The sequence below is a fragment of the Bacillus zhangzhouensis genome, from assembly GCF_000715205.1.
Classification (GTDB): Bacteria; Bacillota; Bacilli; order Bacillales; family Bacillaceae; genus Bacillus; species Bacillus zhangzhouensis.
This window is the reverse complement of the sequence record NZ_JOTP01000004.1, coordinates 56599-114269: the sequence shown is the minus strand read 5'-3', so window position 1 is coordinate 114269 and position 57671 is coordinate 56599. Positions and strand designations below refer to the sequence as shown.

Genomic DNA, 57671 nt, shown 5'->3' with positions numbered 1-57671 from the left:
GCCTTCTGTGTATCTTTTGACAGCTCATCTCGCTTTTTATTTAATGCGTCAAGAAGGTCTCTCATCTCATCAGAAGTCTTCATATTAAAGATATCACTTGATAATTGACCGATGGTTTCAGCTCTGAAATCAGCGCTTTTTTTAGGAGCCTGCGTTCTAGAGTCCCAATAAAGTAAATGGAGCGCCTCTGTATAGTGGGCGATTTTTCCTAGTAATTGATAAAACGCTTTCTCTTTTGATTCAAGACTCATGCGTTCGTTCCCCCAATCAATAAAATATGTATGTACGTTTCAAGGCTACTTCAATGAATGTTCGTTTGTCAATGAAAAAGGAGGATACACCATTGGTATCCTCCTCTTTTCGTCGTTCGTCCCCTATAATGAAGTGATGACTGGCTTCACTGGCAGGACAGATTCAATTTTACTTTGAAGCTCTTTATCTTCCTTGCCATCAAAGTATATATGAATGCTTCCTGCATCTTGGCTTGTCCGAATCAGTCTGCCAATGCCTTGTCGTAATCGAAGCAACATATATGGAAGGTCCACTTCAGCATATGCATCCTTTGATTCATTCCGTTTCGCCTCAAATACTGGATCATGCGGCGGATAAGGAAGTCCCCAAATGACCACATTCGTTAAGGATTGACCTGGAATATCCAGCCCTTCCCACAGATGAACGGAGCATAACACTGATGTCTCATCTGCTTGGAACTTTTGAACAATGGTGCTGATTTCCTCGTCTCCCTCAAAATACACTTGGAAAGGCAGTGATTCATTTGATGCCTCAAGCTGCTTTCTAAATAAATGGAGTTCATCAAATGAAGGGAATAGAATCAATGATCTGCCTCCATTGTCTTTCAGCTGAGTGATCACTTGCTGTCCTTTTGCCTCTGGATCTAAGACCGGCTGCTGAATTCCGTGGAAATAAATTTGCATTTGCTCATCGTAATCATACGGCGAAGCCACACTCATTGATAAGTAATCTTTTATACCAAGACTTTCAGCTAAATAATCAAATGATTGGTTTTCAGACAATGTCGCTGAAGAGAAAATATATGGTCTTTTTTGCGAGAATACTTTTTCGCCAAGCACCTCTGCGACCGTCTTCGGCATGACGACAAATGTCGTATCTAATTCCTGCTTTTCAAGCCAGCTAATGGCATTTTTTTGATAAAGCGACAGGGAATAAGCCATTTGTTCAATGTACTCTTCCACAACAGACAATTCGTATTGATCAATTGTATACATCTCGGATTCAAACACGAGCGCTTCTCCGATTTTTTCAAGTAAGTCACACAATTCACTTGCTGAACGCTTCACCTCATCCACGCGCCCAATTTCAAGTCGATGCGAGCCTTTGACTTCTTTGGCATTTGTTTTTAAAAGATAGAAGAACTCATCGTTTGTTGCTAGTGCATCTTCAACAAGTTCTGCAAATTCTTCGCGAATGTCGTTTTGCAAAAGACGCTCCAAAAATGTCTCCAGCGTTGATTGCTTCACTCGGTACGTCAAAGCTTTTTGTGCGGCAAACTCAAGAAGATGACCTTCATCAAATACAACTGAGCTATGTTCAGGGAGCAGAGGAAGCTGACCCTCACGTTTGCGGGATTCCTTTGTCCACACATGCTCCATGTAAAAGTCGTGTGAGCAGATGATCAGGTCTGCCGCTTTCCGGTAATGATCTCTTGATAAATTCAAGCCGCAGCGATGACGCATATCACACGTCAAGCAGTCCTGAAACGAATCATAGCCAATTCGTGACCATTCATCATTTGATAGTTCTGGATACTCTTTTCGATCTCCGTACGGATAAAAGGTTTGCATACCATGTGATTCATGAACAAATGAAGGAAGCGATTCATAACTATCGAGCCACTTCTCATCATCTTCACGCTGCATGGTTTTCTCGAGTTTTTTCAAGCATAAATATTGATCATGCGATTTACTTAATCTCGCATCTATTTGTATATCAAGGTGATTGGCAATTTTATAGATATCACCTTCTTGTTTGACCAACTGTTCAATTAACGTTTCGTCTGCACATGCAATAATCGCAGGTTTCCCAGTATATCTTGCATATGTGACGGCAAATAATAGATAGACGATTGTTTTGCCTGTGCCTACCCCAGCTTCGGCAAACATCACACTTTTTTCTTTAAAGGCTCTTTCTAACTGAAAAGCCATAAATATTTGTTCATCTCGAAGATCAAAGCCCTTTTCTGGCAAAATGTCATAAAACACATCACCAATCCAGTTGCCCAGTTCTTCGTAAAAATTGTGTTCTTTTGATAATGAAAAAGGCAAACGAGATGCTGTCACCTGCTTCAACCCCCAACTTTTGAATCATTCAGACATTCAATAGTAACATTTATGCTGGGGAATGACAATCTTTTTTATGAACGCAAGCGATGTTGATAGCTTTCCTTCATTAAAAATGCATGCTCTGAACGTTCTATGTAGGCCTGAGCAAGGGCTAAATCTTGAATGGCTACCGCAAGCTGAGCAGATTGTCCCGTTTCATGCCCTTCTATTTCTTGAGCAGTCGAAGCGAGTGCTTTTTGGATTAACTGAAATTGATCATAATGAATCATGGAGACACCTCTTTTTTTAAAATCAAGTTCAGTTTATTCCGTCCCGTGAAGCTTTATACCTTTCCGCAATAAAAAAGTCACACCTTCTTTAGGTGTGACCCACCTTCTTTAGGTGTGACCTTTTTTTATGATTCAGTTGTCTGCTTTCTAGGAGGACGTTTTCCCCAATATTGATAATAGTCTGTTTTAATAAATCCATTAAACAGTTTTCTCTTTTTCGTTGCTTTTCTTCCGAAGCACTCTTCGAACTTTTCATGTGACGTTAAGATATATATGGACCAAGTGTCTAGGCTCTTAAATGCTTCACCCATCCCTTGATACATTTTTTCAACAGCTGGCTTATCACTGAGTCGTTCTCCGTAGGGCGGATTTCCGACAATCACACCATACTCCTCTTTTGTTTGGAAGTCTTTTACTTGCATTTGTTTAAATTGAATCAGTTCACTTAGTCCAGCTTCTTCTGCATTCATTTTTGCAATGTCTATCATGCGATGATCAATATCGCTCGCAATAATGTGAAGCGGCTGATCATAGTTCGCTTTTTCTTCCACTTCAAGACGCGCTTTGTTCCATACGTCCTCACCGATCCATTCCCATGATTCAGACGCAAATTCCCGGTTAAATCCTGGGGCAATGTTTTGTCCTATCATAGCTGCTTCAATAGCAATTGTGCCTGATCCGCAAACAGGATCAGCAAACGGACGATCAGGTGTCCAGTTCGTTAATAACACGAGCGCGGCAGCAAGGGTTTCTTTAATAGGTGCTCCGCCTTGATCCACACGGTACCCCCGTTTATGAAGGCCGACACCAGATGTATCAAGGGTTAGCACTGCTTTATCTTTTAAAAGCGCAACCTCGATTTTATATTCAGGACCCGTCTCTTCAAGCCATTCGGACTGAATGTTGTAAGAAGATCTGAGCTTTTGCGCGATGGCCTTTTTGACGATGCGCTGACAATCCGGCACACTTGCAAGCTGTGATTTGACTGATTTACCGATGACAGGGAACGTACTATTTTTCGGCAAATAAGCGGCCCATTCAATCGCTTTTGTCTGTTCAAAAAGCTCATCAAATGTTTTTGCTGAAAATTCAGCAACTTGTACCTTTATCCGGTCTGCTGTACGCAGCCAAAGGTTTGCACGGCAAATCGCAAGGGCATCCCCTTGAAAAATGACTTTCCCGTTATCTACAGTGCACTCATAGCCAAGGTCTCTTACTTCTTTTGCAACAACCGCTTCAATCCCCATTGGAGCTGTCGCGATGAGTGTATAAGTTTTCATTTGTTTATCACCTGTTTTCTCGTCCTTTTATTTATTCAAGATAAAAGCTCTCCATATGTAGAAATAGGAGAGCTTTGTTTTCATCATGTTTAAAATAACGGATATAACGTTCTGTAAGCCATGTTTTGTTCCATCGTACTGCAAACGGCAAATGCCTCGTACTCAGGTGGTAATCATCTATCTACAGAATTCTCTGTCCTTCTCTCCGTTTGGTTCCTTTGAGAAAGTTCCCCTACCAAGTTTGGGTTTCTCGCTCGAGGGGTTTACCGCGTTCCACTCTCACCATTTCTAGTGAGACTTCGTCACTGTGGCACTTTCAAGGATACTTTGCCATATTCTATAAAAGGACGTAGGCATTTTTCCTGCCGTCAGCCTTTCCCAGGCTGCCCTGGCTTATTTTTTCGCCAGGCACGAACACTACGGGCATCTCAGCACCGTGCGAGCATGGACTTTCCTCTGCAATGCCTAAAAGCATTACAGCGATTACCCGAACGTTAATCAACAAGCGTTATTATAAACGACAATGTCATCTGACACAAGCTTTTTCGGCATCACTCAATCATAAAGTTTGCTGCCGAAAACGTGTTTCTCAAGGTTAGATAGTCTTTTTAAAATATCAAAGTTCGTTGTATTGGACTGTGCAGGCTGTCTTTTCCCTTGTTCAACTGCTTCTTCAAGCTGTTTTGACAAGTGGAGGTTTTCTTGTTGAAGCTTTTCGATTTCTTGGTTGAATGTCTCATAGTCTTTAATGACCATATCTAAAAATTTATCGACTTCTTCTTGTTTATACCCTCTGACACCTGTTTTAAATTCTTTTTCTAAAATTTCTTTCGCAGAAAGCTTTACTTTATCAGCAAGCATCTTTTTCACCTCATATCGTGAATTCATAGTATATTTTTTCAGAAATACGTGACGTTGTCAAATTTTCTCTTGTTTTTAGTCAAAAAACGGATCTTCCGCCTCAACCTGTGCTCTTAGATCATCCATTGTGATGTACATAATTGGGTAATCGGTATAGTTTTCAGCTTCTCTGATCATATACTTTGGAGAGCCCTCATGCTCTGGATCATAAAGAGCGAGAAGACCATCTGTTTTTTCAATAAAAAAGCGGTTCTTTTGTTTAAATTGTGCCGGACTTTCATATGGTCTATGCGTGACACTTTCTACAAAATCTGCTTGTGCAAGAATCGCTTCATACAACTCTTTATTTTGTTCATTCCAGCGCTCTTCTTGTTCATAGAATGGCGTAATGACTGCAAGTTTTAAAGCTGGATACTCCTCTTGAAGCTCAAACACCACTTCGGCTGTCCAGATTTCAGCACCTAGCTGCCCCGATATGAGAACCCATTCCAGACCCTCTTCGATAAGAGCTGTCAGCCTTTTTTGAAGCTCCGCTTTTATGTATTGAAGTGCAGGCTCGTCTTGTTTGAATATCCCAAGTTCGAATGGCTTGTACCCTGTGACAGCAATAATTTTCATTTTTTCACCTGCTTTTAAAAAAAGGGACTTATAAAAGTCCCAATTCACGTTATCTGTTACAGCAAGGTCCACCGCAGTTAAAGTGTTGATGTGTTGCCGGGTCCACCTGAGAAAACGTATGCGGGAAGTAGTGAACATGTTGGAAGTTTTGATGGTGGACATTCGTCACATGCTGCGGATGGATGTGCGGCACAATTGTTGTGGACTCGCTGTGTGTACAGCAATGATTCGTCGGATGAACAATTGGCTGTGTAACATTCGGCTTGCAATGATGATGATGGTACATGTAGCATTCCCCTCTCCTTGATTTTCTTACATTAATAATGTATGAATGAAGAGGTGTACATGTACTAATGCATTAACCTATTTTAAAAGTTTGCAAGAAAAACATCTTTATAATTTGAAAACACAAAAGCGATCAAAATGACAACAAGAAAAAACAAGTAAAAAAGACCCTTATACATGCTCTACGCTCCTCATTCAATATCTAACGCTATTTTACAGGATTCGTGACTTTTCTACAATAAAAGTGCTAAACAATTTTTATTTTCGGCCGATAGCCGAACGTTGTCATTTCTTGCGCTTTCCCGGGCAATAATTTCATTGCCCAGCTTTCCGAAGTAGACGAGTTATTCTTTTTTCGAGCTCAGCATATTTCGAGAGCTCAATACTTTTTTTAAACTGGTATGTTCAAAATCAACCGTTCTGAGCTCTTTTAAACCTTGTTGCGCTTTCTTGATCCCGATGAGACAGAGATAATGTAGCACACCTCAAAGAGGTTTTCCGCCAGCTATAACACGAAGCTCGTATTGTTGCTGTTGTAAGCTGTACTGCCTCTATTATGTGGCGAGAGTTTCATTGGACGAGACGATATTATCGGGGAGAGAAAAGCTGGAACACTCGTTGTTAAAAACATCTGGTCCGAGAACGGTATGAAGTAAATAAACAATTGTAACCAACTGAACAGTTGTTTCCAAAATTTTGAACGGGTGAGACAATTTTGGCAGAGTCTACGAACTGATATTTCATGTATGTGTATAGGGATAATTAAGTTGCGCCCCTTATCCTAAATTTCAAAGCTACACTTATCGTGTAATTTCCTCTTCTGTTTGCCTACTCGTTCTTTTTGCCATATTCACAATAAAAAACCGTATTTAAGATCATAATGATCTTAAATACGGTTACAATCAAAGAACTTTATTATCCGAAAATAGGAGAACTCTTTCGGTATCATCCATTAAAGAGTGTGACTTCTTTCCTCTAATTTATCAGAGGTTACTGCCCACAGATCCGTACTCTTTATAACTGTTTGAAGCGCATTACTCGATTGATCTGCTGAAGCCACCATTTGCTTAACACTCGCAGCAGCCTGCTCAGTTCCTATTGCAATTTCCTCATTTATTTTGCTAACATTTTCACTATCATTCATAAGAATTTCTCAGAAGTATCTTGAATATTGATCGTTACAATGTTTTTTTATTCGTCATTACACTAATTACATTTTTTATTTAATACCCATGGAAATATATTTTTCTTCTAAGTATTCGTCCAGCCCTTGATGTCCGCCTTCACGCCCCATTCCACTCTCTTTAATTCCTCCAAATGGAGCTTGAGCAACTGCAGGAACTGCATCGTTCATACCAATAATCCCGAATTCTAGAGCTTCAGAAACTCTGACGGATCGACTAAAATTTTCTGTATAGAAATACGCAGCTAAACCATATTCTGTCGAATTTGCATATCGAACGACTTCTTCTTCTGTCTCGAATGGAATAATTGGAGCAACTGGCCCAAATGTTTCCTCACTCGTAATAAGCATGTTTGAATTTACTTCACCCAAAATGGTAGGTTCATAAAACAACCCCTCAGACAATTTACCTTTAAGGCGTTGTCCTCCATAAAGAAGGCGAGCTCCTTTAGAAACAGCATCATTTACATGCTCTTCCACTTTCTCTAAACTTTCGGGACTTACCAAGGGTCCAACTTGTACACTTGGATCAATACTATTTCCAACTTTAAGAGCTTTCACTTTTTCTACAAAAAGTTCTGAAAACTTATCTATAACAGAGCTTTGGACATAGATTCGATTTGCACATACGCACGTTTGCCCTGTATTTCTAAATTTACTTTCAACCGCACCTGTAGCAGCAGCTTCTAAATCAGCATCTTCAAAAACAATAAATGGTGCATGTCCACCAAGTTCCAATGACAACCGCTTCAATTGTGCAGCAGACTTGGTCACTAATAATTTCCCAACCTCAGTAGATCCTGTAAATGAAATCTTTCTAACTGTTGGGTTTTCAAAAATTTCATCAGAAATTGGGCCTGAAGCACCTGTTACGATGTTTACAACTCCTTTTGGCACTCCTGCCATTTCTACCAATCTTCCAAACGCAATCGCACTAATAGGAGATTGTCCAGCTGGTTTCACAACAGATGTACATCCAGCTGCCATCGCAGGACCTACTTTTCTAGTCATCATGGCTAAAGGGAAATTCCAAGGAGTAATTGCTGCAACGACACCAATTGGCTGGCGGATAACCATTAACCTTTTGTTAACAGCAGAAGCAGGAATCGTTTCTCCATAAATCCTTCTTCCTTCTTCAGCAAACCATTGTAAATAACTAGCTGCAAAAGCTACTTCTCCTTTTGCCTCCGTAAAAGGTTTTCCCATTTCCAAACTGATGATTTCTGCTAATTGATCTTGATATTCATGCATAAGATCATACAACTTCAGTAAATAGTGAGCACGTTCGTTTGCCGTTAATTTGGACCAGGATTTAAAAGCATGATCTGCTGCTTCAATCGCCAGCTTTGTCTCTTGATGCCCCCCTTTTGGAGCTCGAGCAATCATTTGACCAGTTGATGGGTTTGTTATTGAAAATGTTTTTCCATCTAATGCAGCTGTCCATTCACCATTGACATACATTTTTAATTTCTCTAATTCAACTAAAGAATTGACTTTTAACAAAAAAATTCCCCCTTAAATAAATTATCTTCAATCACTGATATAAAATCTAAATTTTAGGCGTCTATTTTGTCATTACACTTGCAATCTTTTGTAGATTACATCTCATTTAACGCACCATAATATGCTTTTTCAATAATCAAGTGAATATCTTCAGCCTTTGTCAGTCTAGGGTTTCTTAATACATTACCACTTCTCATCGAATCGGTTACTAATTTTGGTAAATAATCAAGTGAAACACCCAAATCTTTTATATTAAGAGGGATATTCATCGACTGATTCATTTGGATAACAATTTCAATTGCTTTTTCTGCTGCCAATCGAGTAGATAATCCGCTAACATCTACTCCTAAAGCAATTGCGATATCTTTATACTGTTCTGCACACGCTGGTAAATTATATTTCATTACGAACGGCAATAATGCAGCATTTGCAATACCATGAGGAATATTAAAAACTCCACCAAACGTATGAGATATTGCATGGACATTTCCCAAAAGTGATTGAGAAAATGCCACCCCTGCTATCATTGAGCCAACAAGCATTTTCTCCCTGCTTTCTATATCTGTTCCAACAAAATAAGTCTTAGTTAAATTTTCACCAATCATTTTTATAGCCTGTATAGCAAATCCTTGACTAACAGGACTAGCAGATTTAGATGTATATGATTCTATCGCGTGTGTTAGCGCATCCATCCCTGTTGCTGCTGTAATCCCTTGTGGGAGATGCAACGTAAGAGCAGGGTCTAATATAGCTAAAATTGGAAATAATTTTGGACTAATCACTGCCAGTTTAAATAATGTATCTTTATTCGTTACAACGGTCGAGGCTGTTACTTCGCTTCCTGTTCCTGCTGTAGTGGGAATGGCTATGATAGGAAGAGGCGGTATGGTGATTTTTCCTACCCCTTCATAATCAAAGATATGACCAGGGTTAGTAGCCATTGCGGCTATCCCCTTCGCTGTATCGATGCTACTACCACCACCGACAGCTAATACAGCCTCGCTTTTATGCTGTTTAAGATAGTTTGTTCCTTGATGAATCGTATCATCTGATGGATTTGGCTCTATCTCATCATATATTTCATATTCCAAATGAACAGCCTGAAGTGACTTCTCAATTCCTTCTAAAAGATTAGCTGAACGTATACCTTTATCTGTAACGATCAGTACCCTCTTAATCCCTAATTCACTAATCATTTCTCCTGTTTTATTTGAAATTCCGTTGCCACATTCTACTCGCGTGGGCATAAAATATGTGTATGGCATTAAAGACATTGTTAACAACTCCCCATAAGTAATCATTTTGAGTTTAGTAAAAATATTTCTTTAAATCTATTGAACTTGAATCAAACGAAAAGATTATTGATTTGTTGAGATATGTGAATTATCTTGTGAAACTTTTAATTGGCTTTTTCGCATTGCAAACAACAGAGCGCTAGCTACTAACATAGATCCACTTAAAAAGAACAATGCAACACTTACATTTCCTGTGGCATCTTGAATCATCCCAATACCATAAGGTCCAACGAATCCACTTAAATTTCCAATTGAATTAATAACAGCAATTCCTACAGCAGCAGCTGAAGTACTTAAGAATTGAGTTGCCAAAGACCAAAAAGGCCCATAGAAACTGTACATGCCTGATACAGCTATAACCATAAATGCAATTGAAAGAAACGGATTTGAGGTCATTCCAGATGCAAACAGTCCTAAAGAGCCCACAATCAACGGAATAGCCGCATGAATACGTCTCTCTCCCGAACGGTCAGAACGACGAGACCAGATATTCATTACAATGGCTCCTGCGATATAAGGAATCATTGTAAGTAATCCAATTTGCACATTAGTCAGGACTTCCGAAAGAGATTTAATAATTTGAGGTAGCCAAAAGCCTACACCATATATACCAATGTTAAACATAAAGTAAATTATTGCTAGATACCATACTCGTGGATTCGTTAAGGTTTGTTTGTGTCCAACTAGTTTTTTGTCAGCATCTACCTTTGCTTTTTCTACTCTTTCTTTCTCCAATTCAGATATTAACCATTGTTTCTCCTCGCTTGAAAGCCATTTCGCTTGGTCTGGTCTATTCGTTAAATAAAATAACGTAACAATCCCCAAAATAACAGCCGGTACACCTTCAAGAACGAACATCCAACGCCAACCATCAAGCCCCATCCATTGGATGTTATCCATAATCCATGTAGAAAGTGGAGCCCCAATAATGTACGAAATAGCAATAGCTGTCATAAACATAGCAATTGTTTTTGCTCTCTCTTTTGCTCTAAACCAATAAGTTAAATACAAAATAACTCCCGGAAAGAAGCCCGCTTCTAATGCACCGAGTACAAAACGTAAGATATACAAATGTGTAGCATTTTGAACGAATCCGGTTAAAACAACTACAATCCCCCAAGTTATAAGAATTCGTGCAATCCATTTTTTTGCTCCGAACTTCTCTAACATGATATTACTCGGCACTTCACACAAAAAATAACTTATAAAGAAGATACCAGAAGCAATCCCAAACATCTGACTCGTTAGTCCTAATGCTTCATTCATTTCTAAAGCAGCATAACCTAAATTTGCCCTATCAAGGAACGCAACAATATAGAGAATAATTAAAAATGGTACGAGTCGTCTAGTGACTTTTCGAGTTGTTTGCTTTTCTAATGAAACTGCATTATTCATACCCATTCCTCCTAATGAATTAAGCGTGTAAATCCCTGAAATGATGAACTTCAATATATATAAAGTGGAGTAAGCCACGAACTTTAGAATATTCAGATATGTAAGTGCTTTCATTAAAGTTCGAAAACATTGAAAGCACTGCTTAATTTGTTGTAATTCGCAAATTTGTAATACAACTATTGCAAAACCTAGTAAGTTTGTTTATCATTTTATACATAAATGAACGTTTTGTAAATTTAAAATTTAAAAGTTATCATACAAATTAAAATTTAATGGAGGATGGTAATCGTGTCTCAAAAAGAAAAAGTTTCGCAGATTATTGCTCGTGAATTATTTACCATGATTGAAAATGGAAAGTTCCCTCCAGGTTCAAAACTGCCAACCGAAATGGAACTTACTGACCAATTTGGAGTAAGTAGAGTTCCAATCCGAGAAGCGCTAAGCATGCTCCGTGCTGCAGGTGTCATTTATTCACGTCAAGGTGGGGGAAGTTACGTAGAAGAATCTACCAATTCAACATTACTTCAAAGGATTCATATTGAAACTGATGATATTGACAATATTAAATATCTCTTTGAAATGAGAAAAGTGCTAGAGCCTGAAGTTGCTTACTTAGCTGCCCTCCGTCGCACGCCAAAACAACTTGAAAACATGAAAAGAATATTAGACGAATGGGAGAAAAAATCAATCGAAAATACTACAACTGCTAGAAAGGAAGATATAGATTTTCATAACTCTATTACTTTAGCTACACAGAATCCTATTATGATTCAAACACAAAATAACCTAGCTTCCCTTTATGAAAAAACATTACAAATTACTCTTCGTCCAAATACAGAGTTAAAACTTAAAAGAGAAGCTGTCTACAAAGAACATCGAGATATTTTACTTGCAATCGAAGCAGAAGAGCCTGAGTTAGCTAAAGTTCTGTCTATGATTCATTTGAGGAATGCAGAAGAGAAAATAAGCTTGTTTATAAAAGATTACACTTTATAGCAAAACGAGAGGATGAGGATTAAATGAAAGTAGTGACCGATTATCATATAGAGAACATCGAAGCAATCATAAAAACGGGGAGAATACTCATAGATGAAAGTGATCGTTTTAGTTATTCATTCGATGGTTCTTTTGGAACCTATTTACCCGATATCGTCATTCAGACTAAAAGCGTAGACGAATTAGCCTCACTTGTGAAGTTTGCTAATTGCGAAAAAATACCTATTTGCCCACGAGGTCAGGCAACGAGCCTCAGTGGAGGTCCTCTTCCTGTTAAAGGAGGGATTGTCATAGATTTATCTATTATGAACGATTTGCTTGAAATTCATGAAGAAGATCTTATTGCAATTGTTTCTCCAGGTGTATTGACATCAGACATTCATAAAGCTGCCGAACAAAAAGGACTAATGTATCCACCGGATCCAAGCAGTTCTCACGTTTCTACGATTGCTGGTAATTTAGCAGAAAACTCAGGTGGCCCAAGAGGACTGAAGTATGGCGTGACAAAAGATTATGTCATTGGTCTTGAAATCATTACCCCGGAAGGAGAAATCATCAAAACCGGCGGTAAAACAGTAAAGAATGTTACCGGTTACGATTTAACGAAACTCATTGTGGGTTCAGAAGGAACACTTGGTATTATAACAAAAGCAATATTGAGACTCATTCCTAAACCACAGGCCAGTGGGACCATCATGGCCATTTTTGATAACCTTGTTGATGCTGGAAGTGCCATTTCCAAAATTCTTTCTTCCGGTATTTTGCCCTCTAAAATGGAGCTAATGGATCAGTCTTCTATTGTAGCAGTCGAGAATTTTGAACCCCTTGGTTTACCAACTGACGCAGCAGCACTTATATTAATTGAACTTGACGGCCACCCCCTCTCTCTGAAAGAAGAAATGGAACAAGCGGCTGTATTATGCCGTACTGTAGGGGCGAGAGAAGTAACAATTCCAAAGAATAAAGCCGAGGAAACAGAGCTTTGGAAAGCTCGTAAGCTTGTATCACCGGCCATCGCGCGGATTAAGCCAACTAAAATCTCTGAGGATGCTACCGTCCCTCGAAGTAAAATACCTGAAATGTGTGAAAGATTACTGAACATACGTGATAAATACGGTATTCACCTTGTTGTGTTTGGTCATGCTGGTGATGGTAATCTTCATCCGAATATTATTTGTGATAAAACAGATCAGGAAGAAATGATTCGTGTTGAACAAGCTGTTGCAGAAATTTTTACGGCTGCTGTTGAGCTTGGTGGAACACTTTCAGGTGAGCATGGGATTGGAACGATGAAAGCACCGTTTATGGAAATGGAACTCGGTGCAGTTGGACTTGATATGATGAAACGTATAAAAAAAGCATGGGACCCGAACAATATTATGAATCCTGGTAAGATATTTCCTGAGCCAGGACAAAAATTGGAGTTGAGATAACATGACGGTACCACTTAATGAATTAAGAGAAGAACTTCAGTATGACAAAACAAAAAATTGTGTTCAGTGTGGCTATTGTTTACCTGTATGCCCAACATATGTAACTTTTGGTACAGAAACTCACTCACCTCGTGGTCGGATTAATCTAGTAAAGATGGTTGGTGAAGGAAAGATTACAGATTTATCCGTTCTTGAAGAACCACTCAATTTATGTTTGGGCTGCCGGGCGTGTGAGACAGCTTGTCCCACAGGTGTAGAATATGGTTCGATCCTAGAAGCGGCACGTGCAGCAATTGTAAAACGCAAAAAATTTTCCTTACCAGTACGTCTATTACGAAAAGTGATGCTGAAAAAAGTCATTCCGAACAAAAAGATGATGAATGTAGCTGGTCATTCTATCTGGCTATACAAAACAAGCGGATTACAAAAAGCTGCCCGGGCGTCTGGCATTATGAAAAATACCCCATATAACTTAGGCGAATTTGAGTCGATTATTCCTACTCCTACTTCCCCTATAGAGCGTAGTCGAGCATCAACCGAAGTGAAGGCAAAGCTAAAAGCAAAATATACTGTTGCATTTTTTACTGGCTGTATTATGGACTCTATGTTCCACACTATAAATCAACTATCTATCAAGTTACTTTCAGAAGTAGGCTGTGATGTTGTGGTGGTTCCGAAACAAACCTGCTGCGGAGCACTACAAGCTCATACTGGAGAAATGGACGAAGCACGTCACCTAGCAAAGCAAAATATTCTCGCATTTGAACAAATAAATGCCGATTTTATCGTTAATAATGCAGGAGGTTGCGGCGCCCAGCTTTATGAGTACGGACATTTACTTTCGAATGACGAAGAGTGGGCCGAAAAAGCTGCTGCTTTCTCTGCTAAATCAAGAGATATAAGCCAGGTACTTGTCGCTTGCGGTGGTTTGCCAGACTTACAGCCCCGTCATGGCGAAAGGGTGACCTATCAGCACTCCTGTCATATGACCAATGTTCAGAAAGTAAATCAAGAACCTTTGGAATTATTGAAAAGTATCCCTGGAATACAATTTATCGAAATGGAGCAAGCAAATATGTGCTGCGGATCAGCAGGCATTTATAATATCGTAAATTATGATGCTTCCATGCAGATTCTTGATGAAAAAATGAAGCATACGAAAGCTACAAACGCAACCGTTGTTATCACAACCAATCCAGGTTGCCTATTGCAGATGAAACTTGGTATAGAACGTGAAGGTCTCTCCCACTCTATGCGTGCCCTGCATCTGATTGAATATTTAGCGGAAGCCTCTGGGGTCTCATGAGCTTCTCTTTCACTATTTGATCATGATCAATTCCGAAAACAAAAGAAGATTGAAATGATTTCATCCCATGCCCCTTCTAAGTTCTTTCTTTTTTAAAGAATGAACCTCTCTCTACTTTCTTACTGTATGAAACCCACCTTTTGTGGGTTTCATTTCAGAATAAAGCCATGACGAATCAACAAACATAGGAAAGTTCTCCCTGCATGCTATGGGCATCTTCATCTCCTAATTGATTTCCGATCATCCCACCTTGCCATGACACGCTCATAGGCTTCTTTTTGATGTATATAGAGCTCACTCACGTCCTTTTTTCTAACGCGACTTTTATCTTTCAGTGACCTGCTGCTGAATTGGCGATGTCTATGCGGCGTTCTCATTTATTTCATGCCAATGTACAACTTGTTCATCTGCTTTTATTTCATCAATAAGATCAGTCATTATTTTCCTTTCCATTACGCTCCACCTCTTAATTCTAGTGCACCGAATATTTGTTTGCATGACTAGGCGGCAATTTTTTGATGCGCCGCTCGTGAGCAGATATTTTGAAGTGTTGTAACAGTATCTATTACACTTCTATAGTGAAATGATTTTATTAAGGAAGAAGAGGATGAGATTGAAAAACGAATTTAAGCCTTTATTTGAACCATTTACATTCCCAGGAGGTGCCTCTATTGATGGCCGGTTGGTTGTTGCTCCAATGACACACTTCGGTTCTCACGAGGATGGCACCATCTCAAAGGCAGAAATTGATTTCATTACAGCTAGATCAAGTGAAATGGGCATGGTCATCACAGCATGTGCGAACGTTACTCCAGATGGAAAGGCCTTTGAAGGACAGCCTTCTATCGCAAGAGATGAAGATATACCTGGTCTGAAAAAACTAGCTTCTGCGATCCAGGCAAAAGGAACAAAAGCCATCATTCAAATTCATCACGGCGGCTCTCAGGCCCTTCCTCATTTAGTTCCAAACGGTGATGTGGTTGCGCCTAGCGATGTGTTCAAAGATGGAGAACAAATTGCACGTGCTTTAAAAGAAGAGGAAATTACTCATATCATTGACTCCTTTAAAGAAGCGGCAAGACGAGCAATTCAAGCAGGATTTGACGGCGTGGAAATCCACGGAGCAAACGGTTATTTATTACAGCAATTTTACTCTCCGCATAGCAATCAGCGTACAGATCAATGGGGAGGAAGTGAAGAAAAACGTCTAGCATTCCCTATCGCTGTTGTGGATGCAGTCAAAGAGGCGATCAAGGAATATGGAACAAAACCGTTTATCTTTGGATATCGACTATCTCCTGAAGAACCAGAAACACCTGGTTTAACAATGACAGAGACATTTACGTTAGTTGATGTTCTCAAAACAAAAAACCTCGACTACTTGCATATCTCTTTAATGGAGATTGATTCTAAAGCAAGACGAGGCGCAGATTCTAATAAGACACGTATGGAGCTGCTAAAAGAACGCTGCGGCGATACCCTTCCGCTCATCGGTGTAGGCAGTGTCATTACAGCCGAAGATGCATTGAGTGCTTACAATCAAGGAATTCCGCTGATCGCTGTCGCACGAGAGCTGATCGTCGACCCTGATTGGGCAAAGAAGATTAAAGAAGGCCGAGAAAGAGAGATTGAAACCGTCATTAAACGCAGCCAAAAAGACAAGTACCTGATTCCAGAGGGATTGTGGTCTGTCATGGAAGCGAGTCAAGGCTGGGTTCCAATGGAGGATTAATTTCATCAAAAAAACTACCCTATCATGTGAGGGTAGTTTTTTTGTGCATGATTATTTCACTTTAACCGTAAAGAGCTTAGATGTCTGCTTTTCCACAGCTCCATTTGGTTCTTTATCAAGTTGTTCGATCAGATCACCATTCATGATCACAATGGGTGTCACTGTGCTTGCTGCTTTCTCTTCAATGAGTTCTAAATCACACGTAATGAGAGGATCACCGACCTTCACTTTATCCCCTTCTTTAATGTGTGCTTCAAACCCTTCGCCATTTAACCCAACTGTTTCTAGTCCAATATGAATCAGAAGCTCAAGCCCTGAGAGTGTTCGAATTCCAATTGCATGTTTTGTATGGAAGAGCTGAATGATTTCACCCTCTACTGGTGACACAATGGTGCCACTTGTTGGTTTTACTGCTACGCCGTCTCCCATCATCTTTTGTGAAAAGACGGGATCTGGTACATCAGTCATATCCATTAACTCTCCATCAGCTGGAGAATAAATGACTTCTTCCTTTACATCATCTTCGTTTTTTCCGAAACCGAATAATTTTTTCAGCAATGTCAATTTGCTCCCTTCAAGCTTTGCTCCTAGATCTGTTCAGCGTATGAAATTTTACACTCATACACCTTGCTTCATTCAACACTATTTAATCATAATTTTTTCCGCTCATCAATTGATAACCGCCTGAGCCCTTTTTGCATAGGCTGTAGATGAGAGGTGATTTAAATGAAACAAGAAGGCGAAAAAAAACATGAATTGTTGGCAAATGAGGATATTCTGTTTGAAGTAATTGAACAATTTTTTGCATCCTCCCCGTTTCACGAGATTTTAAATAGTGCGGAGGCACTTATGACCACATCCCATTCACTTGCATCGATTACAACCGATGTGACAGAAGATGATCAATTTGTGTATATTGAGATCCAATTTCCAGACCATTTTGTCGAAGGTGATATTGCACTAGAAGTGAAAGCCCAATATTTACACTTATCGGTACAGGAGAAAATGAAAACAGACACGACTTCCTCCTTTTCTAGCTTTACCAAAACCATTTTAATGCCTGCAAAAATAGATGAAACAAACATGAAGAGTGTGTGGAAAGATCAATCGCTTCACGTGACTGCACCAAAGCAAACAACCCAATAGATGCTTCTATTGGGTTTTGCTATGCTTTAAAAATGCTTGTAAATCCTTTCGCCAATGAGCCCACTTGATTCATTGTACTCATCATTTGCCCAGCTGTATCAAACATTTTGTTAAAGTCGTATTGTCCATTCGTCTTTTTGAACTGTGACAGCACACTTTTAAATTGAGATGATTGCTGTTTTTGCGGTCTTGGCAAAGGATAAGGATTCATAGGCTGCTGCATCTGCGGCTGATTGATTGCTTCTGGCTGCTGAAAAGGCTGGAAATTCTCTTGGTATCCATAAGGCGGTTGATAGGCAGCAGATGGCGCCTGGTTCATTCCAGCTTGATATGGAGGCATGAAATAATCTGGAGGCTGCGGAGGCTGCTGCATGTCTGGATACGGTAAAGGACCTTGCTGGAATTGATTGAATTCATATGGCTGCTGGTTTGAATAAGGGAACATATATCTCGCTCCTCTCGCTCTCAAAACATGTTGATGTCACTCATATATTATGATCAAAAACAGAAGGTGTGCCTAAAGCAGCCATAAGAAAAACGCAGGATATTTCATCAGCTGCGCTTTTTGATTTCTTCTATTAAAAGGTTCATTGTGTAAATCACCGACTCAACTAAATTTTTCACACGGGGTGCATGCTGTTTTCCGAAATAAGATTGCAGGACAACCTCTTTTCCATTTTCTTGTACGGCTTCAAGCTGTTCTTGATGTAAGTATCTAGGTTTGGCCTGATGAATAAATGAGATAGCAGCGGTGAGCCACGCTTCCATTTTCTTGTCAAATTTGACAACGGCCGGCTGAATATCTGTGTAAAAATCATATGTTGGGTATTCCTCTTCAGCTTTTCCCTTTTGGTACTGCTCATATGCTTCTTCGATCCATATTCTCAGCTCTTGTGTATGTTCAAGCAATGTTTGATTATCCAAAGTGTTCACCTCTATGAACCATCCTATCAAACGTTTACTGATTGCTCAAATATGAAAGCTATCCGGCGTGAATTGCCGGTCTTGCCGATAGTTTATACTCTGCTGCATGAATCTTACATTCACAATCCTTCACTTCTGATTCAAGCCGGTCAATGATTTGTTCTTGCTCCTCTTTAGCTGCGTATTTTGTTTGCTGGACAGCATGAGACAGCTCCGCTTCCACCGCATCAATTTTCCGCTCGATTTCCTCTAACAATTGCATAATGGATTCTTTTGATACAAATTCGCTCATCATCAGATTCCTCCTTTATCGTCTCTCGTTACATTCTCTTTTCTTTCACACCCTCCTTCACACATGACAAAACTAGAAGCAAATCGCCAATCTAAGTGTAGATGAGCGCTATTTCTTCATTTTCGACATGTGCTTGTCCTTCTTTGTATGATTGCGTCCGATTCTGTAAATTCTAAGGACAAAGGAGGTAGATTTCATGAAAAAGCAGCCAGCACCAAAAGAACAAAAGCCAAAAGGGAAAGAAAACAGTACAGATCAGCTTGATAAAAAGCTCGGCGGTCCTAATCGTCCATCCACGTAAAAAAGCAGGTACCCCCTGCTTTTTATTTATGCAAAAAATAGTGCTCTAATGAGAAAAGAAAACGAAGCTGCCTTTTTTTATGGAAATACCAGTCAGTCAGCTCGATTTGTTTTGGTAACGGCTCTGCATCGAATAAGGCTGGATTCAATTTCTTTTGAAACCAATCTTCCCGTTGATCGTCTAATGAATGTGTCATCACCGGATAAACCGTTCGTAGAAAAGGTGTTGACCTTCTAGCGATCCCTAAAAACGATTCAAAATCAAACCGGGATCCCGTATGCGGAACGGTATGCAAAAAATGATAAAAATCCGAAAATAAATCGGCTCGAAATAATAGTTTCGCTAGTTTTTTTCCTAATGTAATGCGCTCCTTTACATGGGAAAACTTTCGTATGGTTAATCCGTACAAATGCCCGTCCACCGTTGGAAAAATGACGGTTTGAAAATGTCCCCACTCGCTGAAAAGATATTGAATCGAGTGAAAAACATTCTTTTTCAGAAGAGGATTTTGTATAATAGGAGATTGTATAGTATATTGTTCATTTATAATGAGTGCATAAAGCAGACGCTCTGTGTCACGCTTTAGCCAAAAGTGTGCCCACTCAGCGCTCATAAAACGAGACACGCAAAAATATGGAAGCAGATGAAATAAAGGTTTGCTGCATCGCTTTGACCATTCATACAAGAGAAGCTGCGGGTAAGCATCTGAAAAGATCAGCCAATTCGCTCTTTCATATGCTGTAAAAAAAAGATGCCCCTGCTGATCAGTTAAACCTGGATGAAAAAGCTCGCCCTTTAAATCTGTCATGGACCATCCAGCATTTCTCGAGACAAAGGAAGCAAGCAGCGACCATTTCATTTCTGGATGGCGGTCATAAAAGCGCTTGTAAGCATTTGTCCTCGTCAGGTTGTCCTTATTTTTCGCTTTCGTTTCTCGTAAAATATGCTGAGTAATGATGTGCTCTTCTTGTGACAACATGGTGATCTCTCCAATACAAAATGCATTAAAAGGAGGCTGAAACTTGATGATTCGGTATCCAAACGGAAAATCGTATCAGCCCATTCAACAAATTGGGACAAAAAAAAGAATCAGCGGCGAATCCTCTTATAGTAACCGCGGGATGACACTTGAAGCTGACTTAAATGAAACCAACCAGTACTATTTGGTCAACGGGATCGCAGTCATTCATAAAAAGCCTACCCCAGTTCAAATTGTGAATGTGGACTATCCGAAAAGAAGCGCTGCTGTCATCAAAGAAGCCTACTTTAAACAATCATCAACAACAGACTATAACGGGGTGTACAAAGGGCGCTATATCGACTTTGAAGCAAAGGAAACCAAAAGCACAACCTCGTTTCCGCTCAAAAATTTCCACGAGCATCAAATCGAGCATATGAAACAGGTTGAAAAGCAAGGCGGTATTTGTTTTGTTATTATATCCGCATTTGGCTCCGTTTATTATTTGTCCGCTTCAGATCTCTTTTTCTTCTGGGAGCGCCAGAAACAAAATGGCCGTAAATCCATTAGGAAAGATGAATTAATGGAAACTGGCCACTTAATGACACTTGGATATTCGCCAAGAATTGATTATATTAAAGTAGTGGAGACACTTCATTTTTCGGATGAAAGTGAGTAGCAATTCCGTTCGAAAAAGGTTTAACACGAAAGGTTGAGATGTGATGTCTGATCAATTTACAAGTCGTGAACAGCGACGTAAAGCAAGTCAAGAAAACAATAAGAAGCAAAAGAACAAAAAAGGCAAAAAGAAAGCAGGTCTATTTAAAAAAATATTTTTATCTTTACTCGTGATCGGTCTACTTTGCTTAGTTGCCGGAATCACAACTTTTGCCGTTTTTGCATCAAGCGCTCCTTCTATTGATGATAGTAAGCTCAAAACACCGTATTCTTCAAAGCTTTATGATAAAGACAAAAAAGTATTTGCAGAAGTCGGTGCGGAAAAAAGAACGTATGTCTCGATTAAAGATATACCCGATGTGGTAAAAGAAGCGTTTATTGCTACTGAAGATGCACGTTTTTATAAGCACCACGGGATTGATCCAATCCGTATTGGCGGTGCTCTTGTCGCAAACGTCGAAGATGGCTTTGGTGCTGAGGGTGGAAGTACGATTACACAGCAGGTTGTGAAAAACACCCTTCTTAACAATCAAAAGACGTTAAAACGTAAAGTACAGGAAGTATGGCTCTCAATTCAACTTGAGCAAAAATACTCTAAAGATGAAATTTTAGAAATGTATTTAAACCGTATTTTCTTCTCGCCTTATGCTTATGGTGTTGGGAAAGCGGCCGAACAATTTTTTGGTGTCACAGATTTAAATAAACTAACCGTTGCACAGGCTGCCACACTTGCAGGTATGCCGCAGAGTCCTTCTGCCTATAACCCTGTGAAAAATCCCGAGGCAGCGGAAAAACGCCGTAATATTGTTTTAAGCCTCATGAAAAAACAAGGCTATATTTCAGAAAAAGACTATGAAGTTGCAAAAGCAACCCCTGTCAGCAAGACCGTCGTCCCTGCTGATAAATATAAGAGCCAAAACTCAAGTAAATACTCTGCTTATATTGAAGAAGTCATGGAAGAAGTACAGAAAAAAGCCAAAGTTGATGTATCAACAGATGGCCTAAAAATCTATACATCACTTGATCGAAAAGCACAGGATCACCTAGATGATATTATTAATGGAGATGAAGCCGGATTTACGAAAGGCATGCAGGCGGGAGTCACCCTACTTGATACGAAAAATGGTGAAATTCGCGCCATTGGCGGTGGACGTGATGTACCAGCTGGCGGATTTAACTATGCTACTGATGCAAAACGCCAGCCAGGGTCAACAATCAAACCAATCTTAGATTACGGTCCAGTCATTGAAAACAAAAAATGGTCCACATATCAGCAAATTGATGATGCACCGTATACGTATTCAAACGGTACACCGATTAACAACTTTGACAGAAGACATTTAGGGAAAATGTCGATGAGAAGTGCTTTGGCACAATCACGAAACATCCCTGCCCTAAAAGCATTCCAAGAAGCAGGCACAGATCATGCTGTTCAATTCGCCAATAATTTAGGCATGGACTTACCATCTGACATTCCAGAGTCCTACTCAATCGGTGGATTTGACGAAGGTGTCTCCTCCCTGAAGATGGCTGGTGCCTTTAGTGCATTCGGTAATAACGGATACTATAATGAACCGCATGCTGTCACGTCTGTTGAGTTTAATGACGGAACAAAGCTTGACCTTACGCCAGATTCTAAAGCGGCAATGAGTGATTACACAGCATTTATGATCACTGATATGCTGAAAACAGCTGTACAATCTGGAACAGGTACACTTGCACAAGTACCGAACGTTCAAGTAGCTGGTAAAACAGGTACAACCAACTTTACACAAGATGATATTAATAAATACAATATCCCTTCTGGCGGTGCGAAAGATTCGTGGTTTGTCGGTTATACGCCGCAATACACAGCAGCTGTTTGGACCGGAATCGGTAACTCAAAAGATGCGGACGGCAAAATGTGGCTCACAGATTATGAGCAGCGTGTTGCAAAAATCGTCTTCCAGCGATTAATTTCTCAAATTGATGATGGAAGCGGCTCATTTGAAAAACCTGACAGCGTCGTTGAAGCAACCATTGAAAAAGGATCAGATCCAGCTAAATTAGCCGGACCAAATACACCAAGTGACAAGAAGACAACAGAATACTTCGTGAAAGGAACTGTTCCAACAAAAGTTTCTGACACATTTGAGAAAAAAGAAGCCGATAAGCCATCTGACTTAAAAGCGGTGTATGATGAAGAGAAAAAATCCATCACACTGACTTGGGGTTATGATGACGACGCAAATGCCACATTTAATGTGAAGCAAGCTGTCGATGACGGCGGCTATAAAGAGATTCAAAACAGTTCTGCTAAAGAAGCGGTCATCTCTGGTGTGAATCCTGGCTCCACATATAAGTTCCAAGTGACAGCGACTGTAGAGGATGTCACAAGTAAAGCGGCTTCTACCTTCCTCACCATTAAGGACGACGAAGATGAGGAAGAAAAAGCGGATGATGAAAACAAAGAAGAAGAAGAGCCGCAGCAGCCTGATGATGAGCAGACAGATCAGACTGACGATAACAAAAATCAAAACCCAGGCACTGATGAGCAGAAGCCAGATGATAAAAAGGATCAGGATCAAGATCAAGGTGGAAATACGGAAAACGGCAATGACAATTCCGATAATGGCTCAGACAGTACAAATGGGAATAGCAACTCACAGAGTAATACCAATAAAGATAAAAAGAAAGATGACGAGAAAACCAATTCTCAAAGCTCAAACGCCCAGTCAAATTCTACTTCTCGAAAAGAAGACGAATAACAAAAAAGCACTTGCCATATGAGGCAAGTGCTTTTTTTAACGATTTTGTCTTAACTTTTTGAGTGCTTCGTATTTTCCATACTGCTTTTTTAATTCTGTATATAGTTCGTCCAATTGAATAAAGCAGTGATATTGAGTAGGCTTCAGCAAGATGAACTCTAATCGTTCCGTCCAATTAATAGGAGCAACAGGAAATGTTTCTTGTTTAATGTCTTCCCATTCGAGCGTTTGAAGCCTCTCTCCTTTGATCCAGTAAAACATCGCAATCATACTGACAATTCCTTGTAGCATATCATCCTCTTCACAGCGGGATTTTCTTGTATGAAAACGAGGAAGCATTTTTTCTTTTAATTCATTCCACAGTTCGAACATCACAGGAACAAATTCTTCTGTTTTCTGCCATGGATGCTCGCCTGTTAAAGTCTCTGAAGAGAGATCAAATGCGAGTGGATTGGCTCTAAGTATATCCATTCTTTCGCCTTTTATCTCTATCTTCTTCTCTTTTAGCTTTTCGACATATGAGGTGAATACAGCTGAGCCGCTCATGCCAGCTTCACCAGTCCTTTTTTCAGCCTCTTCTGTCCTTCTCTACACATATCAAGAAGCGGACAGGAGTCGCACTGCGGCCGCTGCGCCTTGCAATGATACCTGCCAAAAAAGATCAGACGATGATGCGTCACAGACCAATCTTCTTTTGGTACCTTCTTCATTAACGTTTGCTCTACTTCAAGAACAGAATCCTTCCACCGGCAAATCCCAAGGCGCTTACTCACTCGTTCTACGTGTGTGTCTACAGCAATGGCCGGCACTCCAAAAGCGACAGATACGACGACATTTGCCGTTTTTCGGCCAACACCAGGAAGCTTTACAAGCTCATCTCGGTCCTTTGGCACTTCACCGTCATATTCTTCAATCAGCATTTTGCTCAATTTTTGAATATTTTTCGCTTTATTCCGATAAAGGCCAATTGAGCGAATATCTTGCTGCAATTCTTCAATCGGAACACTTAAGTAGTCTTCTGGTGTTTTATATTTTTGAAATAAAGTTTTGGTCACTTTGTTCACAAGTACGTCTGTACATTGAGCCGAGAGTGCAACAGCGATCACAAGTTCAAACGGATTTGAATGAACAAGCTCACACTCAGCCTCTGGAAACATATCTCCAATAATATCTAAACACTCATTGATTTGTTTTTTTAATAACATGCCTTCTCCTTTATTGGTTATTGTTCCAGCCAATTATAAAAAGGAACTTGTCGTTTATAAGATGAAGTCTCTTCTTTTGAAGGTGGGGCTTTTTGCTGTGAACGGAAATGCTGGCTATGCTCTTTCGCTTCTTCCGCTGTTTTCAGCCCTTTCTTTTTCCACTCAAATAAGATTCGATCGATATAACGGAAATTTAATTTCCCTGATAAAACCGCTTCTCTTAATGCTAAACGAATCATCGCCGCATCATGATGGTCTTGATCCATCCAGATAGAGAGTGTTTCTCCTTCAAGAGGAGACAGTGGTCTGCCGAATTCATCTTCAAATAGTGCATATAAAGATTTTTCAGCCTGCACATGATTTTTTTGTGCTTCTTTCGCCTGTTTTGCTTCTAAAAAGTCATACAGCACGCCCCATAAAGGCTCTACTGAGTACCGGTCATGCTGAATACCTGACCTGTCTTCAAACGGCTGAATCGAAATAAACCCCTTTTGGATTAAATGCTGCACCATATAAGCACACTCTTCAGCAGAAATGGTCATGCCATGAGAAAGCTCTTCAAATGTTTGAAAGAAAACACCTTGTTCTTCATTCATTTTAATCTTTAGCATCACCATCATTTGTGGTTCATTCAGTCCTAACTGCTCATAATGAGCAATCAGCAAATTAGGCAAACTTGTTGAACCCATTTGCTGCATATTAATAAATTGCTGCCTATTCATCGGATACACCTCTTCACTTTAAGTATATCACGTTTTATTTCACGTGCCCCCTAAAAAGACGTTTGAAAAAGCCTCCATATGTTGGAGGCTTTACGTCTTAAGGATATAAACGGTTTAATAATCTTGGGAATGGAATGGTTTCACGCACATGCGGCGCTCCGCTAATCCAAGCAACTGTTCGTTCAAGGCCAAGACCAAAACCTGAATGCGGTACAGAACCGTATTGTCTTAATTCTATATACCATTTGTAAGTTTCTTCATCTAACCCGTGTTCTTTTAATCTTGCTTCAAGCAGCTCTAGATCATGAACACGTTCAGAACCGCCGATAATCTCTCCGTAGCCTTCTGGTGCAATTAAGTCTGCACAAAGCACTACGTCATCACGGTCTGGTGCTGGCTGCATATAAAACGGTTTTAATGAAGTTGGGTAATGAGTGATAAACACTGGTTTATCATAGCTTTCGGCGATCGCTGTTTCATGAGGCGCCCCGAAGTCATCTCCCCATTCAATATCATCAAATCCTTTATCCTGTAAGAATTTGATCGCTTCATCATACGTGATGCGCGGGAATGGTGCTTTGATATTTTCTAATTTAGCTGTATCACGGCCAAGTGTGTGCAGCTCCACTTTACAGTTTTCGAGTACACTTTGAACAACGTGAGACACATAATTTTCTTGATACTCAAGGTTTTCATTAAATTCTACAAAAGCCATCTCAGGCTCGATCATCCAAAACTCGATTAAATGACGTTTTGTTTTAGATTTTTCAGCTCTAAATGTAGGGCCAAAGGAGAATACTTTTCCGAGTGCCATCGCAGCAGCTTCCATGTAAAGCTGTCCACTTTGAGAAAGGTACGCATCTTCATCAAAATATTTAGTAGCAAACAGCTCAGTTGTTCCTTCAGGAGCACTTCCTGTTAAAATTGGCGGATCCACTTTCACGAAGCCTTCTTGATGGAAAAACTCATATGTAGCACGAATAATTTCGTTACGAATTTTCATAATGGCATGCTGTTTTTTTGAACGAAGCCATAAATGACGGTGATCCATTAAGAATTCTGTCCCATGCTCTTTTGGTGTAATTGGGTAATCAGTTGCTTCGTGAATCACTTCAATGGATTTCACTTGTAATTCAAAACCAAGTGGTGAACGCTCGTCTTTTGTCACTTGTCCTGTCACATATACAGATGTTTCTTGTGTGACTGATTTCGCAAGCTTAAAGACATCCTCTTCCACTTCTGCTTTTACAACGACTCCTTGAATAAAGCCTGTCCCGTCCCGCAGCTGCAAGAATGCAATTTTTCCGCTTGAACGTTTATTGGCAATCCATGCGCCGATTGTTACTTCTTCATCGACGTGTTTGAACACTTGATTAATTGTTGTTTTCAACATATTTCCCTCCAAAGCCAGAAAGAAACTCACCTTTGATAGGTGTGATTCTTTTTTCATACATTTTATTATAACCGTACTAAATCAGCATGGTCAACGTAAGACAGGAGAAACTATGGTGTTAAATTTTTTTCCACTCGTCCTGTCGTAAAATCGACATAGCTGAAGCTATATTGATTGTTCTCATTTAAGTACGTCACTTCCCAAAGGAGTACGTCACCCTCTCTTGCTAATTTGACGTCCTTTACCTTAGAAACGGTGTTCTCCTTTTGAACGGCTTGTACTGCTTGGTTTGAGGTAATGCCTTCTTTTGCTTTTTTTGCGATCACTTTTTCTTTTTTGCTGGCAGGTACCCACACATAGGTCGTTTCATTTTGTTTGTTTTTTCCTTCAACAATGAATTGTTTTTCTTTTCCAACAAAGGTTTCCACTTGCTCGACCTGTACTATTTTTGCTTGTTCTTTTGCTCGTTCAATCGCTGCCTCATGACCTTGTTCTTTTTGACCCATGGCAATCTGATAAATCCACGAAAAGCTGATGATGCCAATGAGTAAAACGAGTGCCACAACGGACGAAATAATCCAGACTATTTTTTTCATGTCAAGCTTCCCCTATGTGCGATATATTGTAAATATCGCTTGATTTTGATCTTCTTGATCTAATGCTAACCCAAACATCAGATCTTCTCTTTTCAGCGTTCTGTTCAACAAATCAACGATTTTGTAAAGGTCTTCTGAATGCTTAATTTGAACAGTTGAAAGTACCTCTATTTTACTTTCCACTTCTAATTCCTCCTCGGTACGTAAATATTGTTAGTCATACTTTTCTGCGTGGGAACCGATACTATTTCTACAACGGAACACAAAAGCCGTTACGATAAATTAACTCCAAACCCACACCAGCTAAAGGCCGCTTATGACAGCGGCTTTTCGTTGTTTAGCTTCTCTATATACGCAGCAAGTGATTCCTTTGACATCTCATGGACAGGTGCATGAGGAAGTGATTCTAAAAAGAGTCTTCCGTATGAAGCGGTTTTCACTCGGCGGTCTAGAATCAGCAATGTACCTATTTCCTTTTCCGAGCGAAGCAAGCGTCCTGCGCCTTGCTTGAAGGTTAAGACAGCTTCTGGGAGAGCAACGGCTTTAAACGGATTCTTCCCTTGTTTTTTAGCTGCTTCGCATTTTGCTTCAATGAGCGGTGAATCGGGCGGCCGGAAAGGTAGACGTGCCATAATGACAGTCGTCAGCTCAGAGCCTGGAAAATCTACTCCTTCCCAAAAACTACCCGTACCAAGTAAAATGGCTTGCTTGGCTAATTTGAACATTTTCGTCAATTTCACTGGGCTTCCACCTGTCAGACCTTGAGCAAACAGGGCTGATTGCATGCCTCCTGTTTTCAGCTCTTCATACACTGCTTTTAACATTTCATGTGAATTAAATAAAACCAATATCTTCGCTTTATCCTGCTTTTCCATGATCTTAATATATCCTGCTGCTTGCTTCACATAGTCTCGTTCATCACGGTTGGTGATCGGCGGCATGTCGGCCGGCACAACGACCTTAAGCTGCTTTTCAAGTTCAAATGGTGAATCGATTTGGACAAGGTGCGGGTAAAAATCTTGCAGGCCAAATCGCTCCAAGCAATAATCAAAGCGATGATTGACTGTGAGTGTCCCTGACGTGAGGACGACACTTTTTTTGTTCATAAAAAATCGATCAGCCAAAAGCTCCCCTGTATCTAGCGGCTGTGCATGCATAAAGACAGCATTTTTGGCACCCTTTGCATCAATCTCAATCCAAACCGTTTCATCATTTTTCGGTTCAAAAATAAACCGGTACAGCGTACTGCAAAATGTATGCATAAACGACATGACTTGATCGTATTCCTCTGCTTCAAAGGCAAAGTGTTCTGTCAGTTGATCACTTTTTTGAAGAAGCTCGTTTTTTTGCTGCTCATACAGCTTCTCACAAGCAATTAACAAGGAACAAAGCTTACTCGCAGTCTCTTTAATTCGTTTCCACTGAGCATGCTTTGAATGATGACGGACTCTATAAATGAGACGATTGATGTCTGCTTTTGGTTTTGTCCTTTTGACAAAAGAATGGACTGTGCTAAAAAATGCGTCACTTTCCATTTGAAGCTGATTGAGATACTCATCCATTTCGATAAAGGTATCCGTCGATAAACCTGCACCGTGAAATCTCTTTTTCAGTTTCTTTAACAGTCCGTCTTGTAAGGAGCCAAGCTGCGTTAATTTCGCATGAAGCTGGATATAAGACGCATTGTCCCCTAGTGTTTCATTGGCTGTTTTCTCAAATTGATGGGCTTCGTCAATCACATATACGTCTGCATGCTGAAAGATAGACGATGCTTCCGTTTGTGATAAAAGCAGGCGGTGATTCGTTAAAATTAGATCAGCTGTTTTTGCTCTTCTTTTGGCGCGTTCATAAAAACAATATTCTTTAAAGCGACGCTTTTTCGATGTAAACGGCATGTGCACACAGGAAATTCGATCTTTTATATTTGCAGCACCTGACGGTAAATTCAGTTCAGATAAATCACCCGTCTCTGTTACTAGGAGCCACATTAATATTTGCGCTTTTGTTAAGACAACATCATAGTTATCATCTTCCTCATGGAGTACATGCTCAAACTTATCTAAACAAATATAATGTGCTCGCCCTTTGAATACGCAGGCAGCTGGCTCAAATGGGAGCAATTGATTTAAGAGCGGCACATCGCGCTGAAGCATTTGCTGCTGCAGTAGAATTGAATATGTACTGATAATGACAGGTTTTCCTGATTTCTTTGCCTCTAAAGCTGCTGGAATGAGGTAAGCCAGTGTTTTCCCTATTCCTGGTGCCGCTTCAATTAAAGCGTAGGCCCTTTCATGAAACACGTCTCTGACTTTATTCATCATCGTGAGCTGGCCTTTTCTTACTTCATAGCCTTCTAACGTTTGCGGAAGCTTTTCTTTTATCTCCTCAAACATCTTCTCGTCGTCTTCGCCTACTGAATGTGTCGTATCATTTAAGCGATTGGTCACATCTTTTACAGCAAAAGAGCCGACTTCCACCAAAGAATCTTCCTGACTAGAATGACTCGTTTCAAGCTGCTTTATTAAAAGTCCAATATCACTTAAAAGATATGAGGATAATCTGCGCAGCTGCTTTAACACATTTGGCGGTGTATGTTTCAATTGAAGTAACAAGGTTAAAAATAACATGGCAGTAACTTCCGCATCACTATCCGCTCGGTGCGGGTGGTCATGTGGAAGCATGAGCTCTTCACTTAATTCAGTTAACTTGTAACCTTCAAGCTCAGGATAAAGAATTCTAGAAACCTCAACCGTATCAATCGCTAGCACATCCAGCTCATTTTTCCCGCATGCTTTTAGTTCATCATTTAAAAAGTTCAAGTCAAAATGAACATTGTGCGCAACAAAATAAGCGCCATGTATGAGGTCATACACCTCTTGAGCAATGTCCTCAAAAAACACCGCATCGTCAACCATGTGCTGCTGAATGCCTGTCAGCTGTTCAATAAATCCAGGGATCGTCTTTCCTGGGTTCACATATTTTGAATACCGTTCGACAATTTGTCCATTTTCAATGACCACCGCAGCAATTTGAATGATTTTATCACCCTTTTTTGGTGAATTCCCGGTGGTTTCAATATCAACGACAACAAACCTTTGATCGGTCATAAAATGGACACCTCAATTCCTCGTTCCACTCGAAGTGAAACACGCTCTGGGCATATAACTAAAACAGAACAGCTTCTTTTCATGAAACTGTCCTGTTTCCATGTAGCGTGCGTTATAAAATCGTTCTCGCAGGCTCTTGCCCAATCATTTGTTCAATTTGATTTTGCTTATTTAACACGACCACTTTAGGTGTATGTGTCTTTGCTTCTTCATCTGACAACATCCCATAAGCGATAATAATGACTTCATCCCCTGGCTGAACCAATCTCGCTGCCGCACCATTTAGACAGATGACACCGCTTTTTCTTTCACCAGGAATAATATATGTTTCAAGTCTAGCTCCATTGTGATTATTGACAATTTGCACTTTCTCATTTGCCATCATGCCTGCCGCATCAAGTAAATCTTCATCGATTGTAATACTGCCTACATAATGTAAGTTTGCTTCTGTCACAGTCGCTTTATGGAGTTTAGAGGTCATAAAGGTTCTATACATGTTTTTCACCGCTTTCAGGAACATGGAAAATCACATTATCAATCAGTCTTGCGCGTGAGAATTTCACTGCAATTGCAATAATGACCTTACCTGCTAATTGTTCAAGTGGTTCGAGTTCGGGATATGAGTAGATCTCAATATAATCAATTTCTCCACTTGTTTGAAGAAGCTCCTCTTCAACCACCTGATACATACGATGTATATCACGTTCACCTTTTTCAACAGCTGCCTGTCCCTTTTTTAATGCCCGGTATAGAGCGGGTGCTTCTTGTCTTTCTGTTTCAGACAAATAGACATTCCTTGAGCTTTTTGCTAAACCGTCTTCTTCTCGAACCGTTGGAACAGACACAAGGTGAAGATCGAAGAAGAAATCCTTGATCATCGCATCTATCACAGCGACTTGCTGTGCATCCTTTAGACCAAAGTATACATTTGTTGGTGAAACAAGATGAAATAGCTTTGTGAGTACAGTAACAACACCGTCAAAATGCCCTGGACGCTTCTTCCCGCATAAGACATCTGTCCGTTTTTGAACCGTCATCGTAATAGATGGTTCATCTTGATACATTTCCTTCACATCAGGTGTAAATAAAATATCCACTCCTGCTTCCTCTGCAAGGCGCTGATCTCTTTTGATATCCCTCGGATACGAGTCAAAGTCTTCGTTCGGTCCAAATTGCAAAGGATTGACAAAAATGCTCATCACCACGATGTCATTTTGATCTCTTGCCTCTTTCGCCAAAGTCAAATGCCCTTCATGAAGGAAGCCCATCGTTGGAACAAAGCCAATGGAATGCTGCTTTTTTTGATACTGCTTCGTCAGTTCTTTTAGTTCATGATTATGGGTGACAACTTTCATTTTTTGATTCCCCCATATAAACCATCAAGGACTTCTTCTTTGATATGAAATGTGTGCGTGTCCTCTGGGAATGTACGTGCTTTTACTTCTTTTGTATATTGAATGAGCGCTTCTTCTAGTACAGCATCAATTTGCGCGTATTGTTTCACAAATTTAGGTGTTCTAGACACCCCGTATCCTACCACATCATGGTAAACGAGAACTTGTCCGTCTGCTTCAGCTCCTGCACCAATTCCAATGACAGGGATTTTCAGCATGTCGGTAATACGTTTTGTCAGTTCACCAGGTACACATTCTAGCACAAGTGCAATCGCACCTGCTTCCTCACATTTCAGACTATCTTCAATTAATTTTTTAGCACTCTCATGGTCTTTCCCCTGTACTTTATACCCACCAAGCACACCAACTGATTGAGGTGTGAGGCCTAAATGACTGACAATAGGAATTCCACCTCTTGTTAAAGCCTGAATGGATTCAAACACGCCATCTCCGCCTTCTAGCTTTAAGGCATCAGCACCGCTTTCTTGCATCATCCGTGCTGCATTTTTCATCGTTTCTTCTAATGAATAATGATAAGACATAAATGGCATATCGGTCACAATAAATGTGTCTTTTGCGCCTCTTTTGACTGCTTTTGTGTGATGGATCATATCATCCATCGTCACTTGTACTGTGGAATCAAGTCCAAGTACAACCATCCCAAGTGAATCACCAACTAAGATCATGTCGACTTCCGCTTTTTCCGCTTGCTTAGCAGCTGGATAGTCGTATGCTGTCAGCATCACAATAGGTTCGTTTTGTTCTTTCATTTTGAAAAAATCTAGCTTTGTCTTCATTTGTTCCTCCTCATTCTGGAGAGGAGATGGCTTGCCTCGCATCACATGTTCTTTTCTCTCATGCGCGGCGAATCATCCCTCTGTCCAAGTCCCTTAGGATCTAGGCAGAAATTGATTAAATTTTTCTTCCTAACAGGTACAGTTCTTTTACAGATACTGCCCACACGAAGTATATCAAAAATGGACCGGGTGTTCCACTTAAGTTGACTTGATCTCTATGTCTGCGGAATAGATTTTTTGGATACCGTCCGCCGTTTCCAGTAATAAGACACCTTCATCATTGATTCCAAGCGCCGTTCCATTATATTGCCCATTGACGGTGCGCGCGACAATACGTTTACCGATAGTCATCGTAAACGATTCCCATAATTGTTTGATCGGGGCAAATCCATGCTTCATATAATCCTCATACCTTTTTTCAAAGGTGGACATGATGTTTTGAATCAGTGCAGCTCGATCTACTTTTTCATTCAGTTCTATTCGCAAACTTGTGGCGATATCCTTTAGTTCATCAGGGAAATCATCCGCCGTTTGGTTCACATTAATGCCTGGACCAATAATCACCGCATGAACCTGGTCAGCTTCTGCTTTTAATTCAGTTAGAATGCCAACAACTTTTTTTCCGTTTAACAGAATATCATTTGGCCATTTAATCGATGGACTGAGTCCTGTTTGAAGCGCGATTGCTTCTGTGATGGCTACAGATGCTAAAAGCGTCATTTGCGGCGCTTTGTAGAGCGGAATTTCAGGCCTGATAATCAGACTCATCCAAATGCCTGTCCCATTTGGTGAATGCCACGTTCTTTGAAGGCGCCCTTTTCCGTTTGTCTGATGATCACTGACAACAAGCGTGCCATGAGGCGCTCCTTCATTTACAAGATCATGGGCAATCAGCTGAGTTGAAGCGACTTCTTCTTGAAAGTAAATGTGCCTGCCAAATCCCTCTGTTTTCAAACCAAAAAGAATTTCGTCCTCGCTAATTTTGTCCGGTTTACGAAGCAGGCGGTATCCTTTTCTCCTAACGGCTTCTACCTCATAGCCTTCTTTTCGCAAATCCTCTATATGCTTCCATACAGCCGTTCGGGAGCAACCAAGCTCATCACATATTTGCTGGCTCGAGACAAAATCTTGATCAGATGTTGTAAATAGTTCAATTAATCGTTTTCTAATTGCTGATCGCATGCTATGAGCCACTCCTCTATGGCTTCTTTTCGGTTTTCCAAACGGTTTTGCAGAACCGCTTTTTTCACGAAATGAAGCTCTTCTGCAATCCATTTACCTGATGCCTTCTGCCGAAAAGCCATTAAATCTTTTCCTGAAACAGCAAGGTCTTGGAGCTTTTTAATAGGGAGCGCATCATATGAATGCTTTGCCGCCTCCAGCTCATCAAAGAAAATGCGGCGCTCATGTTTTAACTGCGTGATTTTCAAACTAGATAATAGCACGTGTTCACCAGCTTCAAACATCTTCTCCGCATCCCAATCACAATCGATGTATTTGCTAATGGCAACCGACTCTTTCAAAAGCTTCGTTGACAGCTTCCATTCTTTTAAGAGGGACACAGCCTCCGTCTCATCTAGACCGAGCAAATGAATGAAAGCGCCCCATACCTCTTCTAGTCCGTCCAGTAAATAATACGGGAATGCTTGAAAGGATTCATTGAGCCTTCCCTCTTGGAGACCTGGCAATTCTTCATACAATTTGGTTGAAATGAGAACCTTTATGGCCTGCTTACAATAGCGCCCTTTTAAAAGTTTCTCCATTTCAATCTTTTTGCGCTCAACAGATATGTTGGCAAGCAGGTGTTTATCTTTTTTCATCGCATCAGCCGTCTCAGCAGCGAGCTCAAAACCGAGCTGGCTTAAAAAACGGACGGCTCTCATCATGCGAAGCGCATCTTCTTCAAAGCGGCAAGCGGGATCTCCAACAGTTTGAATTCGTTTCCGCTCAATATCCTGTTTGCCCCCTACATGGTCAATGATCTCGCCATTTATATCCATGGCCATCGCATTGATTGTTAAATCTCTTCTTAAAAGATCTTCCTTTAATGATGTGATAAACTCCACTTCTTTAGGTCTGCGAAAATCTTCATATTCTGACTCAGTTCGAAACGTCGTGACCTCATAGCTGACCCCATCATGTAAAACTATAACTGTGCCATGCTCCTTGCCAACATCAACTGTTTTTTCAAATAAAGACTCCACTGTATCAGGCGTTGCATCTGTCGCAATATCGATATCCCCGATTTCTCGATCTAAAAGAACATCTCTCACCGCTCCACCAACAAAGTAAGCCTGATAACCATGTTCGTGCAGTGTATGTAAAATAGGGATCGCATGTGTGAATGGTTCATTCATCTTCATCATCACCTTCGATCAATTCTAGGTAAAGCTCTTCATATTCTCTCACAATTTTTTCAGAAGAGAAATTGGTCTGAACACTAGACTGGGCTGCCATTGACACTTGCTCATGGAGCGCTTTGTCTTTAAGTAACGACACCGCATGATTTGCTGCCCCGTCTATATCACCGAGCGGGACAAGAAATCCTGTCTCTCCATGTGCAATGACCTCTGGAATTCCGCCAACATCTGTTGCAATACAAGGGACACCGCAGGCCATTGCTTCAAGAAGTACAAGCCCAAAGCTCTCCTTCTCAGAAAGGAGCAGCTTCAAATCACTAATTGAATAAAGCTCCTCTACCTTCTCTTGCTTTCCTAAAAACAACACACGGTCAGTTAGTTCCAGCTTTTTCACAAGATCGCATACGACCGACTTTTCAGGACCATCACCAATAAGCAGCAGCTTTGCATGCACCTGGTCAGAAATCTTTTTAAAGACATGAATCACGTCATGCACCCGCTTTACCTTTCGGAAGTTCGATACATGGATGATGACCTTTTCGTCCTGCATGAGACCATAATGTTTCTTCAGCACTTCGTGATCTTCACGCAAATACACACGCTCATCGACGAAATTATGGATCGTATCGATTTTTTTATCCGGTTTAATCAGATCATACGTCTGTGCAGCTAATGAATGCGACACAGCTGTTACCCGGTCCGATGATTCGATGGCAAACCGAATCACTTCCTTTAATGATGGATCATAGCCTAAAACCGTAATATCCGTCCCGTGAAGCGTGGTAACGACTTTTACTGTGTGTCCCGTCATTTGCTTGGCTAAGAACGCACAGACGGCGTGAGGGACCGCATAATGCGCGTGAATAATATCGAGCTTCTCTCGTTTTGCGACTTCCGCCAATTTACTTGCTAGTGCAAGGTCATAAGGTGGATATTGAAAAACAGCATATTGATTGACATCCACCTCATGAAAATAAATATTCGGATACACTTTATTGAGTCTAAACGGAATGCTTGAGGTAATGAAATGAACATCGTGCCCTTTTTCAGCTAAACGTTTTCCAAGCTCTGTGGCAATAATGCCCGAACCGCCAACACTTGGATAACAAGTGATTCCGATCTTCAGTTTTTTCATAATTACCCCCCAAGTAAGTCATCATCCATCAAAAGTGGTTTCTTTGTCAAAAACCCTTCTGCATAAGCTTTATTGACTTCCCTTCCATACATAGACTCTCTCATTTTGACAAAATCAATATAACCATTCACAAGAGGTGTCTCCACTGAATTCGGCGTTTTGACAAATTGACTTTTATACGCATGTAAGCTATCGATTTTTTGTTGCATCTCACTAGAAATATCGATCACAAAATCTGGACGATGATGGCCGTTAATCATGTAATAATACATCTGGCTTATTTTATGCGCTGGCTGCTTGTATGAATCTTCAAATTTATGTATACCTGCAGAAAAAGCTGCTTCTTCTACAAGTGAACCCGCATGACCATGATCAGGATGTCGATCTTGGTGGTGCGGAGCAAAAATAAGTGTTGGTTTGTATGTTCGAATGACGCCCGCAATTTCCTTCATCGCTTCGTCATTCAAATGCAGCCCTCTATCTGGCAGCGTGAGCTGAATTCGAGTCGTCACACCTAAAATGGCGGCGGCTGCTTTTGCCTCTTCTTTCCGGCTCTCTACCGTTCCATTCGATGATAATTCAGCCTGGGTCAAGTCGCAAATTCCGACACGCGCCCCTTTTTTTACGTATTTTGCAATCGTTCCACCCATTCCGATTTCTACATCATCGCTATGGGCACCGAATGCAAGGATATCAAGTCGTTTCATTTGTTCCTCCGTTTTTTGCTACATCTCGAAATTCAAACGTACCTTTATTTAAATTCCTGACTAAAATTTCAGCTGTGCCCATATTCGTGGCCAATGGAATGGCATACACATCGCAAAGCCGGATAAGTGCAGATACATCCGGTTCATGTGGCTGCGCGGTTAGCGGGTCTCTAAAAAAGAGCACAAGATCCATTGCATTATCAGCAATCAAGGCACCAATCTGCTGATCTCCTCCAAGTGGTCCTGATTGGAAACGATGAATGGGAAGCCCCGTCGCTTCTTTCACTCTCAAACCTGTTGTCCCTGTTGCATAAAGTGTATGATCTGCCAAAATATCACGGTACGCAATGGCGAACTGAATCATGTCACTTTTTTTCTTATCGTGAGCGATTAAAGCAATGTTCATCAGGAATCCACTCCTTATTAGTCGATAATATTTTCTAAGCCATAGACAAGTTGATCAATATGCATGACCTGTTCTACTGAAAGCTTCACACCAGACATAAATGACGCACGGTTATAAGAATCATGACGAATTGTGAGCGTCTGTCCGTCCATTCCAAACAGCACTTCTTGATGTGCAATCATGCCTGGAAGCCTTACGCTGTGCAGACGGATGCCATCATAATCTGCTCCTCGTGCGCCTTCGATTAATTCTTTTTCTTCAGGGTGTCCCTGCTTTTTGCTTTCTCTTACTTCTGCAATCATTTCAGCCGTTTTTAACCCAGTACCGCTCGGGGCATCTAATTTTTTATCATGATGAAGCTCAATGATTTCAACGTCAGGAAAGTAATTCGCTGCCATTTTAGCAAACTTCATCATTAAAACGGCACCGACAGCAAAGTTAGGTGCAATAATACAGCCTATGCCCTTTTCTTCTGTTAATTGCTGAAGCTCTTTCAAGTCAGCTTCTGAAAAACCAGTTGTGCCTACCACTGGACGCACGCCGTGTTCAAGAGCTTTTTTTGTATGTACTTTCCCAATTTCTGGTGTCGTCAGATCAATTAATACATCAGGTGCTGTCTCTGAAAGACACACATCAATATCTGTATAAATTGGCGCATCAGATGTCGTATGAATCACGTCAGATAATTTTTTTCCTTCGTGCGCGTGATCAAGTGCTGCCACTAGCTCAAAATGGCTTGTTTCTTCTGCTAGCTTGACAGCCTCTATCCCCATTCTTCCTCTTGCTCCAGCGATTACTACTTTGATGGTTTGGTTCGTCATCGTCTCTACTTCCCTTCTTTTTTCGTCCAGCGGTCTTTGTCTCTAGTATTGAATTTATGCATCACACGATCATGAGCTTCTTCAAGTGATATATTGAGTGAATTGGCCAGGCATGTTAACACGAACAATACATCACCAATTTCTTCTTCCATGCTTTTTTCCGTTTCGGTTGTTTTTTTCGGCTTTTCTCCATAATAATGGTTAACCTCTCTTGCCAGCTCGCCTAATTCTTCAGTCAAACGGGCCATCATGGCAAGTGGGCTAAAATAGCCTTCTTTAAATTGTCCTATGTAATCATCTACTTCTTGCTGCACGTGACGCAGCGTTTTTTCATTCGTCATGAAGCTCATCCTCCTATCCGTCTCTTACATGTTAGCGAAATCATAAATATTTGACAAATGTTTAAAACTCAGTTTGCTTGTTTCTCTCCCATACCATATAATATTATCGCTGTCTAAGCAAAAAAAGGAGTGATCTCTTGCTAAAAGAAATTCGTCTTAAAAATATCGTCTTTATTTTAATAGGATCTGCGATTTTTTCTTTCGGTCTTGTTCATTTTAATATGCAGAACAACTTGGCAGAAGGCGGATTTACAGGTATTACACTGCTTTTATATTTTCTATTTCACATTGACCCATCCATTTCAAACCTTGTCTTAAACATTCCGATCTTTTTTATCGGCTGGAAAATGCTCGGCAGAACGATGTTTACTTATACAATTGTAGGAACCGTCAGTCTTTCTGTCTTCCTTGCCATCTTCCAGCGCTTTCAAATACATATGCCTCTCCAACACGATTTAGCCTTAGCCGCACTCTTTGCAGGTGTCTTTATCGGAACAGGCCTCGGGATCATCTTTAAATTCGGCGGTACAACAGGCGGCGTGGACATTATCGCAAGACTGATCAACAAGCATTATCATGTGGCAATGGGCAGAACGATGTTTATCTTCGACGCATGCGTCATTACCATCTCTCTCACCTATTTAAATTACAAAGAAGCCATGTATACACTCGTAGCAGTATTTGTTGCTGCGAAAGTGATCGATTTCATGCAAGAAGGCGCTTACGCAGCCAAAGGAGCGATGATTATTTCTGAAAAGGATGACATCATTCAAAAGAAAATCACTGAAGAAATGGAACGCGGTGTGACCATTTTAAAAGGTGTCGGTTCCTATACGAAACAGGAACGCAATGTCCTTTATTGTGTCGTTCCAAAAAATGAGCTTGTCCACCTCAAAAGCGTCGTGACCTCAGTTGATCCTCATGCGTTTGTATCAGTGAGTGACGTGCATGACGTACTCGGTGAAGGCTTCACATTAGATGAACACAAAAAGCCGCTCAATCCCCATTAAAAAAAGAAGCCCAAAAATGGTGCTTCTTTTTTCATGATTTTGGATAATCAGCCTGCCGCTTTTGTTTCTTCTCTTTTTCAGCACGGTATTTCCGAAATCCAACATACGTTAAAGTGAGTAAAATCATACTGCCTGTTGTTAAAATGACCCATAACAGCGATGGATCGGCTTCATCTTGATCGACGTTAGCAAATACACTAGATAAATCCTCTTCCAGCTTTGTGAGACGCTCAAGCTTTGTCCCACTCGAAGCTTTTAAAAATTCACCTTGTTCGATCACTTCCATGTGCTGCTTAATCGTCTGAAGCTTTTCAGGCGAAATATCGATGGTTAAACTCGGATAAATCATATCGTATAAAGAAACGAGCTCATTCCAAGTTTCATAGAACGTTGTGGACTCTGGATCTTTCACTTCCTTTTTCAACGTAGGAAAAGACCCCATTATGGGCTTCTCCAGGGAACCCCAAAGAGGTTCAGAATCCGATTGAATCGCATCGATCAGCATTCTAAACTGAGAAGCATAACGAAGCTTTTCGCGCTCATTCAATTCTTCCTGCGGGAGCCCTTTAATGATATCTTGATAGCCAAGTGTAATTTGCCGAACCTGTGTATTTGTCAGCGTTCCACGCCAATTCTCAGCTTTAAATGTCTTTTCAACATACAATGCGACCTGTAATGCCTCATCATATTTAGCTTGTCTCGTTAATTGAAAGATTGAATCTGATAGTTCCGTTAATTCTTGCAGCGTTTTAGCGGCTGTTTCCTCACCTTTAGCTACAGCTGGATGTAATACGAGAAAAAATAATAGAATCATCGCGATTGGCTTTCGTTTCATGCAAGTCCCTCCTAGCCCTTCTCCATACAGCGTATGAAGAAAAGGACAAGGTTAGACCAACATTGTTAAGGGAGTTCTAGCTTGATCGATTTTTTCGATAGAACGAGATAATGCGAAACAAGAAGAACAGCGATACTCAACCAAAACGTGACATAGCCGATCTCATTCGAATATGCAGAAAGCATTGAATACCGGGGCATCATACCAAACACATAATCAATCACATCATTATGTAAAATCCAAATGCCAGCTACAACTAAGTGGCGCATCTGAAAACGATAATACGGCGCATATAATACAGCCTGAACCGCCATCGCAAAGTGAGACCCAATTAGCATGTAGCCTTCCCACGGGAAATCATCAACCGAAACGAGCACAAAAATATTCATTCCGACAGCCCATAACCCATATTTAATCAAGGTCACAAGCGCGAGCGCTTCAAAATAAGGAGCGTGACGCTTCATCAGAAACGCAAGTAATACAAATAAAAAGAAAAAGCTTGCCGTTGGGCTGTCTGGAACAAAAGCTAAAAAGATAGCCGGCGTCTCTACGAGCTGCGGAATATACCAATAATAGCCGTACACAGTGCCAAGGAAATTAACAATAAGCACCAGCACAAGCATGTAGCGCGTGGCTAACAAATATTGAATCCATCTCATATGTCTCTTCACTCACGATCTGTTAAAATCAGAAAAAAGCTGACAGCGCCAGCTTTTTTCTCTTTTGAGTATATCCTTGTACTTGCTTTTAAACAACTGAATTATTTAGATTTGACCTCAGATAAATATTTAGAGAGCTTTTCAAGTTCTTCATCGCTGCCTTTAAAGATGCCCTTAGGCATGTTACCTTTTCCTTCTACAGCAATTTTAGCAATTTCTTCAGGCGAAAGACCGTTATCAACAAGTGACGGTCCGGCTGCTCCGCCTTGCATATTATCCCCGTGACAGGAGATACATGTCTGCTCTTGATAAATTTTATACTCTTCGGCTGAGGTGTCAATCTCCGCTTCTTTCTTAATTTCACCTTGTTTCGCAGCTGCTTCCCAATCGTGAGTAGCAACAGACTCCCAAGTTAAATAGGTTGCTGCACCAACTGCAAGGATCATCATCCCTACTGCAATCGGTCTTCTATACGGTCTGCGTTCAGGACCAGAATCAAGAAATGGTGCGAGCAAAAGTGCACCAAACGCAATTCCAGGCATAATCATCGCGCCAACTACAGTATAGCTTCCTGCAGCAAATTCATATTTTAATAACTGGTACAAAAATAAGAAATACCAGTCTGGCAGCGGAATATAGCCCGTATCTGTTGGATCAGCCATCCGCTCAAGCGGAGGTGCATGAACAACAGTTAGGACAAGAAATCCAATTAAAAAAACGGCACCTACAAGCCATTCCTTTAAAAGAAAGTTCGGCCAAAAGGCTTCTGTTTTCCCCGGATATTCGGAATAGTCTTTAGGTATGTTAGGTTTTCTTTCTGCCGGAATTCTAGAATCTCCGACAAACTTCATCCCTTTTCCCCTATGCAAAGTCATCCCCTCCTCATTGAACATTCATCAAACGCAAATTTTATAGCGGTCCAGAAATTCCTTGCTTACGAATCATAATAAAGTGGGCAGCCATCAGCCCGAATAATGCCGCTGGCAAGAAAAAGACATGGATCGCGAAAAATCTCGTCAGCGTTTGTGCTCCTACAATGTCAGGATGACCTGCAAGTAGCGTTTTGATCTCTTTTCCAATGAAAGGTGTTGCTTCTGCAATTTGAAGACCAACCTTCGTCGCAAACAGCGCCTTCATATCCCATGGTAAAAGATAACCGGTAAAACCAAGTCCAAGCATCACAAAGAAAATGAGCACACCAACAATCCAATTTAGTTCTCTAGGCTTTTTATACGCCCCTTGGAAAAAGACCCTTAGCGTATGTAAAAACATCATGACAATCACTAGACTCGCACCCCAGTGGTGCATTCCTCTAACAATCTGACCAAATGCCACTTCATTTTGCAAATAATAGACAGATTCCCATGCATTTTTAATGTCCGGCACATAATACATCGTTAAAAACATGCCCGAAAGGACTTGGATGACTGTCACAAAAAACGTTAGACCGCCAAAACAATACACAAAAGCGGAGAAATGATGCGCTGGATTGACGTGCTCTGGCACTTCATGATCCGCAATATCTCTCCATATCGGTGTAATGTCTAGCCGCTCATCTACCCAATCGTAAATCTTGTTAAGCATCGTTACCCTTCCCCTTTCGGCACAGCTTTTCCAAGATAGAGGTATCCGTCCTTCACTTGCTGCTTATAATGGTCAAGCGGCGCAAGCGGTGGAGTTCCGGGTACGTTTGTACCATCCTTGTCGTACAGCCCATAGTGACACGGGCAGAAAAATTTGTTTGGATTTTTCGGATCACTGTTCCAGTTCACTGTACATCCTAAATGTTTACAGATTGGCGATAAAGCGACAATTTCATCCCCATCTTTGTACACCCATGCTGACCTAGATTCCTTTGACTCATACCACGCATCTACTTGATCAATTTTAAAGTCAAAGCGCTTCGGTTCCTTCGTCAGTTCATCAACACTGACAACTTGAACCATATCCTGATCCTCTGTTCCTTTTAGCACAGGGTCAAGCGCAAAGCGAACCATAGGCATGAGCATTCCAGCGGCCATAAATCCCCCCACGCCGGTCAACGTGTAATTCAAAAATTGACGCCTGGACACTCCATGTCTCTTCTCGCTCATTTTTTTCTCCCCCCCTCAGGTCGTCAGCTACTTTATAACTGAATTAGAAAAAATTTCATAAAACTAGGACACCCTCATAATATATCAATCTATTCACAAGGTCAACAACCTAAAAAGCTATGTACAATGCAAATGTAAGGGTTTTTATGAAGGGTTCCATTTTTGTAACAAAAAGTTCAAAATTTGTTCAACACTGTCTTGAATGATTTTTTGCTTTAATTCGACCTTTAAGTGCTCAAGCGGAACCGGCTTCAAAAGAAATAGTGATTCACTGATTTCTGAATGCTCTTTCCAGTTGTGATCAGATGTGATGAACACGACATGCTGAAAATGCTCTTGTAAGGACTGTTTGTACGCAAGTATGTCTTCTTGTTTACGATCATTTACTTCTAAATATGTATGTGATGGAAAAAGAAAAACCCGCCCTTTCAGCTGTCTTTCAAGTTCCTCTGCCACAAGAATTGTAAACTCACCCAAAGACACAGTTTGTTTAATTTGATTCGCGTTAATTCCAACTAATGGAATGATAGCGGTATCAATGTAATCTTTAGATTGCAAAAAGCGATCCGCATCCTCCGCCTGAAACTTCATCTATTTCCCCTCTTTCATGACATAAGCCCTGCCTGTATAGGGCAAGGCTTATTGGTTCAGTTTATGATAATAGGCTTAATTCTTTTGCTAACTTATTAAATGTTTCTTGATCATGACGGTCAAGTGCTTCATCTATTTCTTTCATAAGTCGTTCTTTTTGGAAAGTAGCAATTGAGTGCTCTAGCACTTTCTCAGCAAGATCTTTATCTTTTTCATTTTCATAAAGGTCCTTTGGAATATGTGGGTTTGTTTCAAGAACCGCTGCATACTCCGGCGAACGATAAGCAGAACGGAAATTCAATTGAATAAACAAATCTTGCTGTTTATTCAAACGAATATCATGAAATGACTTTTCAGCATCTGTCGTCATGATGTTTTCTTTATAAAATCTAAAGGGAACTTCATCCACACAATGTGTTGACATTATGATTCCCCTTGGGCAAAATTCTGCTTGCTCTACAAAATGAACCTTTTCCATCAAAGAGTCGTGACTCATTAAATAATTTAATATCCAAACACACTCTCTACGCTTTAACTGATAATGGTTTAAGAACCACCGGATAAATTCCTTCTTTTCATTGACAGAAACAGGGGTCTGCATGTTATTCCCTCCTCTATCGTAAATTAAATTGCTATACATGAATTATTCAACAAACCAGTACTTCATTCCTGCAAACTATAAGGAAATTTCGTCTTCAATTCTTAAAATCGTTTCTTCAATTTCTTCATTCGTGCCATCTTTCTGAAGAACTTTACGTAATAACGGCAAGGCTTCTTTTTGTCTGCCTTCTTCTAAAAGGAATGAAGCATATTCATATAAAAAGTCACGTTCCTCATCAAAATCAGGCAGTGCAAGCTTGAAGTACTCGGCTGCTTCTTTGTATTCCTCTCGTCCGACAGAGGCAGATGCAGCATACCAATTCCATTTTGGATCATCTTCCCCAAAGCTTTTAACTTCTTTAATGACATCAAGGATTTCATCAAAAAGTTCTTCATTTAGATAGATCGCAAGCAATGTTTGAATCGCTTCAATATATCCTGGATCAAGGGCAAGTGCTTCTTGAAGCAACTTTTTCGCATCTTCCGAATCACCATTTTTCAAATCAATCTTTGCACCATATAAATATAATTCTTTGTTATACTCATCAACTTTAATACCCTCTTTTACTACCTCTAAAGCCTCGTGATATAGTCCTTCTTCCTCATAACTTTTCGCTAAAGGCATATAAAGTGATGAATAAGACGGATCGATATCTTTTAGTTCTGAAAGTTGCTGAATGGCTGTTTTCGTTCTGCCAGCTCTCATCGCTGTAAATCCATAGCCAAAGAGTGTATTCGGGTCTGCTTGATCTTTTACTGCCTTTTCGTACCATTCAAGCGCATCCTCAAATTCTCCAGCTGTGCTGAGCGATTCAGCGAGCCGCTGGTATACATTAACGCCGCCAACCTCATTTTGTTGATCTGCAACTTTGTAGAAATAGTCGGCTGCTTTCTTTGAAAGGCCTTGAGAAAAATACAATTCACCTAATGCAAAATCAATAATAGCTTCGTTTGGAAGTAGTTCTTTCGCTTTTAAAAGCTTTTGTTCACTGACTTCAAATAGTCCCTGCATTTGATACAAATCTGCCATTAACAATAAACTCTCTGGATACGCATCGTCATCTTCAGGAATCGTTTCTAATACAGAAATCGCCTTCTCTTCTTCATCTGAGTCAATTAATAGCTCTGCATAAAAACACGTTAATCCGGTTTCCTCTGGATATATATCATGTAAATCACTGATGAGATTTCGCGCTTTGTCGATATCTCCCCAGTCATAATATAACTGAGCTGCCTGCGCTTTTTCTTCATCGTGCAAATGCTTTTCTGCTCGAGCAAGTGTTTGAAGTCCTTTTTCAGTCTCACCTGCCTCAACTAATTTTATGGCTTCTTGTAATGAACTATTCAAATCAAACCGTTCCTTTCTGTTTCCAAAAACCTAAACTGTTGTTACTTCATATCATAATCGACAGCTACACATCCAGCAAATATGTTGCTCTTTTAAAATGAACCCATTTTAGTGTTTTAAAGACTCTTTTTCAATTAATCCTTTACGAAACTGACGATTTGTAAACTGCTGGCACTCAAAAATCATTTTTTATCGGGCAAAATGATTTTTTTCAAGGTTTCACCTTGAGACAAGCTATGCTATATTTCTTTCAAATATGCAAAAGGAAAGAAAAAGCCTGAGGACATCCTCAGACTGTTTTCGTTAAGTATTCAATATGTTCAAAGAAATTCGGGTAAGATACACGCACGGCATCTGTATCTTCAATCTCGACTGCTTGTTCTGAGATACATGCGGCAATACCTAACATCATACCGATTCGGTGATCTCCGTAGCTTGAGACGACTGCGTCGCCTTTAAGCGTGGTTTTACCATGAATTTTCATTCCATCATCCGTTGCTTCAATATCGGCACCAAGTTTTTTGAGTTCAGAAACCACTGTATCAATTCGATTGGTTTCTTTTACTTTTAACTCAGCAGCATCTTTAATGATCGTCGTACCTTCCGCTTGGGTAGCAAGAAGCGCAATAATAGGAATTTCATCGATGAGTCTTGAGATCATATCACCAGAAATTTCAATTCCTTTTAATGAAGAGGTAGAAATCGTTAAATCACCATATGGTTCTCCGCCTTTGGCATCCACTTCATTGATCTCAAGATTCGCACCCATTTGTTTCAGCACATCAATAATACCCGTTCTTGTTTTATTTAGGCCGACATTTTTTAATACAATCCGGCTGTTAGGAACGATAGATCCAGCTACAAGGAAGAATGCAGCTGAAGAGATGTCCCCAGGGACAAATATATCTGTTGCTTTTAACGTTTGTCCACCTTCGATTGAAACACTTTGTGCATCTTCATGTAGTGATACACCAAACATTGAGAGCATTCTTTCTGTATGATCTCTTGATTTATGTGGTTCAGTTAACGTCGTCGTTCCCTCTGCTTGAAGTCCAGCTAAAAGGACAGCAGACTTAATTTGTGCACTTGCAACCGGAGACTTATAAGAGATGGCTTTTAAATTACCACCACGAATAGACAGTGGCGTATACTCGCCGTTTGCTCTGCCATCTATTTTGGCACCTAGTTGTTTAAGTGGATCTGTCACCCGTTTCATTGGTCTTTTGGCAATACTTTCGTCACCGATCAATGTACTGTGAAACTCACAACCAGCTAAGATCCCCATCATTAAACGAATGGTTGTACCAGAATTACCAACATCGAGGATGTCAGCCGGCTCCTTAAGCTCTTTCAGTCCCTTGCCATGGATGATAACATCTGTACCTTTTTGTTCGATTTCAACGCCCATCTTTCTAAAGCAATCAATCGTACTTAAACAATCGGCTCCAGGAAGAAAGTTTTTCACCACTGTTGTCCCATCAGCAATTGCACCAAACATCACTGATCTATGAGAAATGGATTTATCGCCTGGAATATGAATTTCTCCGTTCATAGGAGCATTTTTATGAATTTTCATGTTTGTCACCTCAGTCAGCATAAAATGTATCGTAATTCACTCTATTTTTTATACAGATTTCTGCACGCTTGCGATCATCATCTGTTTGAAAACTAATGCGTAAAATCCCGTTAATGTCTTCTCGCGTTTCAATAATACGGATATTTGTAATACTAATATTCTCACTTGCTAGATGCCCTGTAATCTCCGATATGACCCCAGGGTGATCCGGAACATCCACATAAAGATCATAAAAAGCAGGAATCGCTCCTTTTTTCCTCAGAGGAAGACCATCACGATATTCCTTTGCATCTTGAAAATAAGAGAACAATCCCTCAGCGTCTTCTTGCTGAACAAAGGACTCAATGCGGTCGATCTCTTTTTTCCATTCATGGAACCGGTCTAAAATCTTGTTTTTATTGTGCAGAAGGATATCTCGCCACATTGCAGGATTACTTGAAGCAATTCGCGTAATATCACGAAAACCTCCAGCAGCAAACCGTTTCACAAGAGGAAATTGTTCTTCAAAATGATGCGCTTGATGCACAAGACTAGCTGCAACAATATGAGGAAAATGACTAATAACACTTGTCACAGCGTCATGTTCTTCTGGGGTCATCTCAATGAAATGAGCATTTGTCCCTTTTAGCAAATCCTTCAAACGATCAACAGCCTGACGATTCGTTTCCTTTGCTGGCGTTAAAATGTAGAATGCATTTTCAAATAAAAAGTCTTTCGCTGCAATAACACCTGATTTATGAGAGCCTGCCATTGGATGTCCACCGATAAATTGGTAGTGGCCAGGCAGCGTTTTTTCAGCAAAATTGACAACCTTTTGCTTTGTGCTACCAACATCAGTAATCATGAGCTCTCTTTCAATACCAGATGCTGCAATATCACTTAGCATTTTGACTGTTTGTTGGACTGGCGTTGCCAAAATAATGGTTGCTGATTCATGTAAACCTGCTATGAATGAATCGGCTGTTGCATCAATGATACCTAGCTTTGTTGCAGCAACCATTTGCTCCTCGGAAACATCGTAGCCTACAATTTTTTTATGAGGATACTCTTTTTTAATTGACAGTGCAATGGAACCACCAATTAAACCAAGTCCAGCGATTAATATTGTTTCGTTTGCATCGTTCATGTTCATCACCTGATTTTTCGCGAAAATTAAACAAGCCATTTCAAAAGCTTATATGTATATTGGGTTGGTACAATGAAAGCCATATCCTATAGCAGGATATGACTTCATTGTTATGCTACGCACGAATGCCTTGTAATAAATCGGCAAGTGTACTTAGAATTTCTTCATTTTGCTCCTTTGTTCCCACAGTAATACGTAAAGAAGTTGGGAAACCAAGTGCTTTACCAGAACGAACAATATAGCCTTTTTTCAATAGTGCTTGAAACAGTTCGTCTGCATCTCTTTTAAAATCAATGAGTACAAAGTTTGTTTGAGACGGATAGATAAATAATCCAAAACGGTCAGCAAATTCTTGATATTGCATAAGACCTGCCTCATTTTTTTGTCTGCACGATTGAATAAAGTCTTGATCTTTTATGGCTGCACGTGCAGCTGCCTGAGCGATACGACTTGTATTAAATGGCTCTCTCGCTGGTTCAATGGCAGTAATCAGTTCTTCAGACGCAATCCCATAGCCTACTCGAAGCGCCGCAAGCCCATAGGCTTTAGAAAACGTACGAAGTACGATAATATTTTGATATGAGTTTAATAAAGATAAACTGTTCGGGAAATCTTCCGCCCGAACGTATTCAAAATACGCTTCATCTAGAACGACAAGCACGTGAGGTGGTACTTGATCTAAAAACGCCACAAGCTCGGCTTCTGATAAATGATTTCCAGTCGGGTTATTTGGATTACACACCCACAAGACCTTTGTTTTTTCATCAATCGAATCCAGCATCCCTTGGAGATCGTGAGCTCCTTCTTCTAAAAGAGGCACTTCTCGAATCTCTGCATGTTCAATCACTGCATTGTGACGGTATTGCGGAAAAGATGGAGACGGGATGACGGTATTTGTATGTTGGTCAAGGAATGCCCTAGCAATAATTTGCACAAGTTCATCTGAGCCATTCCCGAATATTAATTGTTTTTCACTTACTTGAAGAAACTCAGCCAGCTCCGTTCTTAAACTTGCGCTGTATCCATCTGGATAAATCGCTAAATGTTCGAGCTCAGCTTGTATCGCCTCTCTTGCATGTGTGGAACATCCAAAAGGGTTTTCATTTGAAGCCAATTTCACAATTTTGTCTAATTGATATTCTTTTTTGACCTCTTCAATTGGTTTCCCAGGTTGATACGGTTTTAGTTGTTTTAATTGATCTTTGATTTGCAAAATGTTTCACCTCATTTGAATGAATAGAGGGGACTAAATGTTTTTGCATATGTTTCAAATTCTCTTAAAGCATCTTGACGTGTATCACTTGCTAATAATTGATCTTGAAGCTCTTCAATTTTTTTCACAAGTGCACTGCCTACAACGACACCGTCACTCATTTTATTCATTGAGTCTACCTGCTCTCTTGTTGAAATGCCAAAACCTACCGCAACCGGTATGTGACTCAGCTGTTTCACTTGTTGAATAAAATCAGTAATTGATGCGTCAAAGGATTGCCGGACACCTGTTACACCAAGAGATGAAACACAATACACAAAACCTTCTGCCTGCTCTACAATTTTTTCTAATCGTTCCTTGCTTGTTGGTGCAACGAGCGAAATATATGAAATGTCATGTGTTTGACAGTTCTCTCGCAGCTCGCTGCTCTCTTCAAACGGCAAGTCGGGTGTTAAGAGTCCCGAAATATGATTTTTGCGCAGTAAAGCGAAAAAGTATTCTGTGTCTAATTGTAACACAGGATTATAATACGTAAATAGAATTACGGGAATTTTTACACCGTTTTTTTTCATCTTCCCTGCTAATTCTATCGCTTTTACGATATTCATGCCATGATTTAGAGCTCTTTTGGAGGCTCTTTGAATGACAGGACCGTCCGCTAGTGGATCGGAATAAGGAACACCTAGTTCAATCGCATGCGCACCAGCTGCTTGAAGAGTGATAGCTAAATCAATGGTGATCTCTTCTGACGGATCTCCTGCCGTCATAAATGGAATGAATAATTTCTCATCTTGCTCTAATTGAAATGTGATCATTTTGTTTTGCCCTCACTTTCAAGCGCATTCATTAATGTATGCACATCCTTATCTCCCCTTCCTGATAGGCAGACAAGGACAATTTCGTCTTCACTCATATTCCGGCTCATCTCAAACGCTTTGGCTAAGGCATGTGCTGATTCAATCGCTGGCAGGATTCCTTCTTTTTCTGTCAGCAGCTTTAGCGCATCTAATGCTTCTTGATCTGTGGCACTGACATATTGAACCCGGCCACTTGCATGCAAATATGCGTGCTCTGGTCCGATCCCAGGATAGTCTAATCCAGCGGAAATCGAGTACGGCTCAATAATTTGGCCAAATTCGTCTTGGATCAGATATGTCAAAGATCCATGAATCACACCTTTTGTTCCTTTTGTGATGGTCGCTGCATGAAGGGGGGTGTCTATTCCTTTCCCTGCTGCTTCTACACCAATGATATCTACCTCTTCATCTAAGAACGCTCGGTACATTCCAATGGCATTACTCCCGCCGCCAACGCAGGCAATGACTTTATGAGGAAGCTGACCTTCTTTTTCAAGTATTTGCGTTTTTGCCTCATCACCGATCATCCGCTGGAATTCACTGACGATTTGAGGATACGGATGAGGTCCAACGACTGATCCAATCATATAAAAATGATCGCTGCAGTGCTGGACCCAATAGCGGATGGCTTCGTTGGTTGCATCTTTTAATGTGCCGTTCCCGCTTGTGACAGGTATGACCTCAGCACCGAGCAATTTCATTCGGAATACATTGAGTGATTGTCTCTCCACGTCTTCTTTTCCCATAAATACGATGCAGGATAATCCAAATTTTGCGGCCACCGTTGCAGCAGCTACTCCGTGCTGACCTGCTCCTGTTTCGGCGATAATGTTTGATTTCCCCATTTTTTTCGCTAGCAGCGCCTGGCCAAGTGCATTGTTAATTTTGTGAGCGCCTGTGTGGTTTAAATCTTCTCTTTTTAAATAGATTTTTGCGCCGCCGAGGTATGCTGATAATTGGTCAGCGTATGTGAGCGCAGTCGGTCTGCCTGAATAGTTTCGCAGAAGCGATATATATTCCTTTTGAAAAGCAGGGTCTTCTTTTAATTCACGAAATGCTTTTTCGATTTCTTCTAGTGGCTGCATGAGCGTTTCCGGGACAAATTTCCCTCCGAATTCTCCATATCTGCCAATCTCATTTGGATATGCGTACATCGTTTAACATCCTTTCTTCGAGCGCTTTGATCTTTGCATTGCTTTTCTTCCCGTTTTCTTCTATTCCGCTTGAAAGATCGATAGCTTCTGGACCATAGGCAAGCAGTTCTGTAATCGTTACTGGCGTCACTCCGCCTGCAATGACGCAATTTTTTCTCAGATGCTTTGCATGCTGAACATATGAAGGTACCGCCTCCCATGCAAAAGCTGTTCCAGAACCGCCTCTCATCCCTTTTACTTTCGCGTCAATGAGAAAGCCGTCGACAAAGGGCGCAAATGCCGTCATTTTTTCGAGCGTTCCGGTTAAATTGGGCTCGTGGTGAAATACTTTCCATACGATAGCCCCTGTTTGCTCTTTTATTTCTTTTGCATGTTCTCGTGTTTCATCTCCATGAAGCTGGACGATATCTAACGGAATGTGCTTTGTGATGTCGCACACTTTTTGTATCTTTTCATTCACAAATACACCAGCGATATCTTTCTCGCACTTCGTTTGTGCTAGCCATTGCTTCACTTGATCTGGATGGACCTGTCTTTTACTTGGAGCAAAGATAAATCCGATCGCATCCGCTTGAGATTGCGCGATGCAATCGACATCCTCTTGCGTGACAGCCCCGCAATATTTTACATAAGGCTTCGTCATGTTCATTCTCCAAATAACGCTTTAACGGCTTTTTCCTGAGATTGCTCTCTCATTAATGATTCGCCAACAAGAACAGCGCTTGCTCCATGGTTCTTCACAAAGGTCAGATCATCAAATGTCTGAATGCCGCTTTCACTCACGAGCAAGACATCCTTTGGAACAAGTGGTGCAATCTCTTTTGTTTGCTCGACTGTTGTTGTAAATGTATTTAGATTCCGGTTGTTCACTCCAATGATCTCAGGGGTAAAAATGTTTAAGATGTTTGCCAGTGTATCTGCTGCATGAACTTCAACGAGGACATCAAGCCCTTTTTCTTTTGCTTCAGCATACAGCTCATACAGCTTCTTTGGCTCAAGCACTTCTCCGATTAATAAGATGGCATCAGCCCCTATGCGTTTTGACTCTTCTATTTGAATTGAATCAATGATGAAATCTTTTCTTAGAACTGGACACGCTACGTGTTCTTTAATGAGGGACAGGTACTCGTTTTTCCCTTGGAAAAACGGTTCATCCGTTAAGACAGATAAGCAATCTGCGTTTGATTTTTCGTATGCTTTTGCTGTTTGTAAAGGATCAAAATTTGGTTGAATGATTCCTTTGGAAGGAGACGCTTTTTTTACCTCAGCAATAAGTCCAATCGAGCGATGAGGGTTTATAAGTGCTTCTTTAAATGACCGCCTTTCATAGTGTCCATCAGCAGGTAATTGCAAGGTTTGGATATGTTCTTTTTTACGCGTGATAATTTGATTAAGCATAGATCTCTTCCTCTTTCTTTTTTTGTTTTAAACGGGCCAATTGTTCTTTGGCTGCGCCGCTTTTAATTGTTTCTAATGCTTTTAATGTTCCTGCCATCAGGCTTTCTGACTTTCCTGCCACATATAAAGCAGCTCCAGCATTAAGAGCTGTAATATGAAGCGGGGCTCCCCCTATCTGATGATTCAATATATTCTGAATCAATTTGGCACTCTCTTCTGGTGAATTGACCTGAATGTCTGACAAGTGCCCTTTTTCCAGCCCAAAATCTTCTGGGTTTAGCGTATATTCTGTTATGACATCTTTTTTGAGTTCAATCACATATGAATTTGCTGTAATCGTTAATTCATCCAGCCCATCTTCCCCGCAAACAAACAGGACATGTTCTGGCTTTATAGGCGCTAGGGCTTTCGCCATTAATTTTGCCTTTTCCTTTGAATACACACCGATGATTTGCTTTTTGGCTTGCATTGGATGACAAAGCGGACCTAATAGATTAAATACCGTCCGAAATCCGAGCTGCTTGCGGACTGCTGCTACTTGTTTCATAGATGAATGATAGAGCGGTGCAAATAAAAAGCCCATGTTTTTCTGCTGTATTTGTTGTCTTGTTTCTTCTGGTGTGGACTGAATTTGGATCCCAAGACATTCTAGTACGTCGGCACTCCCGCTTTTAGAAGAGACCGACCGATTTCCATGTTTGGCGATTTTGGCACCAGCAGCGGATGCTACAATGGCGGCGGCAGTTGATATATTAAATGTCGATAGCCCATCGCCTCCTGTACCGCACGTATCAACGACATCAAGCGACCCTTCTATTGGAGCTGCATTTTGTCTTATTGCTTTCACAAAGCCTGTCATCTCTTCGGAGGTTTCCCCTCTAAGCGCTAAAATGGATAGACTTGCAGCGACTTCAGCATCTGTTAAAGAGCCGCTCATCATATCATGCATCAGCATGTTCGCTTCATTTTCTGATAGAAGTCCACCATTAACAAGAGCTGATAGTCGTTGATTCATCTTGCACACTCTCCTTTTCTGAGAAAATATGTTCAGCAAGCTGAATGGCTTTCAGAAGTGCCCCGGCCTTGTTACACGTCTCTTCCCATTCGTTTTCAGGAATAGAGTCAGCGACAATGCCAGCGCCTGCTTGTATAGAAGCGATCTGATTTTTCACGCTCATGGTGCGAATGGTAATACAGGAGTCGATATTGCCGTCAAAGCCAATATAAGCAATACAGCCACCATACGTTTCTCTTGGCTCTGGCTCCATTTCATTTAATAATTGCATCGCCCTAATTTTCGGTGCACCTGTTAATGTGCCTGCTGGAAAAGCGGACATGAGCGCATCGACTGGATGCGTATCTTGCTTCAGCTTTCCTGTCACAATGGAGATGATGTGCATGACATGTGAAAAGTTCACTACTTTTGTAAAAGTTGGGACGGATACACTGCCGTATTCTGCCACACGGCCTACATCATTTCTGGCAAGGTCTACTAACATATAATGCTCTGCTTTTTCTTTTTCATCATCTAGCAGCTCTCTCGCTAGTGCAGCATCCTCTTCTTTTGATGTTCCTCGTTTTCTTGTGCCTGCGATCGGATGAATTTCTAAGTGCCCATTCTTGGCATGAATTAATCGTTCTGGCGAGCTTCCGACTAAATCTCGATCCTTTAATTTCATAAAATACATATAGGGAGATGGATTCACTATCCGAAGTACGCGGTACAATTCAAATGAACTGACTGACACAGGGATATCAAAGCGCTGCGAGAGTACCCCTTGGAAAATATCACCCGCTCTAATGTACTCCTTGATTTTTTCTACGTCCTTTAAAAATTGCGTTTTTTCATAGGTTGACGTCACTTGTTCAAAGGACGGTGTTTCGTTCATATTCCCTGATAAAATCAGTTCTTTCATATCAATCTTCATGTGAAGCTTGTGAATCATATGTTCAAGCCGCTGTTGATTTTCTTTGTAAGCTCTTATTTTTTCGTCTTCTGTTTCATTTCCGGTCAGCTGGGTGTATTGAATAAAATGAACATGATTCGTTTCATGGTCAAAAGCAATCATCGTTTGACAGACAAATAATGTGCAATGATCTGTCGATGATGCGTTCCTATGCGGTCTAACAGAAGGTTCAATGCTTGGGATGAGATCGTAACTCAAGTACCCAACGGCACCGCCTGTAAACGGGATATCAACATCTGGTGTCTTGATTTGATATTGCTCTTTCATCCAGTCTAGTAAATCTTTCAGCTCTTGCTTTTGCATCACTTCCTGCCCAGCAGCATCACGTGCAATATATTGGTCTTGGTCGTCATGCAAGGTTAAGAAAGGGTGTAATCCGATGAAGGAATATCTCGACCAGCTAGAAGATTCGTCTTTGCTTTCTAGCAGATACACAATATCCTGTTTAAGTTTCTCAACAATTTGAATCGGCGAGAGTGTATCGACTGTAATGGTTTCAACAATCGGGATCGTTTTGTGGGACTCACTGTCCCTTAAAAATTGGGTAAGGTTTGATTGGGATTTCATAAGCACACTCCTTAAATGGGATTAAGGAGAATGAGGGGACATCTAGAGGGTTTGTGTGAGTATACGAAATAAGCCTAAAAGAGGTTTGCTCTTTTAGGCAGTATGATTAAATAGAAGTATCGTATCTCTGCTCAACTCTACTCATCTCAACTACCCTAGTCTCATTCTCATCTTCTCTAAGCTTGCAATGCCGTTTACACCTGTGTGTAAACTTCGGCTGTTCATATCGTATTATAATTCCTTGTTTTTTGTCAACTGTAAATCAGGGCGAAGCGCAACGGCTTCTTCCAAGTACACATGCTGTATGTCCTCCTGCTTTGTATCTGTCTGGACGGTCATTAACACCCGAATGCACTGCTTTAGACCGCCATCAATGTCCAGCTCCTGCATACAAGTGACAGGCACATATGTCCAGCCTTCAAACTGACGAAGTGCTTTTGCCGGAAAAACGGAGTGAATATCTTGTGTAGCTGAAATCAAGATCTGCACGACACGTTCTGGATCTACTTGGTTTTTTGAAATGATGGCTTCTAGCAGCTGTTTCGTTTTGTTTAACACTTCTTTTTCTGTATCTTCTGCCACAGTTGTAGCCCCACGTATCCCGCGAAACATCATAGACACCCCTCCTCCCGTTTCCATTCTTCGAGCCAATGATACAGCTCATCTTTTGTGAAAGAATGCAAGGTAACGTCTCCAACCTGTTTTAATAAAACAAGTTGAACACTGCCGCCTCTTGCCTTTTTATCACCGATCATACGATCAACAAATATTTTTGTTGAAATATCTTGCGTGACTTGAATCGGGAATCCCAGTTCTTTCATCCACGCCTTTAGTTCCTCACGATGAAGGCGGAGTCCTAATTGCTTTTCGCTCACATATAAAGCAAACTGCATGCCAATCGCAATCGCATCTCCGTGAGTGATGGCTCCATATCCATACTCCGCTTCAATGGCATGCCCAAGTGTATGGCCTAAATTCAAATATGCACGCACACCTTGTTCTTTTTCGTCTTCTTGAACAATCGATGCTTTGACTTGAATCCCTTGATACAGCATATGTGCCAGCTCGCCCTTTGATAAACCCGTCAACGAACGAATGGACATAAGTTCTGATAAAAAGTCTTCACTTGAAATCAGCGCATGTTTGATGACCTCAGCGAAGCCCGATCTCAGCTCAACTTGAGAAAGTGTCTCAAGCATACTAGTATCATAGATCACAGCTTTCGGCTGATGAAACGCACCTATTAAATTTTTACCAAGCGGATGATTGATCCCTGTTTTCCCGCCGACTGCACTGTCATGTGCCAGTAATGTGGTCGGAACTTGAATAAAATCAATGCCTCTCATATAAGTGGCAGCAGCAAAACCAGCCAAGTCGCCAATCACTCCTCCTCCTAGCGCAATGATGCAGGAGGAACGATCGAGCTGAAATTGAATGGCTTTCGTATGAACATGCTCAAACTGTGCAAAAGATTTCGATTGTTCTCCGTTTGGCACAACGACTTTTTGTACAGACCACTTCTGTTCAAGTAATCGCACCATTTCATCACCGTAAATGGCATCAACGGCTGAATCTGTGACGATCATGAGCTTCGTAAAGGAATGCCCAGTGGAAGTAATCAAGTCTACGATATTGCGTTTAATCCCATCACCGATATATACAGGATAAGTGGCTGAAGACGTCTTCACTTCCAGTGTTTTCATTAAAACTCCCTCTGAAGCTGGTGCATTTTTTCAACATTTTCTTTAATGCGATCTATTTGGTCAAGACCAAACTGCTCAACGACTGCATTGGCAATTTCCCATGCCACGACTGCTTCTGCGACAACACTTGCAGCAGGAACAGCACAGCTATCAGAACGCTCAATACTTGCAGAGAAAGGTTCTTTCGTTTCAATATCAACGCTTTGAAGCGGCTTATAAAGAGTTGGGATTGGCTTCATGACCCCTCTAACGACAATCGGCATGCCAGTTGACATTCCGCCTTCAAGACCACCTAAGCGATTTGTTTTTCTCGTATAGCCTTTTTCTTCATCCCAGATGATTTCATCATGGACCTCACTGCCATTTTTAGAAGCCGCCTCGAAGCCAATACCGAATTCAACTCCTTTAAAAGCGTTGATGCTAAGAACAGCGCCCGCGAGCTTACTGTCCAGTTTACGGTCATAATG

General features: G+C 40.7%; 62 protein-coding genes and 1 other RNA gene (2 of these 63 only partly in view). 9 read left to right on the top strand and 54 right to left on the bottom strand.

What is annotated here, in order from left to right:
• From BA70_RS05080 to BA70_RS05035, 12 genes are all read right to left on the bottom strand, one after another.
• Positions 1–251: the beginning of a carboxypeptidase M32 gene (locus BA70_RS05080; protein ID WP_034319045.1), read on the bottom strand. It extends 1255 nt beyond the left edge of the window; 251 of the gene's 1506 nt are visible here — the first part of the coding sequence; the start codon lies at positions 249–251; the stop codon falls past the left edge of the window.
• A 123-nt stretch (positions 252–374) separates the two neighbouring features.
• On the bottom strand, positions 375–2318 hold the full coding sequence (locus tag BA70_RS05075) for an ATP-dependent DNA helicase (protein ID WP_034319042.1): 1944 nt from the start codon (positions 2316–2318) through the stop codon (positions 375–377).
• A gap of 74 nt (positions 2319–2392) precedes the next feature.
• A complete protein-coding gene (locus BA70_RS05070; RefSeq protein ID WP_034319040.1) occupies positions 2393–2590 on the bottom strand; it encodes a hypothetical protein in 198 nt (65 codons plus the stop codon).
• A 125-nt stretch (positions 2591–2715) separates the two neighbouring features.
• Entirely contained in the window at positions 2716–3870 is a 1155-nt protein-coding gene (locus BA70_RS05065; protein ID WP_034319037.1) for a THUMP domain-containing class I SAM-dependent RNA methyltransferase, read from the bottom strand.
• Positions 3871–3979: 109 nt separating this feature from the next.
• An RNA gene (rnpB, locus tag BA70_RS19355) (RNase P RNA component class B) lies at positions 3980–4365 on the bottom strand.
• A 60-nt stretch (positions 4366–4425) separates the two neighbouring features.
• Positions 4426–4731 (bottom strand): cell division regulator GpsB, encoded by a 306-nt coding sequence (gene gpsB, locus BA70_RS05060; protein WP_012010336.1) that lies wholly within the window; start codon positions 4729–4731, stop codon positions 4426–4428.
• Positions 4732–4806: 75 nt separating this feature from the next.
• Positions 4807–5349 (bottom strand): SLOG family protein, encoded by a 543-nt coding sequence (locus BA70_RS05055; protein ID WP_338058931.1) that lies wholly within the window; start codon positions 5347–5349, stop codon positions 4807–4809.
• Between the two features lie 49 nt (positions 5350–5398).
• Positions 5399–5635 carry a spore coat protein CotD gene (gene cotD / locus BA70_RS19350; RefSeq protein WP_008356833.1) on the bottom strand — a complete coding sequence of 79 codons (237 nt, stop codon included), beginning with the start codon at positions 5633–5635 and terminating at the stop codon, positions 5399–5401.
• A gap of 951 nt (positions 5636–6586) precedes the next feature.
• A complete protein-coding gene (locus tag BA70_RS05050) occupies positions 6587–6778 on the bottom strand; it encodes a hypothetical protein (RefSeq protein ID WP_034319032.1) in 192 nt (63 codons plus the stop codon).
• Positions 6779–6853: 75 nt separating this feature from the next.
• A complete protein-coding gene (locus BA70_RS05045) occupies positions 6854–8278 on the bottom strand; it encodes an NAD-dependent succinate-semialdehyde dehydrogenase (RefSeq protein ID WP_034319377.1) in 1425 nt (474 codons plus the stop codon).
• A 137-nt stretch (positions 8279–8415) separates the two neighbouring features.
• Positions 8416–9594 (bottom strand): iron-containing alcohol dehydrogenase, encoded by a 1179-nt coding sequence (locus BA70_RS05040; RefSeq protein WP_034319030.1) that lies wholly within the window; start codon positions 9592–9594, stop codon positions 8416–8418.
• An 84-nt stretch (positions 9595–9678) separates the two neighbouring features.
• The gene (locus BA70_RS05035; RefSeq protein ID WP_034319027.1) at positions 9679–11010 is read right to left on the bottom strand and encodes an MFS transporter; all 1332 of its coding nucleotides are present in this window, start codon (positions 11008–11010) and stop codon (positions 9679–9681) included.
• 288 nt (positions 11011–11298) lie between these two features.
• Here BA70_RS05035 and BA70_RS05030 point away from each other — a divergent pair, with 288 nt between their 5' ends.
• From BA70_RS05030 to BA70_RS05015, 4 genes are all read left to right on the top strand, one after another.
• Positions 11299–12006: a FadR/GntR family transcriptional regulator gene (locus BA70_RS05030; protein ID WP_034319024.1), complete on the top strand. Its 708-nt coding sequence runs from the start codon at positions 11299–11301 to the stop codon at positions 12004–12006.
• A gap of 23 nt (positions 12007–12029) precedes the next feature.
• Entirely contained in the window at positions 12030–13439 is a 1410-nt protein-coding gene (locus BA70_RS05025) for an FAD-binding oxidoreductase (RefSeq protein WP_034319021.1), read from the top strand.
• Position 13440: 1 nt separating this feature from the next.
• A complete protein-coding gene (locus tag BA70_RS05020) occupies positions 13441–14745 on the top strand; it encodes a (Fe-S)-binding protein (protein WP_034319019.1) in 1305 nt (434 codons plus the stop codon).
• Between the two features lie 613 nt (positions 14746–15358).
• Positions 15359–16477 (top strand): NADH-dependent flavin oxidoreductase, encoded by a 1119-nt coding sequence (locus BA70_RS05015; RefSeq protein WP_239646627.1) that lies wholly within the window; start codon positions 15359–15361, stop codon positions 16475–16477.
• 51 nt (positions 16478–16528) lie between these two features.
• Here BA70_RS05015 and BA70_RS05010 read toward each other — a convergent pair whose 3' ends face one another.
• Entirely contained in the window at positions 16529–17035 is a 507-nt protein-coding gene (locus BA70_RS05010) for a PTS sugar transporter subunit IIA (protein ID WP_034319016.1), read from the bottom strand.
• Between the two features lie 168 nt (positions 17036–17203).
• Here BA70_RS05010 and BA70_RS05005 point away from each other — a divergent pair, with 168 nt between their 5' ends.
• A complete protein-coding gene (locus BA70_RS05005) occupies positions 17204–17623 on the top strand; it encodes an Hsp20/alpha crystallin family protein (protein WP_034319013.1) in 420 nt (139 codons plus the stop codon).
• 19 nt (positions 17624–17642) lie between these two features.
• On the opposite strand, the gene BA70_RS05000 is transcribed toward BA70_RS05005, so the two are convergent.
• The 3 genes from BA70_RS05000 to BA70_RS04990 form a co-directional block, all read right to left on the bottom strand.
• Positions 17643–18068 (bottom strand): YppG family protein, encoded by a 426-nt coding sequence (locus tag BA70_RS05000; protein WP_034319011.1) that lies wholly within the window; start codon positions 18066–18068, stop codon positions 17643–17645.
• Between the two features lie 107 nt (positions 18069–18175).
• On the bottom strand, positions 18176–18556 hold the full coding sequence (locus BA70_RS04995; protein ID WP_239646623.1) for a YppE family protein: 381 nt from the start codon (positions 18554–18556) through the stop codon (positions 18176–18178).
• 49 nt (positions 18557–18605) lie between these two features.
• Positions 18606–18839, bottom strand: a complete 234-nt coding sequence (locus tag BA70_RS04990; protein WP_239646622.1) for a DUF5446 family protein — start codon at positions 18837–18839, stop codon at positions 18606–18608.
• Between the two features lie 196 nt (positions 18840–19035).
• Here BA70_RS04990 and sspM point away from each other — a divergent pair, with 196 nt between their 5' ends.
• Entirely contained in the window at positions 19036–19140 is a 105-nt protein-coding gene (gene sspM / locus BA70_RS04985) for an acid-soluble spore protein SspM (RefSeq protein WP_012010346.1), read from the top strand.
• Positions 19141–19162: 22 nt separating this feature from the next.
• Here the strand turns inward: sspM and BA70_RS04980 are convergent, their stop codons facing one another.
• Complete coding sequence (locus BA70_RS04980) at positions 19163–20119, bottom strand: DUF2515 domain-containing protein (RefSeq protein ID WP_034319001.1); 957 nt, start codon at positions 20117–20119, stop codon at positions 19163–19165.
• Between the two features lie 46 nt (positions 20120–20165).
• Here BA70_RS04980 and recU point away from each other — a divergent pair, with 46 nt between their 5' ends.
• Positions 20166–20777: a Holliday junction resolvase RecU gene (gene recU, locus BA70_RS04975; protein WP_034318998.1), complete on the top strand. Its 612-nt coding sequence runs from the start codon at positions 20166–20168 to the stop codon at positions 20775–20777.
• 43 nt (positions 20778–20820) lie between these two features.
• Positions 20821–23523: a PBP1A family penicillin-binding protein gene (locus BA70_RS04970; protein ID WP_034318995.1), complete on the top strand. Its 2703-nt coding sequence runs from the start codon at positions 20821–20823 to the stop codon at positions 23521–23523.
• A 36-nt stretch (positions 23524–23559) separates the two neighbouring features.
• On the opposite strand, the gene BA70_RS04965 is transcribed toward BA70_RS04970, so the two are convergent.
• The 17 genes from BA70_RS04965 to BA70_RS04890 form a co-directional block, all read right to left on the bottom strand.
• Positions 23560–24069: a YpoC family protein gene (locus tag BA70_RS04965; protein WP_034318992.1), complete on the bottom strand. Its 510-nt coding sequence runs from the start codon at positions 24067–24069 to the stop codon at positions 23560–23562.
• Positions 24066–24728: an endonuclease III gene (gene nth / locus BA70_RS04960; RefSeq protein ID WP_034318988.1), complete on the bottom strand. Its 663-nt coding sequence runs from the start codon at positions 24726–24728 to the stop codon at positions 24066–24068. Before nth ends, BA70_RS04965 begins: the two co-directional genes overlap by 4 nt.
• 17 nt (positions 24729–24745) lie before the next feature.
• Positions 24746–25450, bottom strand: coding sequence for a DnaD domain-containing protein (locus tag BA70_RS04955; RefSeq protein ID WP_034318985.1), 705 nt, complete (start codon positions 25448–25450; stop codon positions 24746–24748).
• 97 nt (positions 25451–25547) lie between these two features.
• Positions 25548–26840: an asparagine--tRNA ligase gene (gene asnS, locus BA70_RS04950; protein WP_149865346.1), complete on the bottom strand. Its 1293-nt coding sequence runs from the start codon at positions 26838–26840 to the stop codon at positions 25548–25550.
• A gap of 113 nt (positions 26841–26953) precedes the next feature.
• Positions 26954–27439 carry a cell wall elongation/penicillin-binding protein regulator TseB gene (gene tseB, locus BA70_RS04945; RefSeq protein ID WP_034318981.1) on the bottom strand — a complete coding sequence of 162 codons (486 nt, stop codon included), beginning with the start codon at positions 27437–27439 and terminating at the stop codon, positions 26954–26956.
• 12 nt (positions 27440–27451) lie between these two features.
• Entirely contained in the window at positions 27452–27622 is a 171-nt protein-coding gene (locus BA70_RS19345; RefSeq protein WP_008344594.1) for a YpmA family protein, read from the bottom strand.
• Positions 27623–27753: 131 nt separating this feature from the next.
• On the bottom strand, positions 27754–30546 hold the full coding sequence (gene dinG / locus BA70_RS04940) for an ATP-dependent DNA helicase DinG (protein WP_034318978.1): 2793 nt from the start codon (positions 30544–30546) through the stop codon (positions 27754–27756).
• Positions 30547–30658: 112 nt separating this feature from the next.
• Positions 30659–31042, bottom strand: coding sequence for an aspartate 1-decarboxylase (panD, locus tag BA70_RS04935; RefSeq protein WP_034318975.1), 384 nt, complete (start codon positions 31040–31042; stop codon positions 30659–30661).
• On the bottom strand, positions 31035–31901 hold the full coding sequence (panC, locus tag BA70_RS04930; protein WP_034318973.1) for a pantoate--beta-alanine ligase: 867 nt from the start codon (positions 31899–31901) through the stop codon (positions 31035–31037). The genes panD and panC overlap by 8 nt, the downstream gene beginning before the upstream one ends.
• Entirely contained in the window at positions 31898–32737 is an 840-nt protein-coding gene (panB, locus tag BA70_RS04925; RefSeq protein WP_034318970.1) for a 3-methyl-2-oxobutanoate hydroxymethyltransferase, read from the bottom strand. The genes panC and panB overlap by 4 nt, the downstream gene beginning before the upstream one ends.
• A 198-nt stretch (positions 32738–32935) precedes the next feature.
• Positions 32936–33919, bottom strand: a complete 984-nt coding sequence (locus BA70_RS04920) for a bifunctional biotin--[acetyl-CoA-carboxylase] synthetase/biotin operon repressor (RefSeq protein ID WP_034318967.1) — start codon at positions 33917–33919, stop codon at positions 32936–32938.
• Complete coding sequence (locus BA70_RS04915; RefSeq protein ID WP_034318964.1) at positions 33892–35094, bottom strand: CCA tRNA nucleotidyltransferase; 1203 nt, start codon at positions 35092–35094, stop codon at positions 33892–33894. The genes BA70_RS04920 and BA70_RS04915 overlap by 28 nt, the downstream gene beginning before the upstream one ends.
• Entirely contained in the window at positions 35087–36232 is a 1146-nt protein-coding gene (gene bshA / locus BA70_RS04910; RefSeq protein WP_034318961.1) for an N-acetyl-alpha-D-glucosaminyl L-malate synthase BshA, read from the bottom strand. The genes BA70_RS04915 and bshA overlap by 8 nt, the downstream gene beginning before the upstream one ends.
• A gap of 2 nt (positions 36233–36234) precedes the next feature.
• A complete protein-coding gene (gene bshB1 / locus BA70_RS04905) occupies positions 36235–36939 on the bottom strand; it encodes a bacillithiol biosynthesis deacetylase BshB1 (RefSeq protein ID WP_034318958.1) in 705 nt (234 codons plus the stop codon).
• On the bottom strand, positions 36926–37345 hold the full coding sequence (gene mgsA, locus BA70_RS04900) for a methylglyoxal synthase (protein WP_034318955.1): 420 nt from the start codon (positions 37343–37345) through the stop codon (positions 36926–36928). Before mgsA ends, bshB1 begins: the two co-directional genes overlap by 14 nt.
• 17 nt (positions 37346–37362) lie before the next feature.
• Entirely contained in the window at positions 37363–38166 is an 804-nt protein-coding gene (dapB, locus tag BA70_RS04895; protein WP_034318954.1) for a 4-hydroxy-tetrahydrodipicolinate reductase, read from the bottom strand.
• A gap of 5 nt (positions 38167–38171) precedes the next feature.
• Positions 38172–38507, bottom strand: a complete 336-nt coding sequence (locus BA70_RS04890; RefSeq protein WP_008344575.1) for a nucleotide pyrophosphohydrolase — start codon at positions 38505–38507, stop codon at positions 38172–38174.
• Positions 38508–38644: 137 nt separating this feature from the next.
• Between BA70_RS04890 and BA70_RS04885 the strand changes: the two genes are divergently transcribed.
• Positions 38645–39517 (top strand): YitT family protein, encoded by an 873-nt coding sequence (locus BA70_RS04885; RefSeq protein WP_034318953.1) that lies wholly within the window; start codon positions 38645–38647, stop codon positions 39515–39517.
• A 31-nt stretch (positions 39518–39548) separates the two neighbouring features.
• Here BA70_RS04885 and ypjB read toward each other — a convergent pair whose 3' ends face one another.
• The 20 genes from ypjB to aroC form a co-directional block, all read right to left on the bottom strand.
• The gene (ypjB, locus tag BA70_RS04880) at positions 39549–40352 is read right to left on the bottom strand and encodes a sporulation protein YpjB (protein WP_034318951.1); all 804 of its coding nucleotides are present in this window, start codon (positions 40350–40352) and stop codon (positions 39549–39551) included.
• Between the two features lie 65 nt (positions 40353–40417).
• Positions 40418–41011 (bottom strand): lipoprotein heptaprenylglyceryl N-acetyltransferase LhaT, encoded by a 594-nt coding sequence (gene lhaT, locus BA70_RS04875; RefSeq protein WP_034318949.1) that lies wholly within the window; start codon positions 41009–41011, stop codon positions 40418–40420.
• 101 nt (positions 41012–41112) lie between these two features.
• Complete coding sequence (locus tag BA70_RS04870; RefSeq protein ID WP_034318947.1) at positions 41113–41880, bottom strand: menaquinol-cytochrome c reductase cytochrome b/c subunit; 768 nt, start codon at positions 41878–41880, stop codon at positions 41113–41115.
• 40 nt (positions 41881–41920) lie between these two features.
• Positions 41921–42595: a menaquinol-cytochrome c reductase cytochrome b subunit gene (gene qcrB / locus BA70_RS04865; protein WP_003215804.1), complete on the bottom strand. Its 675-nt coding sequence runs from the start codon at positions 42593–42595 to the stop codon at positions 41921–41923.
• A 2-nt stretch (positions 42596–42597) separates the two neighbouring features.
• Positions 42598–43104 carry a ubiquinol-cytochrome c reductase iron-sulfur subunit gene (locus BA70_RS04860; protein WP_034318946.1) on the bottom strand — a complete coding sequence of 169 codons (507 nt, stop codon included), beginning with the start codon at positions 43102–43104 and terminating at the stop codon, positions 42598–42600.
• 144 nt (positions 43105–43248) lie between these two features.
• A complete protein-coding gene (locus BA70_RS04855; RefSeq protein WP_034318945.1) occupies positions 43249–43695 on the bottom strand; it encodes a YpiF family protein in 447 nt (148 codons plus the stop codon).
• 61 nt (positions 43696–43756) lie between these two features.
• Positions 43757–44296, bottom strand: coding sequence for a ReoY family proteolytic degradation factor (locus BA70_RS04850; protein WP_008344562.1), 540 nt, complete (start codon positions 44294–44296; stop codon positions 43757–43759).
• Positions 44297–44371: 75 nt separating this feature from the next.
• Positions 44372–45643 carry a tetratricopeptide repeat protein gene (locus BA70_RS04845; protein ID WP_034318942.1) on the bottom strand — a complete coding sequence of 424 codons (1272 nt, stop codon included), beginning with the start codon at positions 45641–45643 and terminating at the stop codon, positions 44372–44374.
• Between the two features lie 289 nt (positions 45644–45932).
• On the bottom strand, positions 45933–47219 hold the full coding sequence (aroA, locus tag BA70_RS04840; protein ID WP_034318940.1) for a 3-phosphoshikimate 1-carboxyvinyltransferase: 1287 nt from the start codon (positions 47217–47219) through the stop codon (positions 45933–45935).
• Between the two features lie 10 nt (positions 47220–47229).
• Entirely contained in the window at positions 47230–48345 is a 1116-nt protein-coding gene (locus tag BA70_RS04835; protein ID WP_034318937.1) for a prephenate dehydrogenase, read from the bottom strand.
• Between the two features lie 115 nt (positions 48346–48460).
• On the bottom strand, positions 48461–49558 hold the full coding sequence (hisC, locus tag BA70_RS04830; RefSeq protein WP_034318935.1) for a histidinol-phosphate transaminase: 1098 nt from the start codon (positions 49556–49558) through the stop codon (positions 48461–48463).
• A gap of 11 nt (positions 49559–49569) precedes the next feature.
• Complete coding sequence (trpA, locus tag BA70_RS04825; protein WP_034318932.1) at positions 49570–50373, bottom strand: tryptophan synthase subunit alpha; 804 nt, start codon at positions 50371–50373, stop codon at positions 49570–49572.
• Positions 50370–51569 carry a tryptophan synthase subunit beta gene (gene trpB / locus BA70_RS04820; protein ID WP_034318929.1) on the bottom strand — a complete coding sequence of 400 codons (1200 nt, stop codon included), beginning with the start codon at positions 51567–51569 and terminating at the stop codon, positions 50370–50372. Before trpB ends, trpA begins: the two co-directional genes overlap by 4 nt.
• On the bottom strand, positions 51550–52212 hold the full coding sequence (locus BA70_RS04815; protein ID WP_034318926.1) for a phosphoribosylanthranilate isomerase: 663 nt from the start codon (positions 52210–52212) through the stop codon (positions 51550–51552). Before BA70_RS04815 ends, trpB begins: the two co-directional genes overlap by 20 nt.
• A gap of 2 nt (positions 52213–52214) precedes the next feature.
• Entirely contained in the window at positions 52215–52967 is a 753-nt protein-coding gene (gene trpC / locus BA70_RS04810) for an indole-3-glycerol phosphate synthase TrpC (protein WP_034318923.1), read from the bottom strand.
• On the bottom strand, positions 52960–53982 hold the full coding sequence (gene trpD / locus BA70_RS04805) for an anthranilate phosphoribosyltransferase (protein WP_034318921.1): 1023 nt from the start codon (positions 53980–53982) through the stop codon (positions 52960–52962). The genes trpC and trpD overlap by 8 nt, the downstream gene beginning before the upstream one ends.
• A complete protein-coding gene (trpE, locus tag BA70_RS04800) occupies positions 53954–55501 on the bottom strand; it encodes an anthranilate synthase component I (protein ID WP_034318918.1) in 1548 nt (515 codons plus the stop codon). The genes trpD and trpE overlap by 29 nt, the downstream gene beginning before the upstream one ends.
• 231 nt (positions 55502–55732) lie before the next feature.
• The gene (gene aroH / locus BA70_RS04795) at positions 55733–56116 is read right to left on the bottom strand and encodes a chorismate mutase (RefSeq protein ID WP_034318915.1); all 384 of its coding nucleotides are present in this window, start codon (positions 56114–56116) and stop codon (positions 55733–55735) included.
• The gene (aroB, locus tag BA70_RS04790) at positions 56113–57204 is read right to left on the bottom strand and encodes a 3-dehydroquinate synthase (protein WP_034318912.1); all 1092 of its coding nucleotides are present in this window, start codon (positions 57202–57204) and stop codon (positions 56113–56115) included. The genes aroH and aroB overlap by 4 nt, the downstream gene beginning before the upstream one ends.
• Positions 57204–57671, bottom strand: the 3' portion of a protein-coding gene (gene aroC, locus BA70_RS04785; protein WP_034318909.1) for a chorismate synthase. The gene runs 705 nt beyond the window's last position; 468 of the gene's 1173 nt are visible here — the last part of the coding sequence; its start codon lies off the right edge, out of view; it ends in the stop codon at positions 57204–57206. Before aroC ends, aroB begins: the two co-directional genes overlap by 1 nt.

Coding starts and splice junctions, on each gene's coding strand:
- lhaT (WP_034318949.1), bottom strand. CDS start 41,011: ATGAGATGGATTCAATATTTGTTAGCCACGCGCTACATGCTTGTGCTG.
- bshA (WP_034318961.1), bottom strand. CDS start 36,232: ATGAAAAAACTGAAGATCGGAATCACTTGTTATCCAAGTGTTGGCGGT.
- BA70_RS05020 (WP_034319019.1), top strand. CDS start 13,441: ATGACGGTACCACTTAATGAATTAAGAGAAGAACTTCAGTATGACAAA.
- BA70_RS05035 (WP_034319027.1), bottom strand. CDS start 11,010: ATGAATAATGCAGTTTCATTAGAAAAGCAAACAACTCGAAAAGTCACT.
- cotD (WP_008356833.1), bottom strand. CDS start 5,635: ATGTACCATCATCATCATTGCAAGCCGAATGTTACACAGCCAATTGTT.
- gpsB (WP_012010336.1), bottom strand. CDS start 4,731: ATGCTTGCTGATAAAGTAAAGCTTTCTGCGAAAGAAATTTTAGAAAAA.
- BA70_RS05055 (WP_338058931.1), bottom strand. CDS start 5,349: ATGAAAATTATTGCTGTCACAGGGTACAAGCCATTCGAACTTGGGATA.
- panD (WP_034318975.1), bottom strand. CDS start 31,042: ATGTATAGAACCTTTATGACCTCTAAACTCCATAAAGCGACTGTGACA.
- nth (WP_034318988.1), bottom strand. CDS start 24,728: ATGTTATTAAAAAAACAAATCAATGAGTGTTTAGATATTATTGGAGAT.
- dinG (WP_034318978.1), bottom strand. CDS start 30,546: ATGACCGATCAAAGGTTTGTTGTCGTTGATATTGAAACCACCGGGAAT.
- BA70_RS04855 (WP_034318945.1), bottom strand. CDS start 43,695: ATGAAGTTTCAGGCGGAGGATGCGGATCGCTTTTTGCAATCTAAAGAT.
- BA70_RS04970 (WP_034318995.1), top strand. CDS start 20,821: ATGTCTGATCAATTTACAAGTCGTGAACAGCGACGTAAAGCAAGTCAA.
- BA70_RS04915 (WP_034318964.1), bottom strand. CDS start 35,094: ATGAATGAACCATTCACACATGCGATCCCTATTTTACATACACTGCAC.
- trpA (WP_034318932.1), bottom strand. CDS start 50,373: ATGATCACATTTCAATTAGAGCAAGATGAGAAATTATTCATTCCATTT.
- aroB (WP_034318912.1), bottom strand. CDS start 57,204: ATGAAAACACTGGAAGTGAAGACGTCTTCAGCCACTTATCCTGTATAT.
- BA70_RS05000 (WP_034319011.1), bottom strand. CDS start 18,068: ATGTTCCCTTATTCAAACCAGCAGCCATATGAATTCAATCAATTCCAG.
- aroA (WP_034318940.1), bottom strand. CDS start 47,219: ATGAAAATTCATAAAAATGCTCCTATGAACGGAGAAATTCATATTCCA.
- BA70_RS04835 (WP_034318937.1), bottom strand. CDS start 48,345: ATGAACGATGCAAACGAAACAATATTAATCGCTGGACTTGGTTTAATT.
- bshB1 (WP_034318958.1), bottom strand. CDS start 36,939: ATGAAACGACTTGATATCCTTGCATTCGGTGCCCATAGCGATGATGTA.
- trpD (WP_034318921.1), bottom strand. CDS start 53,982: ATGAATCAACGACTATCAGCTCTTGTTAATGGTGGACTTCTATCAGAA.
- BA70_RS05050 (WP_034319032.1), bottom strand. CDS start 6,778: ATGAATGATAGTGAAAATGTTAGCAAAATAAATGAGGAAATTGCAATA.
- BA70_RS05005 (WP_034319013.1), top strand. CDS start 17,204: ATGAAACAAGAAGGCGAAAAAAAACATGAATTGTTGGCAAATGAGGAT.
- BA70_RS04955 (WP_034318985.1), bottom strand. CDS start 25,450: ATGAATAGGCAGCAATTTATTAATATGCAGCAAATGGGTTCAACAAGT.
- qcrB (WP_003215804.1), bottom strand. CDS start 42,595: ATGCTTAACAAGATTTACGATTGGGTAGATGAGCGGCTAGACATTACA.
- dapB (WP_034318954.1), bottom strand. CDS start 38,166: ATGACGAACCAAACCATCAAAGTAGTAATCGCTGGAGCAAGAGGAAGA.
- ypjB (WP_034318951.1), bottom strand. CDS start 40,352: ATGAAACGAAAGCCAATCGCGATGATTCTATTATTTTTTCTCGTATTA.
- recU (WP_034318998.1), top strand. CDS start 20,166: ATGATTCGGTATCCAAACGGAAAATCGTATCAGCCCATTCAACAAATT.
- BA70_RS04815 (WP_034318926.1), bottom strand. CDS start 52,212: ATGACGAAGCCTTATGTAAAATATTGCGGGGCTGTCACGCAAGAGGAT.
- panC (WP_034318973.1), bottom strand. CDS start 31,901: ATGAAAGTTGTCACCCATAATCATGAACTAAAAGAACTGACGAAGCAG.
- trpC (WP_034318923.1), bottom strand. CDS start 52,967: ATGCTTAATCAAATTATCACGCGTAAAAAAGAACATATCCAAACCTTG.
- trpB (WP_034318929.1), bottom strand. CDS start 51,569: ATGTACGCATATCCAAATGAGATTGGCAGATATGGAGAATTCGGAGGG.
- trpE (WP_034318918.1), bottom strand. CDS start 55,501: ATGAAATCCCAATCAAACCTTACCCAATTTTTAAGGGACAGTGAGTCC.
- panB (WP_034318970.1), bottom strand. CDS start 32,737: ATGAAGACAAAGCTAGATTTTTTCAAAATGAAAGAACAAAACGAACCT.
- BA70_RS04965 (WP_034318992.1), bottom strand. CDS start 24,069: ATGAGCGGCTCAGCTGTATTCACCTCATATGTCGAAAAGCTAAAAGAG.
- BA70_RS04990 (WP_239646622.1), bottom strand. CDS start 18,839: ATGAGCGAATTTGTATCAAAAGAATCCATTATGCAATTGTTAGAGGAA.
- BA70_RS05040 (WP_034319030.1), bottom strand. CDS start 9,594: ATGTCTTTAATGCCATACACATATTTTATGCCCACGCGAGTAGAATGT.
- sspM (WP_012010346.1), top strand. CDS start 19,036: ATGAAAAAGCAGCCAGCACCAAAAGAACAAAAGCCAAAAGGGAAAGAA.
- BA70_RS04980 (WP_034319001.1), bottom strand. CDS start 20,119: ATGTTGTCACAAGAAGAGCACATCATTACTCAGCATATTTTACGAGAA.
- mgsA (WP_034318955.1), bottom strand. CDS start 37,345: ATGAACATTGCTTTAATCGCTCACGATAAGAAAAAAAGTGACATGATT.
- BA70_RS04920 (WP_034318967.1), bottom strand. CDS start 33,919: ATGCGATCAGCAATTAGAAAACGATTAATTGAACTATTTACAACATCT.
- BA70_RS05070 (WP_034319040.1), bottom strand. CDS start 2,590: ATGATTCATTATGATCAATTTCAGTTAATCCAAAAAGCACTCGCTTCG.
- BA70_RS04860 (WP_034318946.1), bottom strand. CDS start 43,104: ATGAGCGAGAAGAGACATGGAGTGTCCAGGCGTCAATTTTTGAATTAC.
- BA70_RS05025 (WP_034319021.1), top strand. CDS start 12,030: ATGAAAGTAGTGACCGATTATCATATAGAGAACATCGAAGCAATCATA.
- tseB (WP_034318981.1), bottom strand. CDS start 27,439: ATGAAAAAAATAGTCTGGATTATTTCGTCCGTTGTGGCACTCGTTTTA.
- BA70_RS05045 (WP_034319377.1), bottom strand. CDS start 8,278: ATGTATGTCAATGGTGAATGGACAGCTGCATTAGATGGAAAAACATTT.
- BA70_RS05065 (WP_034319037.1), bottom strand. CDS start 3,870: ATGAAAACTTATACACTCATCGCGACAGCTCCAATGGGGATTGAAGCG.
- aroH (WP_034318915.1), bottom strand. CDS start 56,116: ATGATGTTTCGCGGGATACGTGGGGCTACAACTGTGGCAGAAGATACA.
- BA70_RS04850 (WP_008344562.1), bottom strand. CDS start 44,296: ATGCAGACCCCTGTTTCTGTCAATGAAAAGAAGGAATTTATCCGGTGG.
- BA70_RS04890 (WP_008344575.1), bottom strand. CDS start 38,507: ATGACGAATGAAAAAACGCTGCGTCACGTGCAGCAAGAAGTAGATGAT.